This window comes from Teichococcus rhizosphaerae (assembly GCF_002631185.1).
GTDB classification, from domain to species: domain Bacteria; phylum Pseudomonadota; class Alphaproteobacteria; order Acetobacterales; family Acetobacteraceae; genus Pseudoroseomonas; species Pseudoroseomonas rhizosphaerae.
Genome location: NZ_PDNU01000028.1, coordinates 1 through 54,913, shown reverse-complemented (window position 1 = coordinate 54,913; position 54,913 = coordinate 1). Strand labels below are relative to the sequence as shown.

The 54,913-nt window shown below is 73.6% G+C and carries 50 protein-coding genes, 1 pseudogene and 1 riboswitch (1 of these 52 cut by a window edge); of the genes and pseudogenes, 24 read left to right on the top strand and 27 right to left on the bottom strand.

Going from position 1 to position 54,913, the window contains the following annotated elements:
• The 3 genes in view from cobT to CR162_RS14230 are tightly spaced (at most 48 nt apart) and all read left to right on the top strand, a layout consistent with a single transcriptional unit that may run on beyond the window.
• On the top strand, positions 1 to 893 hold the 3' portion of the coding sequence (gene cobT / locus CR162_RS14240) for a nicotinate-nucleotide--dimethylbenzimidazole phosphoribosyltransferase (protein ID WP_099096201.1). It extends 262 nt beyond the left edge of the window; only the last 893 of its 1,155 coding nucleotides appear in the window; its start codon lies off the left edge, out of view; its stop codon occupies positions 891 to 893.
• The gene (gene cobS / locus CR162_RS14235; RefSeq protein ID WP_099096200.1) at positions 890 to 1,642 is read left to right on the top strand and encodes an adenosylcobinamide-GDP ribazoletransferase; all 753 of its coding nucleotides are present in this window, start codon (positions 890 to 892) and stop codon (positions 1,640 to 1,642) included. Before cobT ends, cobS begins: the two co-directional genes overlap by 4 nt.
• A gap of 48 nt (positions 1,643 to 1,690) precedes the next feature.
• Entirely contained in the window at positions 1,691 to 2,812 is a 1,122-nt protein-coding gene (locus CR162_RS14230; protein WP_099096199.1) for a cobalt-precorrin-5B (C(1))-methyltransferase, read from the top strand.
• Between the two features lie 104 nt (positions 2,813 to 2,916).
• Here the strand turns inward: CR162_RS14230 and cobM are convergent, their stop codons facing one another.
• From cobM to cbiE, 3 genes and pseudogenes are all read right to left on the bottom strand, one after another.
• On the bottom strand, positions 2,917 to 3,678 hold the full coding sequence (gene cobM, locus CR162_RS14225) for a precorrin-4 C(11)-methyltransferase (protein WP_099096198.1): 762 nt from the start codon (positions 3,676 to 3,678) through the stop codon (positions 2,917 to 2,919).
• Positions 3,679 to 3,685: 7 nt separating this feature from the next.
• Positions 3,686 to 4,108 carry a cobalamin biosynthesis protein gene (locus tag CR162_RS22860; RefSeq protein ID WP_245870373.1) on the bottom strand — a complete coding sequence of 141 codons (423 nt, stop codon included), beginning with the start codon at positions 4,106 to 4,108 and terminating at the stop codon, positions 3,686 to 3,688.
• A pseudogene (cbiE, locus tag CR162_RS14220) lies at positions 4,103 to 5,317 on the bottom strand (precorrin-6y C5,15-methyltransferase (decarboxylating) subunit CbiE); the annotation flags it as partial. The pseudogene cbiE and the gene CR162_RS22860, both read right to left, overlap by 6 nt.
• An 11-nt stretch (positions 5,318 to 5,328) precedes the next feature.
• On the opposite strand from cbiE, the gene CR162_RS14215 reads away from it, so the two are divergent.
• Entirely contained in the window at positions 5,329 to 6,084 is a 756-nt protein-coding gene (locus tag CR162_RS14215) for a cobalt-precorrin-6A reductase (RefSeq protein WP_099096196.1), read from the top strand.
• Here CR162_RS14215 and cobJ read toward each other — a convergent pair.
• The 7 genes from cobJ to CR162_RS14180 all read right to left on the bottom strand — a co-directional run bounded on the left by cobJ (position 6,054) and on the right by CR162_RS14180 (position 14,335).
• Positions 6,054 to 6,836, bottom strand: a complete 783-nt coding sequence (gene cobJ / locus CR162_RS14210; protein WP_099096195.1) for a precorrin-3B C(17)-methyltransferase — start codon at positions 6,834 to 6,836, stop codon at positions 6,054 to 6,056. The two genes, CR162_RS14215 and cobJ, sit on opposite strands and share 31 nt — an antisense overlap.
• Positions 6,836 to 7,561, bottom strand: coding sequence for a precorrin-2 C(20)-methyltransferase (locus tag CR162_RS14205; protein ID WP_099096194.1), 726 nt, complete (start codon positions 7,559 to 7,561; stop codon positions 6,836 to 6,838). The genes cobJ and CR162_RS14205 overlap by 1 nt, the downstream gene beginning before the upstream one ends.
• Positions 7,558 to 8,187, bottom strand: a complete 630-nt coding sequence (locus tag CR162_RS14200; protein ID WP_099096193.1) for a precorrin-8X methylmutase — start codon at positions 8,185 to 8,187, stop codon at positions 7,558 to 7,560. The genes CR162_RS14205 and CR162_RS14200 overlap by 4 nt, the downstream gene beginning before the upstream one ends.
• Complete coding sequence (gene cobG, locus CR162_RS14195) at positions 8,184 to 9,467, bottom strand: precorrin-3B synthase (protein WP_099096192.1); 1,284 nt, start codon at positions 9,465 to 9,467, stop codon at positions 8,184 to 8,186. Before cobG ends, CR162_RS14200 begins: the two co-directional genes overlap by 4 nt.
• Positions 9,445 to 12,768 carry a cobaltochelatase subunit CobN gene (gene cobN, locus CR162_RS14190; protein WP_099096191.1) on the bottom strand — a complete coding sequence of 1,108 codons (3,324 nt, stop codon included), beginning with the start codon at positions 12,766 to 12,768 and terminating at the stop codon, positions 9,445 to 9,447. Before cobN ends, cobG begins: the two co-directional genes overlap by 23 nt.
• A gap of 125 nt (positions 12,769 to 12,893) precedes the next feature.
• Complete coding sequence (cobW, locus tag CR162_RS14185) at positions 12,894 to 13,925, bottom strand: cobalamin biosynthesis protein CobW (RefSeq protein WP_099096190.1); 1,032 nt, start codon at positions 13,923 to 13,925, stop codon at positions 12,894 to 12,896.
• Positions 13,922 to 14,335, bottom strand: a complete 414-nt coding sequence (locus tag CR162_RS14180; protein ID WP_099096189.1) for a DUF1636 family protein — start codon at positions 14,333 to 14,335, stop codon at positions 13,922 to 13,924. The genes cobW and CR162_RS14180 overlap by 4 nt, the downstream gene beginning before the upstream one ends.
• 150 nt (positions 14,336 to 14,485) lie before the next feature.
• Positions 14,486 to 14,703, bottom strand: a riboswitch (cobalamin riboswitch).
• A gap of 522 nt (positions 14,704 to 15,225) precedes the next feature.
• Between CR162_RS14180 and proV the strand changes: the two genes are divergently transcribed.
• From proV to CR162_RS14150, 6 genes are all read left to right on the top strand, one after another.
• Positions 15,226 to 16,416, top strand: a complete 1,191-nt coding sequence (gene proV, locus CR162_RS14175) for a glycine betaine/L-proline ABC transporter ATP-binding protein ProV (RefSeq protein WP_456316218.1) — start codon at positions 15,226 to 15,228, stop codon at positions 16,414 to 16,416.
• A 26-nt stretch (positions 16,417 to 16,442) separates the two neighbouring features.
• Positions 16,443 to 17,309: an ABC transporter permease gene (locus CR162_RS14170; RefSeq protein WP_099096187.1), complete on the top strand. Its 867-nt coding sequence runs from the start codon at positions 16,443 to 16,445 to the stop codon at positions 17,307 to 17,309.
• 101 nt (positions 17,310 to 17,410) lie between these two features.
• Complete coding sequence (locus CR162_RS14165) at positions 17,411 to 18,289, top strand: glycine betaine ABC transporter substrate-binding protein (protein WP_099096186.1); 879 nt, start codon at positions 17,411 to 17,413, stop codon at positions 18,287 to 18,289.
• Between the two features lie 119 nt (positions 18,290 to 18,408).
• Positions 18,409 to 18,918, top strand: a complete 510-nt coding sequence (gene cobU / locus CR162_RS14160) for a bifunctional adenosylcobinamide kinase/adenosylcobinamide-phosphate guanylyltransferase (protein ID WP_099096185.1) — start codon at positions 18,409 to 18,411, stop codon at positions 18,916 to 18,918.
• Complete coding sequence (gene cobO / locus CR162_RS14155; RefSeq protein WP_099096184.1) at positions 18,915 to 19,520, top strand: cob(I)yrinic acid a,c-diamide adenosyltransferase; 606 nt, start codon at positions 18,915 to 18,917, stop codon at positions 19,518 to 19,520. The genes cobU and cobO overlap by 4 nt, the downstream gene beginning before the upstream one ends.
• Before the next feature lie 46 nt (positions 19,521 to 19,566).
• Entirely contained in the window at positions 19,567 to 21,003 is a 1,437-nt protein-coding gene (locus tag CR162_RS14150; RefSeq protein WP_099096183.1) for a cobyric acid synthase, read from the top strand.
• Between the two features lie 59 nt (positions 21,004 to 21,062).
• Here the strand turns inward: CR162_RS14150 and ggpS are convergent, their stop codons facing one another.
• The 4 genes from ggpS to cbiB all read right to left on the bottom strand — a co-directional run bounded on the left by ggpS (position 21,063) and on the right by cbiB (position 25,835).
• Complete coding sequence (gene ggpS, locus CR162_RS14145; protein ID WP_099096182.1) at positions 21,063 to 22,577, bottom strand: glucosylglycerol-phosphate synthase; 1,515 nt, start codon at positions 22,575 to 22,577, stop codon at positions 21,063 to 21,065.
• The gene (locus CR162_RS14140; protein ID WP_099096181.1) at positions 22,574 to 23,311 is read right to left on the bottom strand and encodes an HAD family hydrolase; all 738 of its coding nucleotides are present in this window, start codon (positions 23,309 to 23,311) and stop codon (positions 22,574 to 22,576) included. The genes ggpS and CR162_RS14140 overlap by 4 nt, the downstream gene beginning before the upstream one ends.
• Before the next feature lie 11 nt (positions 23,312 to 23,322).
• Complete coding sequence (locus tag CR162_RS14135) at positions 23,323 to 24,471, bottom strand: NAD(P)H-dependent glycerol-3-phosphate dehydrogenase (RefSeq protein ID WP_099096180.1); 1,149 nt, start codon at positions 24,469 to 24,471, stop codon at positions 23,323 to 23,325.
• Positions 24,472 to 24,836: 365 nt separating this feature from the next.
• Positions 24,837 to 25,835 carry an adenosylcobinamide-phosphate synthase CbiB gene (cbiB, locus tag CR162_RS14130; protein WP_099096179.1) on the bottom strand — a complete coding sequence of 333 codons (999 nt, stop codon included), beginning with the start codon at positions 25,833 to 25,835 and terminating at the stop codon, positions 24,837 to 24,839.
• 32 nt (positions 25,836 to 25,867) lie between these two features.
• Between cbiB and cobD the strand changes: the two genes are divergently transcribed.
• Entirely contained in the window at positions 25,868 to 26,872 is a 1,005-nt protein-coding gene (cobD, locus tag CR162_RS14125; RefSeq protein ID WP_099096178.1) for a threonine-phosphate decarboxylase CobD, read from the top strand.
• A gap of 22 nt (positions 26,873 to 26,894) precedes the next feature.
• Here the strand turns inward: cobD and CR162_RS14120 are convergent, their stop codons facing one another.
• From CR162_RS14120 to CR162_RS14110, 3 genes are read right to left on the bottom strand one after another with little or no spacing between them, the layout of a single operon-like run.
• Positions 26,895 to 28,415 (bottom strand): tripartite tricarboxylate transporter permease, encoded by a 1,521-nt coding sequence (locus tag CR162_RS14120; RefSeq protein ID WP_099096177.1) that lies wholly within the window; start codon positions 28,413 to 28,415, stop codon positions 26,895 to 26,897.
• Between the two features lie 19 nt (positions 28,416 to 28,434).
• A complete protein-coding gene (locus CR162_RS14115) occupies positions 28,435 to 28,923 on the bottom strand; it encodes a tripartite tricarboxylate transporter TctB family protein (protein WP_099096176.1) in 489 nt (162 codons plus the stop codon).
• Positions 28,924 to 28,928: 5 nt separating this feature from the next.
• Positions 28,929 to 29,924 (bottom strand): Bug family tripartite tricarboxylate transporter substrate binding protein, encoded by a 996-nt coding sequence (locus CR162_RS14110; protein WP_099096175.1) that lies wholly within the window; start codon positions 29,922 to 29,924, stop codon positions 28,929 to 28,931.
• Between the two features lie 162 nt (positions 29,925 to 30,086).
• Between CR162_RS14110 and CR162_RS14105 the strand changes: the two genes are divergently transcribed.
• Positions 30,087 to 30,284 carry a hypothetical protein gene (locus tag CR162_RS14105; RefSeq protein ID WP_099096174.1) on the top strand — a complete coding sequence of 66 codons (198 nt, stop codon included), beginning with the start codon at positions 30,087 to 30,089 and terminating at the stop codon, positions 30,282 to 30,284.
• 36 nt (positions 30,285 to 30,320) lie between these two features.
• Here the strand turns inward: CR162_RS14105 and CR162_RS14100 are convergent, their stop codons facing one another.
• From CR162_RS14100 to coxB, 3 genes are read right to left on the bottom strand one after another with little or no spacing between them, the layout of a single operon-like run.
• Positions 30,321 to 30,668, bottom strand: a complete 348-nt coding sequence (locus tag CR162_RS14100) for a hypothetical protein (protein WP_099096173.1) — start codon at positions 30,666 to 30,668, stop codon at positions 30,321 to 30,323.
• A complete protein-coding gene (gene ctaD / locus CR162_RS14095; RefSeq protein WP_099096172.1) occupies positions 30,665 to 33,217 on the bottom strand; it encodes a cytochrome c oxidase subunit I in 2,553 nt (850 codons plus the stop codon). The genes CR162_RS14100 and ctaD overlap by 4 nt, the downstream gene beginning before the upstream one ends.
• Entirely contained in the window at positions 33,214 to 34,170 is a 957-nt protein-coding gene (gene coxB / locus CR162_RS14090; protein ID WP_099096171.1) for a cytochrome c oxidase subunit II, read from the bottom strand. The genes ctaD and coxB overlap by 4 nt, the downstream gene beginning before the upstream one ends.
• 102 nt (positions 34,171 to 34,272) lie before the next feature.
• Here coxB and CR162_RS14085 point away from each other — a divergent pair, with 102 nt between their 5' ends.
• A complete protein-coding gene (locus CR162_RS14085; protein WP_099096170.1) occupies positions 34,273 to 34,755 on the top strand; it encodes a DUF2231 domain-containing protein in 483 nt (160 codons plus the stop codon).
• On the opposite strand, the gene CR162_RS14080 is transcribed toward CR162_RS14085, so the two are convergent.
• Together CR162_RS14080 and CR162_RS14075 are read right to left on the bottom strand one after the other, a co-directional pair.
• Positions 34,722 to 35,240, bottom strand: coding sequence for a CopD family protein (locus tag CR162_RS14080; RefSeq protein WP_099096169.1), 519 nt, complete (start codon positions 35,238 to 35,240; stop codon positions 34,722 to 34,724). The two genes, CR162_RS14085 and CR162_RS14080, sit on opposite strands and share 34 nt — an antisense overlap.
• Complete coding sequence (locus tag CR162_RS14075; protein ID WP_099096168.1) at positions 35,240 to 36,001, bottom strand: cytochrome c oxidase assembly protein; 762 nt, start codon at positions 35,999 to 36,001, stop codon at positions 35,240 to 35,242. The genes CR162_RS14080 and CR162_RS14075 overlap by 1 nt, the downstream gene beginning before the upstream one ends.
• 253 nt (positions 36,002 to 36,254) lie before the next feature.
• Between CR162_RS14075 and CR162_RS14070 the strand changes: the two genes are divergently transcribed.
• On the top strand, positions 36,255 to 38,681 hold the full coding sequence (locus CR162_RS14070; RefSeq protein WP_099096167.1) for a helicase-related protein: 2,427 nt from the start codon (positions 36,255 to 36,257) through the stop codon (positions 38,679 to 38,681).
• A gap of 90 nt (positions 38,682 to 38,771) precedes the next feature.
• Here CR162_RS14070 and CR162_RS14065 read toward each other — a convergent pair whose 3' ends face one another.
• The 4 genes from CR162_RS14065 to CR162_RS14050 are packed head-to-tail and all read right to left on the bottom strand — an operon-like array spanning position 38,772 to position 42,392.
• Positions 38,772 to 39,692: a metal ABC transporter permease gene (locus CR162_RS14065; protein ID WP_099096166.1), complete on the bottom strand. Its 921-nt coding sequence runs from the start codon at positions 39,690 to 39,692 to the stop codon at positions 38,772 to 38,774.
• On the bottom strand, positions 39,689 to 40,603 hold the full coding sequence (locus CR162_RS14060) for a metal ABC transporter permease (protein WP_099096165.1): 915 nt from the start codon (positions 40,601 to 40,603) through the stop codon (positions 39,689 to 39,691). Before CR162_RS14060 ends, CR162_RS14065 begins: the two co-directional genes overlap by 4 nt.
• Positions 40,603 to 41,391 carry a metal ABC transporter ATP-binding protein gene (locus CR162_RS14055; protein WP_099096164.1) on the bottom strand — a complete coding sequence of 263 codons (789 nt, stop codon included), beginning with the start codon at positions 41,389 to 41,391 and terminating at the stop codon, positions 40,603 to 40,605. The genes CR162_RS14060 and CR162_RS14055 overlap by 1 nt, the downstream gene beginning before the upstream one ends.
• Positions 41,388 to 42,392, bottom strand: coding sequence for a metal ABC transporter solute-binding protein, Zn/Mn family (locus tag CR162_RS14050; protein WP_099096229.1), 1,005 nt, complete (start codon positions 42,390 to 42,392; stop codon positions 41,388 to 41,390). The genes CR162_RS14055 and CR162_RS14050 overlap by 4 nt, the downstream gene beginning before the upstream one ends.
• Positions 42,393 to 42,576: 184 nt before the next feature.
• On the opposite strand from CR162_RS14050, the gene mntR reads away from it, so the two are divergent.
• On the top strand, positions 42,577 to 43,029 hold the full coding sequence (mntR, locus tag CR162_RS14045; protein ID WP_099096228.1) for a manganese-binding transcriptional regulator MntR: 453 nt from the start codon (positions 42,577 to 42,579) through the stop codon (positions 43,027 to 43,029).
• 54 nt (positions 43,030 to 43,083) lie between these two features.
• On the opposite strand, the gene CR162_RS14040 is transcribed toward mntR, so the two are convergent.
• Entirely contained in the window at positions 43,084 to 44,298 is a 1,215-nt protein-coding gene (locus CR162_RS14040) for a serine hydrolase domain-containing protein (RefSeq protein ID WP_099096163.1), read from the bottom strand.
• A gap of 266 nt (positions 44,299 to 44,564) precedes the next feature.
• Between CR162_RS14040 and CR162_RS14035 the strand changes: the two genes are divergently transcribed.
• The 9 genes from CR162_RS14035 (at position 44,565) to CR162_RS13995 (ending at position 54,882) form a co-directional block, all read left to right on the top strand.
• A complete protein-coding gene (locus tag CR162_RS14035) occupies positions 44,565 to 46,712 on the top strand; it encodes an acetate--CoA ligase family protein (RefSeq protein WP_099096162.1) in 2,148 nt (715 codons plus the stop codon).
• A complete protein-coding gene (locus CR162_RS14030) occupies positions 46,709 to 47,557 on the top strand; it encodes a MaoC/PaaZ C-terminal domain-containing protein (protein WP_099096161.1) in 849 nt (282 codons plus the stop codon). Before CR162_RS14035 ends, CR162_RS14030 begins: the two co-directional genes overlap by 4 nt.
• Positions 47,558 to 47,594: 37 nt before the next feature.
• Entirely contained in the window at positions 47,595 to 48,677 is a 1,083-nt protein-coding gene (locus CR162_RS14025) for an acyl-CoA dehydrogenase family protein (protein ID WP_099096160.1), read from the top strand.
• Positions 48,674 to 49,819, top strand: a complete 1,146-nt coding sequence (locus CR162_RS14020) for an acyl-CoA dehydrogenase family protein (protein WP_099096159.1) — start codon at positions 48,674 to 48,676, stop codon at positions 49,817 to 49,819. The genes CR162_RS14025 and CR162_RS14020 overlap by 4 nt, the downstream gene beginning before the upstream one ends.
• Positions 49,820 to 49,872: 53 nt before the next feature.
• Positions 49,873 to 50,883: a Bug family tripartite tricarboxylate transporter substrate binding protein gene (locus tag CR162_RS14015; RefSeq protein WP_099096158.1), complete on the top strand. Its 1,011-nt coding sequence runs from the start codon at positions 49,873 to 49,875 to the stop codon at positions 50,881 to 50,883.
• A gap of 26 nt (positions 50,884 to 50,909) precedes the next feature.
• Entirely contained in the window at positions 50,910 to 52,082 is a 1,173-nt protein-coding gene (locus CR162_RS14010) for a thiolase domain-containing protein (protein WP_099096157.1), read from the top strand.
• A gap of 4 nt (positions 52,083 to 52,086) precedes the next feature.
• Positions 52,087 to 52,476, top strand: a complete 390-nt coding sequence (locus CR162_RS14005) for a Zn-ribbon domain-containing OB-fold protein (RefSeq protein ID WP_099096156.1) — start codon at positions 52,087 to 52,089, stop codon at positions 52,474 to 52,476.
• A gap of 62 nt (positions 52,477 to 52,538) precedes the next feature.
• On the top strand, positions 52,539 to 53,450 hold the full coding sequence (locus tag CR162_RS14000) for an SDR family NAD(P)-dependent oxidoreductase (protein WP_099096155.1): 912 nt from the start codon (positions 52,539 to 52,541) through the stop codon (positions 53,448 to 53,450).
• Between the two features lie 55 nt (positions 53,451 to 53,505).
• Positions 53,506 to 54,882, top strand: coding sequence for an MmgE/PrpD family protein (locus tag CR162_RS13995; protein ID WP_245870368.1), 1,377 nt, complete (start codon positions 53,506 to 53,508; stop codon positions 54,880 to 54,882).
• Positions 54,883 to 54,913 lie beyond the last annotated feature (31 nt).

Here is a 54,913-nt window from a genome sequence, read left to right as displayed (position 1 = left end):
TCTCGCCCTATCCGGCGGCGGTGACGGCGCAGATGGTGGCCAACTTCGCCGCCGGCGGCGCCGCCATCAACCAGCTCGCCGCGGCCGCAGGCGCCCGGCTGCGCGTGGTGCCGCTGGCGCTGGACGCGCCCACCGCCGACTTCACCGCCGCCCCCGCGCTCGGCGAGGAGGAGTTCCTGGCGGCGCTGAACCAGGGCGCCGCCGCCCTGGAGCCCGGCCTCGGCCTGCTCTGCCTGGGCGAGATGGGCATCGGCAACACCACGGCGGGGGCGGCGCTGGCGGCGGCGCTGTTCGGCGGCGATGGCGCCGCCTGGGCCGGGCGCGGCACGGGCGTGGACGCGGCCGGCCTGGACCGCAAGCGCGCCGCCATCGACGCGGCCCTGGCGCGCCATGCCGCGTCCCTGGCCGACCCGCTGGAGGCCGCCCGCCGCCTGGGCGGACGCGAGCTGGCCGCCATCCTGGGCGCGGCGCTGGAGGCGCGGCGGCGTGGCGTGCCGGTGCTGCTGGACGGCTTCGTCTGCACCGCCGCCGCCGCGCCGCTGGCCTGCCTGGCTCCCGGCGGCCTGGATCACGCGCTGGTGGCGCACCGCTCGGCCGAGGCCGGCCATGCGCGGCTGCTGGACGAGCTGGGGCAGGAGCCGCTGCTCGACCTGGGGATGCGGCTCGGCGAGGCATCGGGCGCCGCCCTCGCCGTGCCGCTGCTGCGCGCCGCCCTCGCCTGCCATGCCGGCATGGCCACCTTCGCCGAGGCGGGCGTCGCGGAGCGCACGGAAGAGGGCGTCGCGGAGCGCGCGGAAGAGGGCGTGGCGGAGCGCGCGGAAGAGGGCGTGGCGGAGCGCGCGGAAGAGGATGTGGCGGAGCGCGCGGAGCAAGGCGGGACGGGCGCCGGATGACCGGCGGCTGGCTGGCGGCGCGCGGGCGCGAGCTTGGCGCCGCGCTGGGCCTGCTGACGCGCCTGCCGCTGGGGCGCTGGCCCATGCCGGCCGATGCCGCGGGCTTCGCCCGCGCCGCCTGGGCCTATCCGCTGGTGGGCGCGCTGGCGGGCGGCGTCGCGGGCGGGGCGCAGGCGCTGCTGGTGGGGCTTGGCCTGCCGCCCGCCCTGGCCGCGCCCTGGTCGCTGGCCGCCCTGCTGCTGCTGACCGGCGCCCTGCACGAGGACGGCCTGGCCGACATGGCCGACGGCTTCGGCGGCGGCCGCGACCGCGCGCGCAAGCTGGCCATCATGCGCGACAGCCGCATCGGCAGCTTCGGCGCCCTGGCGCTGCTGCTCTCCCTGTTCCTGCGCGGCACGGCGCTGGCGCTGCTGCCCTCGCCCCTGCTCATGATGGCGGCCGCCGGAGCGCTGTCCCGCGCCGCGCTGCTGGTGCCGCTCGGCCTGCTGCCGCCCGCCCGCGCCGATGGGCTGGCGGCCGGGCTTGGCCGCGCGGGCGTGGCGCCGGGGCTGGCCGTGGGCGCAGCGCTGGCCTTCCTGCTGCTGCCGCCGGGTGGGGCGCTTTCCGCCCTCCTCGCGGCGGTGCTGGCGGGGCTGGGCGTCGCCCTGCTGGCGAGGCGGCAGGTCGGCGGGCATACGGGCGACGTGCTGGGGGGCTGCGCCGTCCTCGCCGAGTGCGCGGCGCTCACGGCGCTGCTTCTGGGCCGCTGACTTTCCCCCTCCGGCTTCCGGATGTTCCCGCCGCGTGACAGGGGGCGCATGACAGGAACGGGCGCCGGCGATACAGCTAGGCGCGTGCAGCCCGACAACCTTCCGCTGCGCCGGGGCTGGACCACCGGCGCCTGCGCCACGGCGGCGGCCAAGGCCGCCTTCGCCGCGCTGCGCACCGGCGCCTTCCCCGACCCGGTGGCCATCACCCTGCCGCGCGGCGAGCGCCCGGCCTTCGCCCTGGCCGAGCACGCCCTGCTGCCGGATGGCGGCGCCATGGCCGCCGTGGTGAAGGATGCCGGCGACGATCCGGACGTGACGCATGGCGCCCTGATCCGCGCCACGGTGCATCGGCTGCCGCCCGGCTCCGGCGTGGTCTTCGCCGCCGGGGAAGGGGTGGGCACCGTCACGCTGCCCGGCCTGCCCCTGCCGCCCGGCGAGCCCGCCATCAACCCCATGCCGCGCGCCATGATCCGCGCCGCCCTGGCGGAGGTGGCCGGCGCCGAGGCCGATGCGCTGGTGGAAATCTCCATCCCCGGCGGCGCGGCGCTGGCGGAGCGGACCATGAACCCGCGCCTCGGCATCCTGGGCGGGCTGTCCGTGCTGGGCACCACCGGCATCGTGGTGCCCTATTCCTGCGCGGCCTGGATCCACTCCATCCATCGCGGCATCGACGTGGCGCGGGCGGCGGGCCTCGCCCATGTGGCCGGCGCCACCGGCAGCACCAGCGAGGAGGCCGTCCGCCGCCACCATGCCCTGCCCGAGCAGGCGCTGATCGACATGGGCGACTTCGTCGGCGGCATGCTGAAATACCTGCGGGCGCACCCGGTGCCGCGCGTCACAATCGCGGGGGGCCTGGCCAAGCTGACCAAGCTGGCCCAGGGGCGGCTGGACCTGCATTCCCGCCGCGGCGCGGTGGACCTGCCGGCGCTCGCCGCCCTGGCGCACGAGGGGGGCGGCAGCGAGGCGCTGGCGGCCCGCATCGCCGCCGCCAACACGGCGCTGGAAGCCTTCACCCTGGCGCGGGAGGAGAGCATCGCCCTGCCGGCGGCGGTGGCGGAGCGGGCGCGCCTGGTCGCGCAGCGCGTGGTGGAGGGCGGCCCCATCCGCGTGGATGTCGCCCTGTTCGGGCGGGACGGCGCGCTGCTGGCGGAAAGCGTGGCGCCTGGGTAGAGCAAATCCCGGTCAGGCGGGTTCACCCGATCGGGTGAAGATGCCCGCACAAACCATGAGCCAGAGCATTCGCGGTGAGCATGGGCGAACGGAGAATGCTCCGGCTACTCGCCCCGCCCGCGGAAGCGGCGCTGGTAGTCCGTGCTGTAGAGCGCGCTCTCGCGGAAGCCCTCCGGCGCCAGGGCCGGCCCCACCAGGATCAGCGCCGTGCGCTCGGCCGGGGCCTCCGCCATCCGCGCCACGATGTCGCCCAGCCTGCCGCGCACCACCCGCTCATCCGGCCAGGAGGCGCGCACCACGACGGCCACCGGGCAGTCCGCGCCGTAGAGCGGGGTCAGCGTCTCGACGATCCGGCCCAGCGCGTGGATCGCCAGGTGCAGCGCCAGCGTGGCGCCCGTGGCGCCGAAGGCTTCCAGCGTCTCGCGCGGGGGCATGGCGGAGGCGCGGCCGGAGATGCGCGTCAGCACCACGCTCTGCGCCAGCTCCGGCACCGTCAGCTCCCGCCCCAGGGCGGCGGCCGCGGCGGCGAAGGCCGGCACGCCGGGCGTGACCGTGTAGGGGATGCCGTGCTTCTCCAGCCGCCGCACCTGCTCCGCCATGGCCGACCACACGGACAGGTCGCCCGAATGCAGCCGCGCCACGTCCTGCCCCGCCCGGTGGGCGCGGAGGAGCTCGGCCTCGATGGCGTCGAGGTCGAGCGGCGCCGTGTCCACCAGCCGGGCGCCGGGCGGGCAATGCGCCAGCAGCGCCGGCGGCACGATGGAGCCGGCGTAAAGGCAGACCGGGCAGGCAGCCAGCAGGTCCCGGCCCCGCAGCGTGATCAGGTCCGGCGCGCCGGGGCCGGCGCCGATGAAATGCACGGTCATCGCGTTCCTATTCCTCCACCGAGAGCGCGCAGGTCACGCCCTCCCCGGCGATGCGCGGCAGCGCCAGCCGCCCGCCCAGGGCCAGGGCGCAGCCCTCGGCGATGGCGGCGTAGCCGGTGGCGCGGCGCGCAGTCTCGGATGGGGTGGGGCAGCGGGGCTGCGCGGCGCTCAGCGCCTCCTCCTCCACCCAGTGCAGCGGCAGGCCGAGCGTGGCGGCGGCCTCGGTCAGCGCGGCCACGTCGCGGCGGAACCAGGGGGCGGCCAGGGCGCCGACGCGCAGGCCGGAGCGCTGCTCGGCCTCGCGGACCAGGGCGACCACAGCAGAAGCAGAAACGCCGGGGCGGGCGCCTAACCCCGCCACGGCCAGGGGAGGCGCTGCCTCCCCTGGACCCCACCGCTGGGGAGACAGTGTCTCCCCAGACCCCGCCATCGGTTTCTCAGCCGCGTATTGCGTCACGGTCATGGCGGGGCGGAAGGCGCGCATGGCGCCGACACGGTCCAGGCGCTCCACGCCGAGGCGCGCCAACGCGCCACCCCAGCGGTCCTGGGCGGCGTAGAGCACGGCCTCGGTTTCCAGCGTCACGGCATTGGCCACCAGGCGGCCACCGGGGCGCAGCGCCTCCCAGGCCGCCTCCAGCACGCCGGGCCGGGCGCCGCCGCCGCCCACGAACACGGCGTCCGGCGCGGGCAGGCCGGCGAGACCGTCTGGCGCGGCCTGCCGAACCAGGCGCAGCCCGGGCACGCCCAGCGCCAGCGCGTTGCGCGCCGCCTGCGCCGCCCGCTCGGGCCGGGGCTCCAGCCCGATGGCGCGGTTGGCCGGGTGCCGCAGCATCCACTCGATGGCCACCGAGCCGCTGCCGCAGCCGATGTCCCACAGCAGCTCGCCCTGGCGCGGCGCCAGCATGGCCAGCGTCACCGCCCGCACCTCGCGCTTGGTGATCTGCCCGTCCTGCTCGAAGGCATCCTCCGGCAGGCCGGGCGCCAGCGGCAGCACCCGCGCGCCGGGGCCGGGCACCACCTCCAGCGCCAGCATGTTCAGCGGGTCCGGCGCGTGGGCGAAGCCGGCGGCGGTGGTGTCGTGGCGGCGCTCGCGCGGGCCGCCCATCGCTTCCAGCACCGCCATCCGCGTCGGGCCGAGGCCGAGGCCGCGCAGCAGCGCCGCCACCTGCGCGGGCGTCTCCGCATCGGCCGAGAGCGCCAGGATGCGCGCGCCCGGCTGCAGCAGCGGCACCAGCCGCTCCAGCGGCCGGCCGCAGAAGGACAGGGTGGCGCAGTCCTGCATCGCCCAGCCCAGCCGGGCGCAGGCCAGCGCGAAGGCCGAAGGGGCGGGCAGGCACAGGAACTCCTCCGGCGGAACGTGCCGCGCCAGCGTGGCGCCGATGCCGAAGCAGAAGGGATCGCCCGAGGCGAGCACCGCCGTCGGCCGGCCGCGCCGCGCCAGCAGGGTGGGCAGCCCGGCCAGCATCGGGCTGGGCCAGGGATGGGCGGAGCCGCGGATATGCCCCGCCGCCAGCGCCAGGTGGCGCTGTCCGCCGAACACCGCCTCCGCCCCTTCCAGCAGCGCCCGCGCCGCGGCGGGCAGTCCCTCGACGCCGTCCTCGCCCAGCCCGATGATGGAAAGCCAGGGTGTGCTGTTCATGGCGAGGCGCGATGCGGGTTCTGCTGCTGGGGGGAACGACGGAGGCACGGGCGCTGGCCCGCTCCCTGGCCGGCGATGCGCGCTTCCGGGCCACCCTGTCCCTGGCCGGCGCCACGCGGGCGCCCTTGGCGCAGCCCCTGCCGGCGCGGATGGGCGGCTTCGGCGGCGTGGAGGGGCTGGCGGCATTCCTGCGCGCGGAGGGCATCGGGGCGCTGGTGGACGCCACCCACCCCTTCGCCGCGCGGATGACGCGCAACGCCGCCGGGGCCGCCGCGGTGGCGGGCGTGAAGCTGCTGCGGGTGGCGCGCCCCGCCTGGCGCCCCGGCCCCGGCGACAACTGGGCCGAGTTCCCGGACATGGCCGCCATCGCCGCCGCCCTGGGGGAAACGCCGCGCCGCGTCTGGCTGACGGTGGGGCAGAAGGAGCTGGCGCCCTTCCGTGCCGCGCCCTGGCACCGCTACCTGATCCGCAGCGTCGATCCGCCGGCGCCGGAAAGCCTGCCGCCCCAGGCCACCGTGATCACCGCCACCGGCCCCTTCGCGCTGGACGGCGAGCGCGCCCTGCTGCGCGAGCACCGCATCGAGGTGCTGGTCAGCAAGAATTCCGGCGGCACCGCCACGCAGGCCAAGCTCCTGGCGGCGCGCGAGGCCGGGCTGCCGGTGCTGCTGCTGGCCCGCCCGCCCGATCCGCCGGGGCTGGCCACGGTGCCGGACGCGGCCTCGGCGCTGGCCTGGCTTCACGGGCTGCTCGCCGAGCGCGGCGCGTAGAGCCAGGGGCGCTGGCCCCTCCCGCGCGAAATCAGCCGGCTCTGCGCCGTGCCCACCAGCACCAGGGTGCGCATGTCCGCCCGCGCCGGGTCGGCCTCCGCCAGGGGCTGGATCCCGAGCGCCTCGTCCGGCCGGCTGACGGCGGTGGCGAAGGCCACCGGCACCGTGCCGGGCAGGATGCCGCGCAGGATCTCGAAGGCGCGCCCGAGCTGCCAGGGCCGCGCGCGCGAGATGGGGTTGTAGAGCGCGACCACGAAGCCCGCCTCCGCCGCCGCCTGGAGCCTGCGCTCCACCAGCGCCCAGGGCTTGAGGTTGTCGGACAGCGAGATGGCGCAGAAATCATGCCCGAGCGGCGCGCCCAGCCGCGCGGCGGCGGCGAACATGGCCGAAAGCCCCGGCAGCACCGCGATGTCCAGCGCGCGCCACGCCTCCGGCCCGCTCTCCAGCGCCTCGAACACCGCGCTGGCCATGGCGAAGACCCCGGCATCGCCGGAGGAGACCACCGCCACCCGCGCGCCCTCCGCCGCCAGGGAAAGGGCGTGGCGGGCGCGCTCCAGCTCCTGGCGGTTGTCCGTCCCGTGGCGGCGCTGGCCGGGGAGCAGCGGCACGCGGGCGACATAGGGGCCATAGCCGATGATGTCCGTGGCCTCCGCCAGGGCCGCGCTGGCCTCCGGCGTGCGCAGCGCGCCGGCGCCGGGGCCGAGGCCGATCACCTTCAGCCAGGAGGAGGGCGGCGCGGCGTCGCCCGGCATCAGCGGGCGCCCTGGCGGCCGGGGATGAGGACGAGCGAGAAATAGGGGGCGGGGCTGTCGTCGCGCGCGGCCAGCGGCATCACCACCTCGCCGGGCATGGTGCCGCGCTCGGCATAGATGGCGCGCTCCGTCAGGCCCAGCGCCGCCAGCACGGCGCGCAGCTTGGGCAGGTTGCGGCCGAGCTTCATCACCACCGCCGCGTCGCAGCCGCGCAGCGCCTTGGCGAGCGCCTCCGCCGGCATGGTGGCGGGCAGGACGGAAAGGACATCGTCGCCATGCACCATGGGGGCGGCGGCGCGCGACCAGCAGCCGGACATGGCGGTGATGCCCGGCGTCACCGCGACGGGAAAGCGCGCCCGCAGCCGGTCAAACAGGTACATGGCCGAGCCGTACAGGAACGGGTCGCCCTCGCAGAGCAGCGCCACGTCCTCCCCGGCCGCGAGGCGCGCGGCCAGCGCCCCGGCGCAGTTGTCGTAGAAGGCCGTCATGCCCTCGGCATATCGGGCATCCTCCACCGGGATCTCGGTGGTGTGGGGATATTCGAAGCGCAGCGCCTCGGCCGCCGGATTGAGGTGCGGCGCGGCAATGGTGACGGCATGCCCCACCCGCCCGCGCCGGGCGAAGAAGGCATAGGCCGGCGCCCGCCCCAGGATGCGCGCGGCGCGCAGCGTCACCAGCTCGGGGTCACCCGGCCCGACGCCCAGGATGTGCAGCGTCCCGCTCATTCGCGCTCGGTCGCCAGCGCGTTGACGGCGGCGACCGCCATGGCGCTGCCGCCCTGCCGGCCTTCCACGATCATCCAGGGCACGCGGTTCCACGCCGCCAGCGCCGCCTTCGACTCGGCGGCGCCGACGAAGCCCACCGGCAGGCCGATGATGGCCGCTGGCAACGGCGCGCCGGCATCCACCAGCTCCAGCAGGTGGAACAGGGCGGTGGGCGCGTTGCCGATGGCCACCACCGCGCCGCCCAGCCTTTCCCCCCAGAAATCCAGCGCGGCGGCGGAGCGGGTGTTGCCGATGGCGCGCGCATGCTCTGGCACGCGCGGGTCGTCCAGCAGGCAGAGGATCTCGTTGTCGGCGGGCAGGCGCGGGCGGGTGATGCCCTGCGCCACCATCTTGGCGTCGCACAGCACCGGCGCGCCGGCGCGCAGCGCGGCCTCGGCGGCGGCGGTGAAGCCGGGGGCGAAGCGGATGTGCCGCGCCACCTTCACCAGCCCACAGGCATGGATGACGCGCACCGCCACCCGCGCCTCGGCGGGCGAGAAGCCGGCAAGGTCCGCCTCTGCCCGGATGGTGGCGAAGGACTTCTCGTAGATCGCCGCGCCGTCGCGGATGTAGTCGTAGCCGCTCATTCCGTGTCCCGTTCGGCCGCCGCCCCGGCGCTTTCCAGCTCGGCCGCCGCTTCGGCCAGGGTGAGCCCGGTGCGCCGCGGCGTGTCTCCGGCGCGGGCGTGGCGCAGCAGGGCGTAGCCATCCGGCGCCGCCACCAGCACCGCCGCCGCCGCGCCGGGATGCGCGCAGCCTTTGGCGCAGCCGGAGAGATGCAGCAAGCCCCGCTCTGGCACCGCGCCGCGCGCCAGCAGCGCCAGGGCATCGGCGCGGGTGTCGGCCTGGCCGCTGGCGCAGCCCGCGCTGCCGGGGCAGGCGACGATGCGCAGGCGCGGGTCGGCGGGCTCGGTGATCCAGCCCTGGGCGGCGGCGCGCAGCGCGGCGGGGCGCGTGACGCCCGCCAGCAGGATGGCGCGCCAGGGCGTCAGCCGCAGCGTGCCGTCGCCGAATTCCTTTGAGAGTTCCGCCAGGGCGCGGAGGGCGGCGGCATTCATCTGACCGAACGGAGGGGCGAGGCCGAAGGCGCCGCGCGCCATGCCGGGATAGGGGTGGAAGCCCACGGGGGCGGGCGAGGGCGCTGCCTCGGGCGCGGCGGGAAGGCCGGCGAGGCCGGTGCCGGCGAGGAGGGCCCCGGCGCCGTGGAGGCGCAGCGCCTCACGCAGACGGCGGCCGCCGGTGGCGCGGAAATTTTCTGTCAACCGGGCCAGGGCGGCGGGTGTCACGCCGGGCAGGGGCAGGCCGGGGAGGTGGAGCACGGCCCCGCCATCCGGGGCGAGGCGCAGGGTGATGTCGGACTCCACCCCCGCCAGCGGCAGCACGCCGCCGCCATCCAGCACGGCGCCGAACTTGCCGGGCAGCGGGCCGGATCCGGCGAGGATCGCGGAGAGCGCCGCGTGCCATCCGGGCAGGGCGGGGGAAAGGCTCGGGTCGTCGCCCATGAGCGGGGAGGCGATGATGTTGCGGCGGCCTTCCCGCCCCGGATCGGGATCGGCGAGGCTCGCCGCCACGATGGGCGTGGCCAGGGCGTCCGGCTGCGTCACGCCGCGCAGTTGCAGGTTGCCGCGGTTGGTCAGCTCCACCGGGCCGGGCGCGATCTCCGCCAGCAGCCGCGCCTGGGCCGCCGTGATGCGGTTGCCGAAGGGCTTGACGCGCAGCAGCAGCCCGTCCCCCGTTTCCATCGGCGCGAAGAGATGCGGGCACCACCCCCTGACCGATGGCGGGGTCCGGGGTGACACTGTCACCCCGGCGGGAGGGTCCGGGAGGGCGGCGCCCTCCCGGGGCTCAGACGTCGTTGCGCCTGGCATGCCACAGCCCCCTGCTTCGTGCCTCGTCGAAGCGGGCCCTGAGCGCTTCCAGCGCCTCCGGATTGTGTTCCTCCATGAACCGCACCACGGCCTCGTCCCCGATCGTGGCGTCATGCAGCAGGTCGAACTGCCGGTCGAAGCGCGCGGGCAGGGTGGCGGCGAAGCCGTGCAGCGCCTCGATGGCGCGGGCGATCCCGGCGGCGCCCTGGTGGCCGTGGCGCATCATGCCGGCGATCCAGGCCGGGTTGGCGGCGCGGCCGCGCACCACGCGGGCCACCTCCTCGGGCAGGGCGCGCAGGCGCGGGGCGCCGGGCCGCGCGGTGTCGGCGTGGTAGAGGGCGGGGGCGGCGCCGAGCAGCGAGGCCGCCGCCGCGAAGCCGCCGGCATGGGCGGCGATGTCGGGGCTTTCCAGCAGGTCGGTCTCGGCGTGGTCCTGGCTGTGCAGAAAGGCATCGGCGAGCGCGAGCCGCGCCTGGAGCGCCTCCGGGGCGGCGGTGCCGTCCAGCCCCTGGCCATAGGCGGCGGCGGAGTTCGCGATCCAGGCGCGGCCGAGATCCTCCCGCCGCTCCCACGCACCGCGCGCCAGCATCTCCTCGACGCCCGTGCCATAGGCGCCGGGCGCGGCGCCGAAGACCCGCGCCGTGGCCTGCCGCAGCGCCGCCCCTTCGAGGCCCCGCGCGGCGGCGGCGAGCGGGTTCCACTCCGCTGCCTCGTCGCGCGCGGCGACGGCGCGCACCGCCTCGTCGAACAGCGCGATCTGCGCCGGGAAGGCGTCGCGGAACAGGCCGGAGATGCGCAGCGTGACATCGACGCGCGGCCGGTCCAGCAGGGCCAGCGGGATGATCTCCACGCCGGTGACGCGGGCGGAGGTGTTGTCCCACACCGGGCGGGCGCCGAGCAGCAGCAGGGCGAGCGCCAGGTCCTCGCCGCCGGTGCGCATGGTGGCGCTGCCCCACAGGTCGATCACCATGTGGCGGGGCCAGTCGCCCTGGTCCTGGCGGTGGCGGCGCAGCAGCTCGGCGGCGGCCTTCTCGGCCAGGGCGAGCGCGGAGCGGGTCGGCACGCCGCGCGGGTCGATGCTGTAGAGGTTCCGCCCCGTGGGCAGCACGTCGGCGCGGCCCCGCGTGGGCGCTCCGGCGGGGCCGGGCGCGATGAAGCGGCCATCCAGCGCGTCCAGCAGCGCGGCGCGCTCGGCGGGGGGCGAGGCGTCCAGCCGCGCGGCATCGAAGCCGGGGGTGGCGCGGCACAGGGCCTCCAGCAACAGGGCGCGCCGCTCCGGCGCCGGGGCGCGGCCGAAGACGTGCAGCCCGTCGCGGATCTGCAATTCCTTCACGTCGCAGAGCCAGGCGTCGAGGCGGGACAGCGCCTCCTCCTCCGGGATGTCGCGCGGGATGTGGCCCTCGGCCAGCAGCCCCGCCTCCTCGGCGCGCTCCAGGATGGTCCGGCGCAGCAAGGCGGTGCGGCGGCGGTCCAGCCCGTCGGCGGCGGCATATTCGTCGATCAGGCGCTCCAGCTCGGCGGCGGCGCCGTGGTGGCCGGCGGATTTCAGCGGCGGCGTCAGGTGCCCCAGCGTGACGGCGCCGAGGCGGCGGCGGGCCACGGCGGCCTCGCCGGGATTGTTGGCGATGAACGGGTAGATGACCGGCAGCCCGCCCAGCAGCGCGGCGGGGGCGCAAGCCCCGGAAAGCGCCACGGCCTTGCCGGGCAGCCATTCCAGCGTGCCGTGGGTGCCGAGATGCACCAGCGCATCCGCCCGCCGCCGCAGCGCCAGGTAGAAGGCGACGTAGCCGTGGCGCGGCGGCGTGTCGGGGTCGTGATAGGCGGCGGAACGGTCCAGCGCGCCGCCGCGGTCCGGCTGCACCGCCAGGAGCAGGTGGCCGAGGCGCAGGTGGCGGGCCTGGAAGGCGCCGTCCCGGCAGGCGGGGTCGTCGGCCGGGTCGCCCCAGGCGGCGGTGATCCGGTCCGCGAGCGCGGCGGGAAGTGCGGCGAAGGCGGCGCGGTACTCGGCGAGCGGCAGGAAAGGGGATGGCTCGCCGCGCACCAGGGCATGGGCAAGCGCCGCGGCACCGGGCCGTGCTTCCCCGGCCGTGTAGCCACCGGCGGAAAGATCCTCGAGCAGGGCGGCGAGGCTGGCGAAGGAATCGAGGCCGACGGCATGGCCCGCCTGCCCGCCCACCGCCGGGTAGTCGGACAGCAGCACGGCGATCCGGCGCGCGGCGCGCGGCGTGGCGGCGAGGCGCGCCCAGCCCAGGGCACGGCCGGCGGCGAGCGCGATGCCGGCCTCGTCCGGCGCCAGCAGGGTGCGGGATTGTTCCAGCCCGGGCAGCTTCTCCGCTTCCGCCTTGAAGCCGATGGCGGCGGTGAGCAGACGGCCATCCAGCTCCGGCAGCACCACCTGCATGGCGAGGTCGCCCTGCGACAGGCCGCGCGGCGAGGCTTCCCACAGCGCGCGCGCGGCGCCGGACAGGATGAGCTGGAGGATGGGCGCGCGGGCTGCCTCCAGCGGCGAGGCGCCGTCCTGCCGGGCGGAGAAGGCGGTGGCGTTCAGCACCACGGCGGGGCGCCAGGATGCCAGCTTCTCCCGCGCCAGGGCGGCGGAAGCGGGCTCCTTCAGGCTGGCGACGAAGAGGCCGCGCACCCGCAGGCCCCGCGCGCGCAGGGCGGCGGCGAGCGCCAGCATCGGCGCGATGTCGCCCGAGAGCAGGTGCGAGCGGTAGAAGACGATGACGGCCTGCGGGTCGTGCTCCTCCGCGCCCAGGGCGTGCTCGCCGCAGGAAGGAAGCGGCAGGGGCGCGGCGCCATCGTCCGGGCCGAGGCCGGCCCAGTGCGCGGCGAGGCGCAGCGCCGCCGCCAGGTTGTTCGGCCCGCCGGCGGACAGGAGGGCGTCCATCCGCGCATACGCCGCGGGCGGCACGGTGGAGAGGGCGGCGAGCTTCTCGTCGTCCCGCCCGTCGCCGGGAAGGAGGGCGAGGGGGATGCCTTCGCGGCGGCACAGGGCGGCCACTTCCTCGGCGCCGTAGCGCCAGTACTCCAGTCCGCCGAGCAGGCGGATGACCACGCAGCGGGAGCGTGCCAGCGTGTCCTCGGCGTAGAGGTCCACCGACATGGGGTGGCGCAGCCGCGCGAGATTGGCCAGCCGCAGCGCCGGGCGCGGCTCGGGCAGCAGGGACCAGCCCATGGCGGCGGCGCCGAGATCGCTGTCGCTGAAGGACAGCAACACGATGTCGGCGGGAGCGTGGCCAAGATCCTCGGCCTGCTCCGTCTCGTCCAGACTGCGCGTTTCGCGAAGCAGGAGATGCATGGTTTTCGTTCTTTTTTGGAAAAAAGAACCAAAAAACTTCTGTCAGTTTGGCGCCCGATTGTTATGTGCGTGACGCCAAACTCGAAAAGTCTTTTTGCTTCTTTTTCTTCAGAAAAAGAAGATGCTTACTGCAAGATCGCCTTCGCGATCGCCTCCTGGTCCATCCCCGCCTGCCCGATGACGACGAGGTGCCCGTCGCGGTCATCCTTCCAGGGCTGGTCGAAATGTTGGCGGAAGCGGCGGCCCACGCCCTGCACCGCCAGCCGCATTGGCTTGCCCTTCAGCCGCACGAACCCCTTGATGCGCAGGATATCGTGCCGCGCGGCGACCTCGGGAAGGCGACGCAGCAGTTCGTCGGCGGAATCGTATTCCGGCAGCACCAGCACGAAGCTCTCGAAATCGTCGTGCTCATGCGCGCCGTCCTCCGCGTCGTGATGGGAGGGGCGGCTGGCCAGGTCGTCCTCGGCGGCGGCGGCGAGGCCCAGCAGGACATCCGGCGCGAGCGCGCCCTCCTTCGCCGGCACCACCTTCACCGCGCGCGGCAAGTGGGTGGCGATCTCGGCGCGCAGCGCGGCGATGGCGGCCTCGTCCAGCAGGTCGGCCTTGTTGAGCACGACGATGTCGGCCGCGGCAAGCTGGTCCTCGAACACCTCGGCCAGCGGGTTGTCGTGGTCCAGCGAGGGATCGGCGGCGCGCTGGGCGGCGACGGCCTCCGGGTCGTCGGCGAAGCGGCCCTCGGCGGCGGCGGGGCCGTCCACCACCGCCACCACGCCATCCACCGTGACGCGGGAGCGGATGGCGGGCCAGTTGAACGCCTTGATCAGCGGCTTGGGCAGCGCCAGGCCCGAGGTCTCGATCAGGATGTGCTCGGGCGGGTTCTCGCGGCCGAGCAGCGCCTCGATGGTGGGGATGAAGTCGTCGGCCACGGTGCAGCACAGGCAGCCATTGGCCAGCTCGACGATGTTCTCCGCCTCGCAGCCGGGAATGCCGCAATCCTTCAGCGTCTCGCCATCGACGCCGAGGCTGCCGAACTCGTTGACGATGATGGCGATGCGCCGGCCACCGGCATGCTGCATCAGGTGGCGCAGCAGCGTGGTCTTTCCGGCGCCGAGAAAGCCGGTGACGATGGTGGCGGGCACCTTCTCGAGTGCGCTCATGCGGCGTTGTCCTTTGAGGGTTCGGCGAGGGAGGGAAGGCGGCCCAGCACGGCGCCGCGCAGCGATTCCGGGCGGCGGGAGGGCAGCACGGCGCCGGTGGCGTGCGCCGCATAGGTCTCGCCATAGGCCAGCAGGTCACCGGCCAGGGCGGGGGACAGGTGGCCGAGCAGGTAGCTCCACTTGCCCGGCTGGGTCATCGCGGCGGCGCAGCCCTGGCGGCAGACGGACAGGCAGGTGACGGGGCGCAGCTCCACCGGCGGCGCCGGGTGGGCGGCCAGGGCGTGTTCCAGCGCGTCCAGCATGTGGCGGCCGGGCGGGGTCTCGCCTTCGGCCAGGGGCTGGCCGGCGCGGCAGGTGGTGCAGACCAGCAGGACCGGCTTCGGCAGGTCGTGCTGTGGCGTATCCGGCATCCGAAACCTCAGCCCAGAAGAGGGGCACCCGCAGGGGCCCGGCGCGCATGAGGTGCCGACCGCCCGGGCGGAAAGCGCCGCCCGGGTCGAGGCGCCCGGGGGATGACGCCCGAGCACATCGCCGCCCGCCGGGGCACCCCGCCCGGTGGCACGATCCTATGGGTGATGGCAGGTCTCCTGGCTCGCGGATCAGGCGCGGAGCGCCGGCCTTCCCAGGGCCGGGGCGGCCCTAGTGGCGTGGTGGCGAGCCGCTTTCCGCCTACAGTTGCGGGGGCAGCCGCGGCATGGGGCGCCCCTGGCGTGGCGCCCGTCACCGCATTCCCTTTTCACCTTCCGCAACGGGAAGGACCATCGCGGGTTTGGTAGGCGGCGGAGGGGAGGGAGTCAAACCTTCCCTCCGCCGCCCGGCGCCGCTGCTGTACTTCCTGGCCTGCGCCGAGTTCTTGCAAGCCGGGAGAGCGATTTCATGAATACAGTAAATGAACGGCAGGAGTCCCGCGCCAAAAATAAACCAGGAAAGGTTTTATTTTTCCAAGAAATATACGGGTGGATTTCCGATGTATTCTAAGGCTTCGCGATTTTTTGATTTTATTGGTGATGCGCTTTTCCCGGGAGGATTTGCGGCTTGGGGTGGACAATTTCCCGCGTGACCCCTAGATAGGCCGCACCAGACAAAGGCGGCTGCACAGAAATGTGTCTTTTTCGGGGCGGGCCGGTGAGGCCTGCAGCCCGATTGGCCCGTTCGGCCCATGGCCCGGGCGGGCCCCGCCTTCCGACCAACCCCATGGAGGTGATGCCGGCCGCAAAGGCGGAAGGCAGGCCACGAGGACGCCAGACGACTCATGGAACCAGAAACTCCCCCCCCTTCAGGGGACGATGCCCCGTCCCCGGTGAAGATCGCGCTCCGCAACGTCTTCAAGGTGTTCGGCGACCAGCCGGACGAGGCCATCCGGATGGTCCGCGAGGGCCGCGGAAAGGACGAGATCCACGCCGAGACCGGCTGCACGGTCGGCGTCAACGATGCCAGCTTCGACATCCATGCCGGCGAGATCTTCGTCATCATGGGCCTTTCGGGCTCCGGCAAGTCCACCCTGCTGCGCCTGATCAACCGGCTGATCGAGCCTTCCGCCGGCGAGATCCTCGTCGATGGCCAGGACATCACCCGCATGTCGCGGCGCGAGCTGATCGAGCTGCGCCGGCGCGACATGAGCATGGTGTTCCAGTCCTTCGCCCTGCTGCCCAACCGCACCGTGCTGGACAACGCCGCCTTCGGCCTGGAGGTGGCGGGCGTCGCGGAGGCCGAGCGCCATGCCAAGGCGCTTGCCGCGCTGAAGGGCGTGGGGCTCGAGGCCTATGCGCAGAGCCGCCCCGACCAGCTCTCGGGCGGGATGAAGCAGCGCGTCGGCCTCGCCCGCGCCCTGGCGAGCGAGCCCACCGTGCTGCTGATGGACGAGGCCTTCTCCGCCCTCGACCCGCTGATCCGCACCGAGATGCAGGACGAGCTGCTGCGCCTGCAGTCCGAGCAGAGCCGCACCATCATCTTCGTCAGCCACGACCTCGACGAGGCCATGCGCATCGGCGACCGCATCGCCATCATGCAGCACGGCGTGGTGGTGCAGGTGGGCACGCCGGACGAGATCGTCATGAACCCGGCGAACGACTATGTCCGCTCCTTCTTCCGCAACGTCGATGTGAGCCAGGTGTTCCGCGCCGGCGACATCGCGCGCGAGACGCAGGTGACGCTGATCGAGCGCCGCGGCATGGCCATCCCCGCGGCGCTCGAGCGGATGCGCCGGCATGACCGCGACTTCGCCATCATCGTCGGGCGCGACAAGAAGTACCACGGCATGGTCAGCGCCGAGTCGCTTTCCCGCGCCGCGCGCAGCGGCGAGGCGGACCCCTACCACCGCGCCTTCCTGACCGATGTGCAGCCGATCGACGCCGCCGACACCCTGTCCGACGTGATGGGGCGCGTGGCGCAGAGCCCGCACCCCGTGCCGGTGGTGGACGCCGACCGCCGCTACATCGGCTCGATCAGCAAGTCCGCCCTCCTGATGTCCCTCGACCGCTCCGGCAACTGAGCGCCGAACCCGAAGGATCGCACATCATGCAGGATCTCGACCTGGGCATCGGCGATGGCGCGGATGCCGCCGTCAACTACGTGCTCGACCACTTCACGCCCATGCTGGACGGCATCGCCGCCGGCATCGGCTTCGTCACCGACGGCATCCGCGATGCCCTCACCGCGCTGCCCATGCCGGCGGCGCTGCTCGCCATCGCGCTGCTGGCGCTGTGGCGGGTGGGCTGGAAGTTCGCCATCTTCGCCGTCGCCGCGCTGCTGCTGATCGGCGGCATGGGGCTGTGGGAGCGGATGATGGAGACGCTCTCCCTCGTGCTCGCCGCCACCATCATCGCCATCGCGATCGGCGTGCCGCTCGGCATCGCCATGGCGCGCAGCGGCGCGGTGCAGATGGTGGCGCGGCCGGCGCTCGACCTGATGCAGACCATGCCGGCCTTCGTCTACCTCATCCCGGCCGCCATGTTCTTCGGCCTGGGCGCCGTGCCGGGCACCATCGCCACCGTCATCTTCGCCATGCCGCCGGTGGTGCGGCTGACCAATCTCGGCATCCGCCAGGTGCATGCCGAGTTCATCGAGGCCGGCCTCGCCTTCGGCTGCACGCCGTCTCAGCTCCTGCTGAAGGTGCAGATCCCGAACGCGCTGCCCTCGATCATGGCCGGCATCAACCAGACCATCATGCTCTCGCTGTCCATGGTCGTCATCGCCTCGATGATCGGCGCGGGCGGGCTCGGCAACACCGTGCTCACCGGCATCCAGCGGCTGGATGTCGGCACCGGCTTCGAGGGCGGGCTCGCCGTCGTGGTGCTGGCCGTGCTGCTGGACCGCATCACCCAGAGCTTCGGCCAGGCGGGGCACGGCTTCCGCTTCCGCCAGCTCTTCGCGGGGCGCGGGTGAGAACCCTGCGGGGGGAAGGGAACTTCCCCCGGCGCCCCTTCCTCCTTCTGTCACGTCCCGGGCCGGCTCCGGCCATGTGCCCCAAGCAACAGGAAACACGCATGCTCATCAACAAGCGCGCCCTTCTCGGCCTTTCCGCCGGCCTCGCCACCACCCTCACGGCGCCGGGGCTGCTGCGGGCCCAGTCCGCGCGCGGCGTGAAGCTCGGCTTCGCCCCCTGGACGGATGCCGAGTTCATCACCCGCCTCGCCGCCCGGCTGATCGAGGAGCGGCTCGAAACCAGGGTCGAGCTGATGCAGAGCGACATCGCCCCGCTCTACCAGGGCCTGACCCGCGGCGACGTGGACGCCATGCTGATGTGCTGGCTGCCGGAAACCCATGCCGACTACTGGAAGCGGGTGGAAGGCAAGGTCGAGCGCCTCGGCACGCTGTATTCCGGCGCCAAGCTGGGCTGGGTGGTGCCGCGCTACGTGCCGGAGGCCGAGCTGGCCTCGATCGCCGACCTCGCCAAGCCGGAGGTGCGGAGCAAGCTCGGCGGCCGCGTCCAGGGCATCGAGCCGGGCGCCGGGCTGACCCGCCTTTCCAAGCAGGCGGTCGAGACCTACGGCCTCAAGGACTACACCCTCCAGGAGGCCAGCGAGGCGGCCATGCTGAGCGTGGTGGACCGCGCCATGCGCGGCGAGCGCTGGGTGGTGGCCACCGCCTGGAGCCCGCACTGGATGTTCGGCAAGTACGAGCTGCGCTACCTGGCCGACCCGAAGGGCGCGCTGGGCGCCGCCGAGGAGGTGGTGGCGCTCGGCCGCCAGGGCCTGCGCGAGGCCAACCCCAAGGTCGCCGCCTTCCTGTCGCGCCTGAACATGCCGCTCGACGAGCTGGAGGGCGCGATGCTGGTGGCGCAGGAGAAGTCCTTCGACGAGGCCGTGGGCCGCTACATCGAGAACAGCGCCGAGCGCGTGGACAGCTGGCTGGAAGCGGCCTGACCCCACCGCGCGGGCAGGCGGAACGGCCGGGAGGATCATCCTCCCGGCCTTTTTCGTGCCGCCGCCATCCCGCCCTCCGCCATTCCGCCGGAGGGCGATCTGCCGTAATGAGCTGCCGCATGAGCTTCACCCTCGTCCTGGGCGGCGCGCGCTCCGGCAAGTCCCGCCACGCGGAGGCGCTGGTCGCGCGCCATCCCGCCCCTTGGGCCTACATCGCCACGGCCGAGGGCTGGGACGACGAGATGCGCGCCCGCATCGCCGAGCACCGGGCGCGGCGGGACGGGCGGTGGGAAACGCTGGATGCGCCGCTCGGCCTGCCCGCCGCCCTGGCCGGGATCGGCACCCGCCCGGCGCTGGTGGATTGCCTGACGCTGTGGCTGACCAACCTGATGCTGGGCGAACACGACACCGAGGCCGCCACGGAGGCGCTGGAGGATGCGCTGGCCGCGCGCGGCGCGCCCACCGTGCTGGTGGCCAACGAGGTCGGGCTCGGCATTGTGCCGGAGAACGCGCTGGCCCGGCGCTTCCGCGACGCGGCCGGCGTGCTGAACCAGCGGCTGGCGTCGCGCGCCGCGCATGTGCATTTCATCGCGGCCGGGCTGCCGCTGGTGCTGAAGGGGGAAGCATGACCGGGGACGAGGACGCCGCCCGCCACCGCGAGAAGATGGCGAGGCGCAAGGCCGTGCAGGATGCCGAGGTGGCGGCCAAGACGGTGGAGAAGGGCCTGCTGATGGTCCACACCGGCGCCGGCAAGGGCAAGAGCACGGCGGCCTTCGGGCTGGCGCTGCGGATGCTGGGGCGCGGCCGGCGCGTCGGTGTCGTGCAGTTCATCAAGGGCGCCTGGAGCACGGGCGAGCGCGGCCTGCTGGAAGCCTATGCCATGCTGGAATGGCACAGCATGGGCGAGGGCTTCACCTGGGAAACCCAGGACCGCGCGCGCGACATCGCCGCCTGCCGCCGCGCCTGGGAGCAGGCGCGGCGCATGATGGCGGAGCCCGGCCTCGGCCTGCTGGTGCTGGACGAGTTGTGCATCGCGCTGCGCTACGACTACCTGCCGCTCGACGAGGTTCTGGCCGGCCTCGCCGCCCGCCCCGCCGGGCTGCATGTGGTGGTGACCGGCCGCAACGCGCCGCAGCCCCTGCTGGACGCCGCCGACACCGTGACCGAGATGAAGCCGGTGAAGCACCACTTCGCCGCGGGCGTGAAGGCGCAGGAAGGCATCGAGTTCTGAGGGGCCGCATGCGTCCGGGAAGCTGGCGGCCGTGACCAGGGCGGTGATGTTCCAGGGCACCGGCTCCTCCGTCGGCAAGTCCCTGCTGGTGGCTGGCCTGGCGCGGGCGCTGGCGCGGCGCGGCCTGCGGGTGCGGCCCTTCAAGCCCCAGAACATGTCCAACAACGCCGCCGTGGCGGCGGATGGCGGCGAGATCGGCCGCGCGCAAGCCTTGCAGGCGCGCGCGGCGGGCGTGCCGCCCAGCGTCCACATGAACCCCGTGCTGCTGAAGCCGCAAAGCGAGACCGGCGCGCAGGTGGTGGTGCAGGGCCGCGTCCATGCCACGGCCCGCGCGCGGGAATACCAGGCGATGAAGCCGTTCCTGATGCCCTTCGTGCTGGACAGCTTCGCGCGCCTGCGCGCCGAGGCGGACATCGTGCTGGTGGAGGGCGCCGGCAGCGCCTCCGAGATCAACCTGCGCGCCGGCGACATCGCCAATATGGGCTTCGCCCGCGCCACGGGAACGCCCGTCGTGGTGGTGGGCGACATCGACCGCGGCGGCGTCATCGCGGCCCTGGTCGGCACGCGCGCGGTGCTGGAGGCGGCGGATGCGGCGCTGGTGCGCGGCTTCATCGTCAACCGCATGCGCGGCGACCTTTCGCTCTTCGCCGAGGGCATGGCGCAGATCGCCGCGCGCACCGGCTGGGCGCCGCTCGGGCTGGTGCCCTTCTTCGGCGACGCGCGCCGCCTGCCCGCCGAGGACGCGCAGGACCTGATGGACCACCTGCCGCGCCGCCCCGGCGCGCGCTGCCGCATCGCCGTGCCCGTGCTGCCGCGCATCAGCAATTTCGACGACCTCGACCCGCTCGCCGCCGAGCCCGCCGTGGACCTCATCCTGCTGCGCCCCGGCATGCCGCTGCCGGGGGATGTGGACCTCGTCATCCTGCCCGGCTCCAAGGCTACCATCGCCGACCTCGCCGCGCTGCGGGCGGAAGGGTGGGACACCGACATCCGCGCGCACCACCGGCGCGGCGGGCATGTGCTGGGGCTGTGCGGCGGCTACCAGATGCTGGGGATGAGCCTGGACGACCCGGGCGGCGTCGAAGGCCCGCCCGGATGCGTCCCCGGCCTCGGCCTGCTGGCGATCGACACCGTGCTGGCGGGCGACAAGCGGCTGGAGCGCGTGGCGGGCACCACGCTCGCCGATGGCATCCCCTTCCAGGGCTACGAGATGCATATCGGCCGCAGCACGGGCGCGGACACGGCGCGGCCGCTGCTGGCGCTGGAGGGGCGGGTGGACGGCGCGGTCTCGGCCGACGGGCGGGTCGCCGGCACCTATGTGCACGGGCTCTTCGCCGATGATGCGCAGCGGGGGGCGTGGCTGGCGCGGCTGGGTGCGAGCGCCGCGCCGGGAAGCTACGAGGCGGAAATAGAAGCGACGCTGGATGCGCTGGGGGCGCATCTGGAGCAACACGTCGATATCGGTGCGCTGCTGGGGCTCTGAACGAGGAACCGAGGGAGAATGAATTCTCCCTCGGGCTCCCTCGTCTTTTCCCTGTCGGTTCAGGCGGCGGCGCGGGATTCCGGCGCGGCGAGGCCGATCTTCCCGAACTCGCCGAACACATGGTCGGCCCAGCAGGCGATGTCGCAGCCCTGCACGGCCTTCTCCATCCGGCGCATCCGCTCGGCGGCCTCGGCCCGCGGCATGTCCAGCGCCTCGTCCAGCGCGCGGTCGAGGTTGCGCCGGGAATAGGGGTTGGTCAGCACCGCGTCCGGCAGCTCCACCGCGCAGCCGGCGAACTCGGACAGCACCAGCGCGCCCGGCGTGCCGGCCTTGGCCGCCACATATTCCTTGGCCACCAGGTTGAGCCCGTCGCGCAGCGGCGTGGTCAGGCAGATGTCGGCGGCGTGGTAGTAGGAGAGCAGCGTCTCGAAGGGGATCGAGTTGCTGAACAGCACCACCGGCGTCCAGTCCAGCTTCGAGAAGCGGCCGTTGATGCGGCCCGCCGTCGCCTCGATGTCGCGCTGCGTGTCGTCATAGACCTTCATCGAGGCCGCGGCGCGCACGGAGGTGACCACCAGCTTCACCTGCCCGACCAGCTCCGGCCGCCGCTCCAGCAGCCGCTCGAAGCCTTCCATCGCCTCGATCATGCCCTTGGTGTAGTCGGTGCGGCCGACGGCCATGATCATGCGCCGCTCGCCCAGCCCCTCGCGGATCTCGCGCTGGATGGCGCGGCTGGCGGGCTTCTCCACGACGCTGCGGATCAGCGCGGCGTCGGTGCCGACGGGCGCGCTGTCCAGCGCCACGTCGCGTCCGCCCACGCGCAGCCTCACCGGCATGTCGGGCTCCGACAGCGCCTGCCCCATGGCGCCGAAGGCCGGGTCCACCGGCACGCTCTCGGCGATCTCGGCCCCCGCCAGGGCGCGCGCCAGCTCGGCGAAGTTGCGGGCGTAGCGCGGGATGTGGAAGCCCACCAGGTCGCAGGCGAGGAGGCTGTCCAGGATCTCCTGCCGCCAGGGCAGGATGTTGAACACGTCCGCCGCCGGGAAGGGCGTGTGGTGGAAGAAGGCGATCCGCGCCTTCGGCTTCAGCGCGCGCAGATAGGCCGGCACCAGCCACAGATTGTAGTCGTGGACCCAGATGACGGCGTCGTCCTCCGCCTGCGCGGCGGCAGCCTCGGCGAACTTCCGGTTCACCGCGCGGAAGGTGTCCCAGTCCACGTTGTCGTAGCTGAACAGCCAGGGGAAGGAGTGCAGCACCGGCCACAGCGCCTCCTTGGAGGTGACGTGGTAGAAGCTCTCCACCTCTTCCGGCGTCAGCGGCAGGCGGGAGACGGTGTAGCCGCCATTGACGTCGTCGATGTGAACCACTCGCTCGAACGCCTCGCCGGGCCGCGCGTGCTTCCACGCCACCCAGGCGCCGGCGCCCGGCTCGGTGCGCTGGAAGAAGGACTTCAGCGTCGGCACGATGCCGTTCGGGCTGCGGTTGGGGCGGAACACGGTGCGGCCGTCCTCCACCGCCTCCTCATAGGGCTGCCGGTGATAGACGATGACGAGGGAAGACTTCTTCGTGCTCATGCCACGGCCTCCGGCTGCAGGTTGAAATGGCGGATGGCGTCCGCGATGCCCGCGGCGCCCGGCTCTGGCGAGCGGTAGATGCCCTCCACCCCGCGCAGCGCCTCCACAAGGCGCGGCTCGGAATTGCCGACGGCGACGCCCTTCAGCCCCGTCTGGAACAGGGAAAGGTCGTTCATCGTGTCGCCCGCCGTCAGCACGCGGCTGGCGGGCAGGCCCAGCGCCTGCACCAGCCGCAGCAGCGTCGGGCCCTTGGCGATGCCGCGCGGCAGCACGTCGAGAAAGGTGTCGGCGGACAGGATGCAGTCGAAGCCGGCCTCCTCCACCTTGCGCACCGTCCCGGGGCGCAGCACGGCGGGGTCGTAGTAATAGCTCATGCGGTGGCGGAACGGCGTGGGCTGCGGGCGCAGGCCCGGCTCGCCTTCCAGCATGGCGCGCACCCGCTCGCCGGAATCCGCCCAGCGCGCGGCGATCTCGGCTTCCAGCGTCGGGATCGGCCGGAAGGTGGCGCCGTCGAACACCGAGGTGCCGACATCGCCGATGATGTAGCGCGGCCGCGGCATGCCGGGCTGCGCCACCAGCTCGCGGACGAAGCCGATGTCGCGGCCGGTGACGAAGATCAGCAGCGCGTCGTCGCGTGCCGACAGCGCGGCATAGAGCGCGCGGCGCTGCGCGTCGGAGCCGCCGAGGAAGGTGCCGTCGAGGTCGGTGGCGAGGATCAGGCCCAGGTGGTTCATGCGCGGCCCGCTCACGCGAACACCCGCCTCGCCTGCGGCGCGGACAGGGCCGGGTGGGCGATGCTGGCGCGGTGCTCCAGCGCGCGCGGCTCGGCGCGCAGCGGGCCGGTGAGCAGCGCGGCGATGGCGCGCTCCACCGGAAGGCCGCGGTGGACGATGCGGTCCACCGCCTCGCAGATCGGCATCTGCACGCCGAGGCGCTGGGCGAGCGCCAGCACGGAGCGGGCATTGGCCACCCCCTCCACCACCGCGCGCCCGATCGCCCCCTGGGCGGCGCCCGGCGCCCGGCCGGCGCCCAGCGCCTTGCCGAAGGAGAAGTTGCGCGACTGCTCGGAGGAGCAGGTGAGCATCACGTCGCCGGCGCCGGACAGGCCCAGCACCGTCTCTGCCCGGCCGCCCAGCGCCACACTGAGGCGGCTGATCTCGGCCAGCCCCCGCGCCAGCAGGGCGGCGCGCGGGTTGGAGCCCATGCCGCGCCCGGCGATGATGCCGGAGGCCACGGCGAGCACGTTCTTGACCGCGCCGCTGACCTCGACGCCCACCGGGTCGTCGGACAGGTAGGGGCGGAAGGTCTCGCTGGCGAAGGTGACGGCGACGCGGCCGGCCAGGTGGTCCTCGGCGAACAGGTCCTGCGGGCCGCCAGGGCCGGCGGCGGCGATGGTCACGGCGGTCGGCTGGTCCTCCGCCACCTCGGCGGCGAAGCTCGGGCCGGACAGCACGGCCTGCGGGCGGCCCGGCATCTCCTCGGCCACCACCTGGGTCATCAGCGCGCCGCTGCCGGCCTCGACGCCCTTGGAGCAGACGACCACGGGAACGCCAGGCGGCAGCAGCGCCTCGACCCGCGCCGCGACGGCGCGCAGGTGCTGCGAGGGGATCACCAGCACGGCCAGCCCGGCGCCGCGCAGCGCCGCGTCCAGCGCGGTGGTGACGGCGATGGCGCGGGGGATCTCATGGCCGGGGAGGAAGGGGTTGCGCCCGGTGCTGCCGATCTCGGCCGCGGCGCTCTCTTCGCGGATCCAGAGGCTGGTGCTGCGGCCGGCGCGGTGCGCGGTGAGGGCCAGGGCGGTGCCCCAGGCGCCGCCGCCGATCACGGCGACATGGCTGAAGGGGGTGGGGTCGTGAAGGGGGGTGGTCTGGGTGGCGGATCCGGTGTTGGGCAACGGAAGGGCCTCCATGTCTTGGCGGCCGGGACGCGAGGGCGCGAAGGGCCGCGAGGGAGCAGAGCAGATGCGGCCTCGGCCGCTGATGGATGAGATCTCTCGAAAGGTTTGAGGCGATAAGCTGCTGTGCTGCGCCGCAAAAATCAAGTGAAGATTAAGGCAAATCCGAGGCAGAAAGTAAAATCAGAGATGAATGAGGGAATGGATTTGGGGTATATTTGCTGAATGCGGGCCGGATCGGCTTTTCAGGAAGCGGCGCGGCGCGTGGAAGTGAGCGCCATGTTCTGGCGCAGCCTATCCATTTTCTGTCCTGATCTTCGGATTGATCGGCCAAAGTAAGCGCGGCCCGTTTTACAGCCCGCCATTCAGCCGCCGCAGAAAGCGAGAGCCAGGCCGGCCAGCGCCAGCACCGCCGCGCCCTGCGCTGCGCAGGCGCGCCGGTAGAGTGCCAGGGCGCGGCGCAGATCGGCCGGCCTCGCCTCGGCCCGGCCATCCCCCATCCAGCCATCCTCGACACGGGTGGCGCCATAGACGCGCGGGCCGGCCAGGCGCAGGCCCAGCGCCCCCGCCATGGCCGCCTCCGGCCAGCCGGCATTGGGCGAGCGGTGGTGCCGCGCATCCCGCCGCACCGCGCGCCAGGCGCCCCGCGCGTCCGCGCCGCGCGTCGCCGCCGCCGCCAGGATGATCCAGAGCGCGGCGAGGCGCGAGGCGGGCAGGTTCACCAGGTCGTCCAGCCGGGCGGCGGCCCAGCCGAAGGCCTCGTGCCGCGGCGTGCGGTGGCCGATCATGCTGTCGGCGGTGTTGACGGCCTTGTAGAGCACCGCGCCCGGCAGGCCGAGCGCGCCGCACCAGAAGGCCGGCGCCACCACGCCGTCCGAGAAGTTCTCGGCCAGGCTCTCGATGGCGGCGCGCGACACGCCCGCCTCGTCCAGCGTGGCGGGGTTGCGGCCGACGATCATCGCCACGGCGGCGCGGCCGCCTTCCAGCCCCCGTTGCTCCAGCCCCTCGGCCACGGCGGCCACATGCTCGTGCAGGCTGCGCTGCGCCGGTAGGGTGGCGGCCAGCAGCGCCAGCAGGGCCACGGCCAGCGCCAGGGGCAGCGCCGCCAGCAGCGCCGCCTGGGCCAGCGCCGCCGGCAGGCCGCAGAACAGCAGCAGCAGAACCAGCGCCAGCACGCCGCCCGCCTTGCGGCGGGCGAAGGGATGCGCCTCGCGGTTCAGCGCGCGGTCCAGCCGCGCGATCAGCGCGCCCATCCACACCACGGGATGGCGGATGGCGGAATAAAGCGGCCTGGGGTAGCCCAGGGCGGCTTCGAGCAGCAGCGCCCCGGCGAGGATCATCAGGGTGACGTGCAACGGGGCCATGGCGCGGTCCGAGGAAAGGGGCAGGGGCTAGCATGGTGGCGGACGGGTTGGAACATGGCGGGCGGCTCGGCGCGGCGCGGCGGCGGTTTCCCGGCGCGCCGGAGCCGTTCCTGGACCTGTCCACCGGCATCAACCCTATCCCCTGGCCGGTGCCGCCGCTGCCGCCCACGGCCTTCGCCCGGCTGCCGGAGCCGGAGGAGGAGGCGGCGCTGCGTGCCGCGGCCGCCACGGCCTACGGCGCCGTCAGCCCGGAGATGGTGGCCGCGGTGCCGGGCACGCAGCTTCTGATCCAGCTCCTGCCGCGCCTGTTCCCGCGGCCGGCGCTGCGCGTGCTGTCGCCCACCTATGCCGAGCACGCCGCCTGCTGGCGCGCCGCCGGCACGGCGGTGGAGGAGGTGGCGGAGTTCGGCGCGCTGGAGGGAGCAGGGGACAGGGGAGGTGCCGCGCTGCTGTGCAACCCCAACAACCCCGATGGCCGCCGCTTCCCGCCCGGGGCGCTGCGCGCCCTGGCCGAGCGGATGGCGGCGCGCGGCGGCCTGCTGGTGGTGGACGAGGCCTTTGCCGAGCTGGAGCCGGACATGCCGGGCCTGGCCGGGCTGCTGCCGCACCCGGCGCTGATCCTGCTGCGCTCCTTCGGCAAGAGCCATGGGCTGGCGGGGCTGCGGCTGGGCTTCGCGCTGGCCGCGCCGGAGCGGGCGGCGGCGATCCGCGCGGCGCTGGGGCCCTGGGCGGTGTCCGGCCCGGCGATCGCCATCGGCCGTGCCGCGCTGGCCGATGCGGCGTGGCGCGAGGCCGCCGCCCTGCGCCTCGCGCGCGATGCGGCGCGACTGGACGCGCTGCTGGAAGGGGCGGGGCTGCGCGTGCTGGGCGGCACGCGCTTGTTCCGGCTGGCCGAGGGCGATGCCGCCCACTGGCATGACCGGCTGGGCCGCGCCGGCATCCTGGTGCGCCGCTTCTCGGCCCGGCCGCGCTGGCTGCGCTTCGGCCTGCCCGGCGATGAAGCGGCCTGGGCGCGCCTCTCGAATGCCCTAATCTGATGGCGGGGTCGGGGTGACATTGTCACCCCGGCGGGCACCCCGGCGGGGCTCCAGGGGCGGCGCCCCTGGCCTTCCACAGGCCGATCACCGGCCAGAGGATCGCCGTCAAGGTCAGCGCCCACAGCACCACGGACACCGGCGAGGCCAGCAGGATCATCGGGTCGCCGTCGCTGAGCGAGAGGGCGCGGCGCAGATTGTCCTCCAGCAGCCGCCCCAGCACGAAGCCGAGCACGATTGGCACCAGCGGCACGCCCAGCTTGCGGAACATCCAGCCGGCGACGCCGAAGCCCACCGCCAGCAGCAGGTCGGTGCTGGAGTTGGAGGCGGCGTAGACGCCTGCGAAGGACAGCGCGATGACCAGCGGGTAGAGCGCCCAGGCCGGCACCATCAGCAGCCGCGCGAACAGCCCGACCAGCGGCAGGTTCAGCACCAGCAGCATGACGTTGCCGACATACATGCTGGCGATCAGCCCCCAGGCCACTTCCGGCCGCTGGGTGAACAGCAGCGGGCCGGGGGTGATGTTGTACATCAGCAGCGCGCCCAGCAGCACGGCGGTGGTGCCGGAGCCCGGGATGCCCAGCGCCAGCATCGGCACCATGTTGCCGATCTGCGCCGCGTTGTCGGCCGTCTCGGGCGCCGCCACGCCGCGCACGTCGCCGCGGCCGAAGGTGCCGTCCCTCTCGTTCAGCCGCTTCTCGGTGGAATAGGACAGGGCGGCGGCGATGGAGGCGCCCGCCCCCGGCAGCACGCCGATGACGAAGCCGATGCCGGTGGAGCGCAGCATGGTCGGCACGCAGCGGCGGATTTCCGCCAATGTCAGGCGCGCGCCGTGGCCGAGGTGGCTGGCGGCCGCCGCCACCGGGCTTTCCAGCAGCAGCAGGATCTCGCTCACCGCGAACAGGCCGATGGCGAGCACGGTGAAGTCGATGCCGCCCAGCAGCTCCACCGTGCCGAAGGTGAAGCGCTCGACGCCCGTGCCGCCATCGATGCCCACCATGGCCAGCAGCAGGCCGAGGCAGGCGGCCGCCCAGGTCTTGGCGGCGTTGCCCGCCGCCACGGCGCCCAGCAGGGACAGGGCGAAGCCGATCAGCGCCACGTAGTCGGCCGGCGAGAAGCCCACCGCGGCGCGCGACAGCGGCACGGACAGGAAGGTCAGCAGCACCACCGAGAGGGTGGCGCCGGCGAAGGAGCCGATGCCGGAGATGGCCAGCGCCGCGCCGCCGCGCCCGGCCCTGGCCATGGGGTGGCCATCGAGCGTGGTGAGCACGGCGGCGGGCTCGCCCGGCATGTTGAGCAGGATGGCGGCGATGCGCCCGCCATAGCCCGAGCCGTAATAGACGGCGGCGAGCAGGATCAGCGCGCTCTCGGGCGGCAGCTTCAGCGCGAAGACCAGCGGCAGCAGCAGCGCGATGGCGTTGAGCGGCCCGAGCCCGGGCAATGCGCCGATGGCGGTGCCGGCGACGCTGCCGCACAGCGCCAGCAGCAGGTTGAGCGGCGCGAGGGCGACGGCGAAGCCGCCCGCCAGGTGGCCGAAGGCGTCCATGGTGTCCGGGTCCGGGGCGTCAGAATCCGAGGGGGCCGCGCGGCAGGGGCAGATCCAGCACCCGGTCCAGCAGCAGGAACAGGCCAGGCGCGGTCAGCGCCGCGGCCAGCAGGCTCTGCGCCCAGCTCCCCGCGAAGGCGCGGGCGATGACGAGGCAGAGCAGGGCGGTGGACAGGATGAAGCCCAGCGGCACCACGATGAAGGCATAGGCCAGCATGGCGGCGATGCAGACGATCCCGCGCCAGGGCCGCCCGGCGGATTCCCAGCCCAGCCCCGGCCGCAGCAGCAGCGCCAGGGCGGCGAGGCCCAGCACCACGCCGATCACGGTGGGAAACGCCTTGGGCCCCACCGGGTCCCCCGCAAAGGGGACCACGAGCCCCTGGGCGCTCCAGATGGCCAGCGCCGCCAGCAGCAGCAGCAGCAGGGCCAGCGCGCGGTCGGGCAGGGTGGAGCGCGGCAGGGCGCGCGGCGGGTGCGGCGCGGCCTCGGGCAGCGGCGGCGCGGGCATCTCCGTCACTGCTGCTGCACCAGCCCGACCTCGCGCGCCAGGGTGCGGTACTCGCCGGTGCGTTGCTTGGCCAGGGCGGTGAAGGCCTCGCCCAGCGAGTTGTACTCGAACAGGCCGGCGCCGCTGCGCGCCTCGGCGTAGCGCGGGTCTGCCTGCATGCGGCGCAGCGCGTCCACCCAGAACTCATAGGCAGCGTCGGAGGCGCCGGGCGGCATGTAGAAGCCGCGCACGATGGTCCATTCCACCTCCGCGCCCTGCTCGCGCGCCGTGGGGATGTCGGCGAAGGGGCCGGGCAGGCGGTTGGGGGAGAGCACGGCCAGCAGCCGGATCTCGCCCGCCTGGAGCTGGCCCTGCACCTCGGAGGCGTCGCCCGGAAAGACCTGGATATGGCCGCCGAGCAGCGCCGCCATGGCCTGCCCGCCGCCCTCGAAGGGCACGTAGCGCAGCTTGCGCGGGTCGGCGCCCGCGCCCTTGGCGACCAGCGCCGCCTTGGTCCAGTCCTGGCTGCCCACCGCGCCGCCCGCGCCCATGGGCACGCTGCCGGGGTCCGCCTTCAGCGCCGCCATCAGCTCGGAGAGGTTCTGGAACCTGCTGTCCTTGCGCACGGCGATGACGCCGAAATCGGCGCCGATGGCGCCCACCCAGCGCACGTCGTTCTCCGTCCAGCGGCCGAAGCGGCCCTGCGCCAGGTTCACCCAGGAGCCGGTGGACACGGCGACGATGACGTTGGGATCGTTGCGGCGCTGCGCCAGCACCTGGTTCATCGCCACGGCGCCGATGCCGCCGGGCATGTTCTGGGTGCGGATGGCGGGGCCGACGATGCCGTACTCGTTCAGCAGGCGGGCCGTGGTGCGGCAGGTGAGGTCGAAGCCGCCGCCCGGCGCGGCGGGGGCGATGCATTCCGGGTTCTGCGGCGTGAAGCCCTGCGCCCCGGCCGGGGGGATGGAGGCGGCGAGAGCCAGCGCCGCGAGGCAGGCGGAGCGCAGGAGGGATGGCAGCATTGGACGTTTCCCGGGGCGAATGATGGTTGCGGAAACGATGCGGCGAACCGCCGTGGCAGGCAAGCGCCGTGACGCAGGCGGCAAGGCATAGAGAAAGCATGTTGAGAATAATTCTCAATCTCGTCTAAGCTGGCGCACCGCCTCGAAGGGGAGAGAGCCGCCATGTTCCATCACCGCTCCTGCGGCACCACCGCGCTGGTCGCGCTGATGGCCGCCCACCGCGCCGCGCTTGGCCAGCAGGGGAGCCTGCGGCAGCAGGACATCACCCGGCTCGTGGAGGAGGAGCTGGCGGCGCCGGGGCCGGCGAATGGCTGGGCGCCGGGCACCGCGCCGCGGGAGGCCCTGCCGGCCCGCGGCTGAGGCGCCGCACGGCGGGCGCCGGGGAGACCTTGCGCCCTACAGGCAGTCCGAGGCCAGCAGCACCGGCAGGCCGCACCAGACCGTGGCGGCCAGGGCGAGGCCGAGGCCGCCCGTGGCCAGCACGGGCCGGAAGGACGCCTCGGCATCGCCCCAGCGCGTGCCGCGCCAGCTCCGGGCCAGCAGCGCCCCCAGCACCGCCAGATGCACCGCCCAGACGCCGAGCAGCACCCAGCGCTGCAGGCTCAGCCCCATCCAGGCGGGGCGGTCCCAGCCCCAGGCGCAGCCGAGCGAGACGGCCACGTAGAGCAGCCCGAAGGCCAGGCTCCAGAGGATGAAGGCCAGGGTGGCCACCACCACGCCCGGCAGGCGGTCCAGGCCGGTCATGGCGCGGCCATCCAGGGCCAGAACTGCAGCAGCAGCAGCGCGGCCAGCCCGCACAGCGCGGTGTAGCCCTGCCACATCAGGGTGTTGCGCGGCGCCAGGTCGCGCAGCGCCGAGACGTGGCCGCTGCCGCAGCGCGCCGCCGTGTAGGCCGCCATCACCGCGCCCAGCGCGGCGTGCAGCGCCACATAGAGGGCCAGCACCAGCATGGCGGCGGCATAGGCGTGGCTGGTGGGCGGCGCGCCGTGCCGGAGCGGCAGCGCCGCCACGGCGCCCGCTCCCAGCAGCCCGGCGGGAGCGCCCAGCAGGAACAGCGCGGCGCAGGCGCCCATGCGCCCCCGCCGCAGCGCCGCCAGCCCCAGCGCCCCGGCCAGCGGCGCGCCCAGCAGCCCGGCCAGGGCCAGCAGCGCCAGCCAGGGGGAGAAGCCCAGTAGCGCCGGCGGCGGCCAGCCCGGCGCCACCACCCACAGGAACAGCGCGCCGAACAGTAAGGAGCCGAACAGCGCGCCATCGGCCACCAGCAGCAGCGCCATGCCCCACCAGCCGGGTTGCGAGGCCACGCCCGGATGCGGCAGGGCGCTCTCGCCATGGCCGATCGGCAGCGGCGCTGGGTCCTCCCGCATCCCCATCGACCACAGCCAGAACAGGGCGAGGGCCAGCACCAGCGCCGCGCCCGCCCCCACCAGCCAGTACTGCTTCAGCAGCATGGCGAGGAAGCACAGGCCGGTGGCCAGCGCGGTCCAGAGCGGCAGCAGGGTGGGACGCGGCAGCAGGATGATCTGGTCCGGCCGGCCGCTGACGACCTCGACCCCCAGCGTCTCCATCCAGCCATGGCGCGGCGTGGCGAGGTAGTGTTGGCCGGCGGCCAGCGCGCGGCCAAGGCCGGGATGGGCGGCCAGCGGCTCGCGGCTGTCCACGGGCGGCAGGCTGGCGGCGTTGTAGCTGGGCGGCGGCAGGGGCAGGGACCATTCCAGGCTCTCCGCCCCCCAGGGGTTGCGCGGCGCGTGCCGGCCGAAGCGGCGCTGCATCAGCATGTCCACCGCGAACAGCGCGAAGCCGATCGCCGTCATGAAGCCGCCCACGGAGGAGAGCAGGTTCAGCCAGTCCCAGCCGATGCCGGCGGGATAGGTGTAGACGCGGCGCGGCATGCCGAGCAGCCCGGTCAGGTGCATCAGCAGGAAGGTGAGGTTGAAGCCCACGAAGATCAGCCAGAAGGCGGCGCGGCCGAGGTGGTAGATGGGCATCCGGCCCGTCACCAGCGGCATCCAGTAATAGGCGCCGGCCATCAGCGGAAAGACGAAGCCGCCGACCAGCACGTAGTGCAGGTGCGCCACGACGAAGTAGCTGTCATGCACCTGCCAGTCGAAGGGCACGACGGCGACCATGACGCCGGTGAGCCCGCCATTGACGAAGATGAAGAAGAAGCCGAGCAGGTAGAGCATCGGCAGGTCGAGGCGCGGGCGGCCCTTCAGCAGCGTGGCGAGCCAGGCGAAGATCTGCACCGCGGTCGGGATGGCCACCGCCATGCTGGCGGCCGAGAAGAAGCCCTGCGCGATGTGCGGGATGCCGACCGCGAACATGTGGTGCACCCACAGCCCGAAGCTCAGGAAGCCCATGGCGACGAGCGCCAGCACGATGGCGTTGTAGCCCACCAGCCGGTGCCGCGCGAAGACCGGCAGCACGGTGGAGATGACGCCCGCCGCCGGCAGGAAGATGATGTACACCTCCGGGTGGCCGAACAGCCAGAACAGGTGCTGCCACAGCAGCGGGTCGCCGCCGCGCGCCGGGTCGAAGAAGGGCAGGCCGAAGGCGCGCTCCACCTCCAGCAGGATGCTGCCGAGGATGAGGGGCGGGAAGCCCACCAGCATCATCACGGCGGTGACGAGGAAGTACCAGGCGAGGATCGGCATCCGCCGCAGCGCCATGCCGGCGCCGCGCATCTTGAGGATGCTGGCGGTGATCTCGACCGCCGCGCCGATCGCCGAGATCTCGACGAAGGTGATGCCGAGCAGCCAGACATCGGCGTTGATGCCCGGCGTGTGGGTGGAGGAGGAGAGCGGCGTGTACATGAACCAGCCGCCATCCGGCGCGACACCCGCCAGCATGGCGCCGATGATGAAGCCGCCGCCCAGCAGGTAGCACCAGTAGCCATAGGCCGAGAGGCGCGGAAAGGCGAGGTCGCGCGCGCCCAGCATCTTCGGCAGCAGATACATCGCCAGCCCCTCGAACATCGGGATGGCGAACAGGAACATCATCACCGTGCCATGCATGGTGAAGACCTGGTTGTACTGCTCGGGCGGCATGAACACGTGGCCCGGCCGCGCGAGCTGCGCGCGGATCAGCATGGCCAGGATGCCGCCGATGGCGAAGAACACGAAGGCGGTCATCATGAACCGCGCGCCGACGATGCTGTGGTTCACCGCCCCCAGCCGCCCGAGGCCGGGCGGCGTGCGCCAGATGGCGTCGAGCAGGCGGTGCCGGCGGAGCGGGCTCATGGCCGGCTCCGTCGGCGGCGTGGCCGGACCCGTCACGCCCGGTTGCGTCCTGCTCATCGGGCGGTCTCCAGGTAATCGGCGATGCGCGAGAGCGCCGCGTCGTCCAGCGCCGCGTGGGAGGGCTCGCGGCTGCCCGGCTTCAATGTCTCGTGCCGGCGCAGCCAGAGCAGGATGCTCTCCCGCCCCTCGTTCTCCAGCGTGCCGCCGCCGATGCGCCCGCGCCGGGCGAGGCCGGCGAGGTTGGGGGCCGCGCCGTCCTGCCGCGCATCCGCCGCGTGGCAGCCGGCGCAGCTGGCGGCGAAGTCGGCGGCGCCGGGATGCGAGGGGTCCGGGCGCGCCGCCGCCAGCGCCGCCAGCGCCGCCTCATAGGCTCCGGCCGGGTGGACGATGACGCGGAAATCCATCTGCGCGTGCTGCAGGCCGCAGAACTCGGCGCACTGGCCCTCATACACGCCGGGCGCGTCGGCCCGCAGGCGCAGCACGTTCTCATGGCCGGGGATGGCGTCCAGCTTGCCGGTCAGGCGCGGCACCCAGAAGCTGTGGATGACATCGGCCGCGGTGATGTGGACATCCACGGCGCGGCCGGCGGGGATGTGCAGCTCGCCCGCCGTGTGCACCGGGCCGCCCGCCGCGTCGTGCTGGGTGAAGCCCCACCACCATTGCTGCCCCCGCGCCTCGACGCGGAGCGCCCCTTCCGGCCCGGGCTTCGGCAGCATCCCCTCGCCGGTGCGCAGCGCGATGACCAGCAGCACCGCCAGCACGGTGACGGGAAAGGCCACGCCCCAGCCGGCGACGAAGCGGCCCGCATCCAGCCCCCGCCCGCGCCGCTCCCGCCGCAGCGCGTAGAGCGCCACGGCGCAGACGCCGAGCAGGATGGCGCTGGCGGCGAAGAACATCACCCACCACAGCGCCGCCACCGATGCCGCGCCAGGCCCCGCGGGGTCCAGCGTGGAAAGCGGGCCGGAGCAGCCGGCGAGGGCGAGGGCCGCGCCCGGCGCCAGGCGCCGCAACCCCGCGCGCAGGGCACGGTGGAACCCTGCGCGCCCGCCACCACTTACAGCAGCGTCCCGGCCATGGCGCCCGCCAGGCCCCAACCGAGGAGCGCGCAGCGCATGGCCGACCCGATCCCCGAACTCACCAGCCAGGGCGTCAGCTCCAAGGTGGCGGTCGCCGGCCACCCGATCCACGCCATGCTGGTGGCCTTTCCCATCGCGCTGATCATGGCCACGCTGGGCTGCGACGTCTTCTACTGGTGGACGGCCGACCCCTTCTGGGTGCGCGCCGGGCTGTGGGCCAGCGGCTTCGCCTTCTGGCTGGGGCTGCTGGCCGGGCTGTCGGGCACGGCGGAGCTGCTGCTGGTGCGCGGCATCCGCCGCCACAGCGCGGGCTGGACGCACTTCGTCGCCGCCGTGATGCTGCTCTCGGTGGCCGGCGCCAACTGGGGCCTGCGCCTGGCGGGGGCGGACATCACGCCGCTGCCCTGGGGGATGTTCCTGTCGGTGCTGGCGGCGTTCTTCGTGGGGCTGGCGGGCTGGCATGGCGGCAAGCTGGTGTTCGAGCATCAGATCGGCCTCATGCTCTCGAACGACGACTGAAAGATCTCGCGCCCCGCCCCGGGCCGCAGCAGCCAGTCCGGGAAGAGGGAGATGCCGATCTCCGGCTTGCCCAGCACCAGCAGCAGCACGCCGAGGATGAGGATGTTGGCGGTGACGGCGAGCGCGACGGAGCGCCAGCGCGGATAGCAGCGCTCCGGCTCGGCCAGCGCCACCAGCACCAGCCCGTAATACATGTGCAGCGCCACCATGCAGCCGACGACCAGGAGCTTCAGGAACAGCCAGGGCACGAAGACCCGGTAGGCGAAGATCAGCCCCGTGCCGGTGGCGATGGCGAGCACGGCGGCCGGCGAGAGCACCACGCGGTAGCCCACCCAGGTGAAGCGCCAGAGCCGCTTCAGCGTCGGCGTGTCGGGGCGGCGGGCGCGGCCGGCGAACAGTCCGGGCAGGAAGATCAGCCCGGCGCACCAGACGCAGAGCGCGACGATGTGCGCCGCCTTCAGCCACGCCGCCTCCGGCAAGGGCATCAGGCCTTGCCTCCGTCCGGCGCGGGCTCGCGCAGCCCCTGCGCGGCGTGCAGCAGGGCGGCGCCGAGATAGACGAGGCTGGCCGGCACCCACATGATCAGCCCGCCCAGCTGCTGGTCCTGCAACGGCGAGAGGCCCCAGGCCTGCGTCGTTCCGAGGTGCGGTGCGTAGAGCGGGGCGGGGGCGAAGGTGATCAGCGCGCCGAGCAGGCCCATCTGCGCCATCATCGTCAGCAGCGCGGCCAGAAAGGGCGGGGAGGCATCGCGCCGCGCCAGGGCGGCGCTCCAGAACCACAGCCCGGTGCCCAGCAGGCTGGCCTGCATCGCCCAGTAGAGGGCATGGGAGGACAGGGCGGCGGCGTAGAGCGGCGGCGCGTGCCAGAGCCACAGCGCCAGGATGTGCGCGGGCACCGCCAGCCCGAGCGCGCCTTGCAGCGCGCGCCAGGGTCCGGCGCCCGCGCCGCGGGGCGGCGACGCCAGGGCCAGGGCCAGCAGCGGCGCCGCCGCGCCCACCAGCAGCACGTGGTGCGCCACGCGCGACGAGAACAGCGCCGAGCTGAGCGCGCAGAGCGGCGAGACGAAGGCCAGCGCCAGCACCAGCCAGCCGCCCAGCGCCGCCCGGCGCGGCAGGCCCGCCGGCCGCAGCGCGGCCCAGCCCAGCAGCAGCGCCAGCAGGCTCAGCAGGTAGGGGTCGAGGTTCCAGCGGCCCCACAGCTCGCCCGGCACGGGGCCCACGCCACAATAGGGAATAGCGCTCCACATCGTCCTCGCCCCTTTTCGCCGACCCTGGAGCGGTCAACACCCCCCTCCCGGCAGGGTTGCGCGACATCCGCACGCGGAGTTGCTATTGAAAATGCGTAACCTGCGCGCCCGCCGGGCCCGGCCCCGCCTCTGCGGCCGCCATGTGCCGGGGCCGGGGCTTGCCGGCGGCATGGGCATTGGCATCGAGGGTTCCGCTTCCGATATGTCAGCCATCTTGCCATGTTGAGTTTCGTTCCAGAGGATTTCCCCGCGCATGCATGACGACGCCCTGCCCCCCGCCAATCCGGCGGAAGCGGCCATCCTGGCGGCGGGCCTGAGGGTGGAGCAGCGCGAGATGCCGCAGCTCATCCGCCTCGTGGCCCGCCGCCTGCCGGCCGATGCCGCGGTGGTGCGGGACCTGCTGTGCCAGGTCCGCCGCAAGGGCTGGATCTCGGCCATGATGGCCATGGCCAGCCGCGCCGGCGAGGTATGGGCCCGCCGCGCCGAGGCCGAGGCCGCCGCCGCCACGATCGACGATCCGGAGCCCTCCGAGGCGCGGCTGCGCGCGGCGCTGGACGAGGCCATCCTGGCCCGGCTGCGCAATGCCGCGCCGCGCCCCGGCGCCGCGCTGGAGGCGGTGGAGGCCGAGCTGGTGGACATCGCCGGCACCGCCCTCTCGGCCGAGCGCCACGCCGCCCTGGCCCGCGCCGTGGCCGAGGCGCATGGGCTGGACGAGGCGGAGACGGCCCGCTTCTCCCGCGCCGCCGCGCATGTCGAGCAGCGGCGGCGCCAGGACCTGCGCGCCGCCGAGGCCGCCGCGCGCGAGAAGCGGCGCGAGGAGGTGCGGCGCCTGCGCGACTGGGAGCGCAGCCTGGTCGGCATCGAGGCGCTGCCCGGCCTGCTCGGCTGCTCGGAGCGCGAGGCGCTGCGCTGGGTGGGCGCCGGGCTGGTGCCCGTGGCGCGCAAGCTGCGCGGGCCGAAGTCGGGTGGCCGCGAGCGTTGGGAGTTCGACCCCGACGAGCTGAAGCCGCTGCGCGCCGAGATCTCCGCCTGGCGCGAGGCCGAGCGCATGCGGCAGCCGGAGCGCGGCGGCCGCGCGCCCCAGCGTGGCGCCTCCGAGCAGGGCCTGGCGCGCGCGGCGGCGCTGGCCGGGCGTGGCGGCCGGCAGGCCAACGCCGCCGTGGCCCGCGTCGCGGCGCTCGACCGCTATGCCGCGCATTTCGCCACCGCGCGGGCGATGATCCGCCGCATCACCATCGTCACCGGCCCCACCAACAGCGGCAAGAGCCACATGGCGCTGGACCGGCTGGCCACCGCCGAGAGCGGCCTGGCGCTGGCGCCGCTGCGGCTGCTGGCGCACGAGTTCCGCGAGGCGCTGGCGGCGCGCGGCGTCGAGGCCGCGCTGTCCACCGGCGAGGAGCGCATCCCCGTTCCCGGCAGCAGGCACCTCGCCGCCACGGTGGAGATGTGCCCGTTCCACACGCCGGTCGATGTCGCCATCATCGACGAGGCGCAGCTGCTGCACGACCGCGACCGCGGCGCGGCCTGGACGGCGGCGCTGATGGGCGTGCCGGCGCGGGAAGTGTTCGTGCTGGGCGCGCCGGAATGCGTGCCGATGGTCAAGCGCATCGCCGAGCTGTGCGGCGACGAGGTCGAGGAGGTCTCGCTCCAGCGCAAGGGCGCGCTGCACGCCTCCACCACCCCCGTGCCGCTCGGCGGGCTGAAGGAGGGCGACGCGCTGGTGGCCTTTTCCCGCCGCGACGTGATGGGGCTGCGCGAGGAGCTGGTGAAGCGCGGCCGCAAGGTGGCGGTGGTCTATGGCGCGCTCTCGCCCGAGGTGCGCCGCGCCGAGGCCGCCCGCTTCCGCTCCGGCGAGGCGGACATCCTGGTGGCCACCGACGCCATCGGCATGGGGCTGAACCTGCCGATCCGCCGCGTCGTCTTCTCCACGCTGAAGAAGTTCGACGGCGAGGAGCGGCGCGACCTGAACAGCCAGGAGGTGAAGCAGATCGGCGGCCGCGCCGGGCGCTACGGCCACCACGAGGGCGGCGTCGTCGCCGTGCTGGCGGGCGCGGGCAACCCGGAGTTCATGCGCGCCATGCTGGAGGCGCCGCACGCGCCGCCGGCCGAGCTGCGCCCGCAGGTGCAGCCCGATGCCGACATCATCGCCGCCGTGGCGAAGGAGATCGGCACGGACAGCCTGTTCGGCGTGCTGGCCCGCATCCAGCGCGCCGTGCTGCGCAAGGATGACCCGAACTACCGGCTTGGCGAGCTGACGCAGCAGATGGCCATCGCCTCGGCCATCGACGGCGTCGCCAACCTGTCGCTGCTGGACCGCTGGACCTATGCCATGTGCCCGGTGGACGAGCGGGACAACGGCATCACCCGCCTCGCCCGCTGGGCGGTGGACCATGGCGCGGGGCGGCCCGTCGCGCCGCCACTGGCCGGGCGGCTGCCGGCGCCGGAGCGCGCCTCGGGCGAGGAGCTGCAGCGCGCCGAGAAGGTGCACAAGCGCCTGGTCGCCTGGCGCTGGCTGTCGCTGCGCTTCGAGGGCGCCTATCCGGACCGGGAGGAGGCCGAGGCCGAGACGGCGCGGCTGGATGCCTGGATCGAGGACGTGCTGCGGCAGCAGCGGCGCGGCAAGGCGGTGGAGAACGCGCCGGAGCGCGCGCGGGTGACCAGCCGCCGGCGCGCGGCCTGAAAGCGCGCGGGGGGCAGCGCCGCCTCCCCCCCCCCCCCCCGCGATCCTCCCCCTCCGGGTGGCGGTGCCGCCCCGGGGGGCGGCGCCGCCTCAGGCCATGGCCACCCGGCGCGAGCGGCCATAGGGGCCGAAGGCCCAGGCCAGGACGAGCAGGAAGCCCGCCACCACGGCCATCATGCCGGCGGCGTTCAGCCCGTGGTCCAGGCCCAGCAGCGCCGGCACCGCGATGGCGGCGCCGTAGCCGCCCGCGCCCATCGCCACGGCGGCGGCGGCGGAGATGAGGAACTGGCCGCGGTAGCTGTCCGTCAGCAGGCGGGCGATGGCGGCGGGCGCCACCAGGGCCGCGATCACCAGGATCGACCCCACCGCCCAGAAGGCCGCCACGCAGGCCACCGAGACCAGCACCAGCACCACCAGCGACAGGCCGCGCGGCGCGAAGCCGATGCTGGCGGCGAAGTCCGGGTCGAAGGCCGCCAGCCGCAGCTCCTTCCACAGCAGGGCGAGGCCGGCGAGGGTGAGCGCCAGCACGCCGGCCAGGGTGCGCGTCTCCTGCGGCATGTCGGCCAGCGCGGCCGGGTCCCACAGCGAGGAGAAGCCGGTGGCGGCGGGCCAGATCAGCGCCTCGAGCTGGCCGTAGAGCACGCAGTCCACGTCGAGGTCCACGGCGCGGGCGCCGCTCACCTCGATCAGCACGATGCCGAGCGCGAACATGCCGGAGAACACCACGCCCATGGCGGCGCCCGCCTCCAGCCGCGCCAGCCGGCGGATCAGGCTGATCAGCAGCGCGGCGATCACGGCGGCGGCCATCGCGCCCAGCACCATGGGCAGGGTGGCGCGCGTGCCGGTGACGATGAAGCCCATCACCAGCCCGGGCAGCACGGAATGGCTGATGGCGTCGCCCAGCAGGCTCTGCCGCGTCAGCAGCAGCAGGTTGCCGAGCAGGCCGCAGGCCAGGCAGGCCAGCACCGCCGCCGAGAGCGCCGCGAAATCCAGTTGCAGGAACAGCGTCATGCCGCCTCCCGCCGCAGCCGGCGCTGGCGCAGCGCGAAGGCCACCACGCCGCGCGCCGGCGCGAAGAGCAGCGCCAGCAGGAACAGCGCGCAGGCCACCAGCGCGATGGTGGCGCCCGTGGGCAAAGCGGGCGCGGCGGCGGAAAGCCCCGCCCCCATCCAGGCCGAGACGGCGCCGAGCAGCCCCGCCAGCGGCACCATGACCGAGAGCCGCTCGGTGGCCAGCCGGGCGGTGGCGGCGGGCACCACCATCAGCGCCACAACCAGGATCAGCCCCACCGCGCGGAGGCCGGCCACCGTGACGGCCAGCATCAGCCCGAGCAGGGCGAGATCGAGCCAGCGCACCGGCAGGCCCACCGAGGCGGCGAAATCGGCGTCGAAGCAGAGCACGGCGAGCGGGCGGAACAGCACCGCGACCGCCAGCAGCGCCGCCACGGCCAGCCAGAGGATCAGCAGCGCGTCGGCCGCGCTCATCCCCGCCGCCTGGCCGAGGATGAAGCTGGACAACCCCGCCTGCCCGCCCACGGGCAGGGACTGCACCACCGAGAGCAGCGCCACGCCCGTGCCGAAGCCGATGGAGATGACCAGCGCCATCGCCGCGTCGTCCCGCAGCCTGCCGCCGCGGGCCAGCGCGCCCACGGCCAGCACGCCGAGCGCCGCCGTGGCCGCGGCGCCGCCCATCAGCAGCGGCAGGGAGCGCGGGTTCCAGCCCAGCGTGGCGGCGAGGATGAAGGCGAGGCAGAGGCCGGGCAGGGTGGCGTGGGCCGCGGCGTCGGCGATCAGCGCGCGGCCGCGCAGCAGCACGAAGCAGCCCAGCGCGCCCGCGGCCAGCCCGAAGGCGGCGCAGCCCAGCGCCACCACCCGCGCGTTGTAGCCGCCGCTGAAGGTCAGCGCCTGGAGCAGCGCCTCCATCACGGCACGGCCCGCAGGGGCTGCCGGAGCGGGGAGGAGGGGCGCAGCGCCGCCTCGTCCAGCATGCTGAGCCGGCCGCCATAGGTGCGCGACAGGTTCTCCGGCGTGAACACCGCCTCCATCGGCCCGGCCGCGACCACCTCGCGGTTCAGCAGGCAGACATGCTCGAAGTATTGCGGCGCGGTGGCGAGGTCGTGGTGCACGGCGATCACCGCGCGCCCATCCCGCCCGAGCCGGTGCAGCACGTCGATGATGGCGCGCTCGGTGGCGGCGTCGACGCCGGCGAAGGGCTCGTCCATCAGGTAGAGATCGGCTTCCAGCGCCAGGGCGCGGGCGAGGAAGACGCGCTGCTGCTGCCCGCCCGAGAGCTGGCCGATCTGCCGCCCGGCGAAGTCGGCCATGCCGACCTCGGCCAGGGCGGCGCGGGCGCGCTCCCGCTCGGCGCGCGGCAGGGGCAGGAACCAGCCGACGCGCGGGTAGCGGCCCATCGAGGCCACCTGCAGCACGGTGGCGGGGAAGTCCCAGTCCACGCTGGCGCGCTGCGGCAGGTAGCCGATGCGCCGCCGCGCCTGGCGCAGTTCCTGGCCGAAGAAGCGCACCTCGCCGGACAGGCGCGGCACCAGCTCCAGCGCCGCCTTCAGCAGGGTGGACTTGCCGGCGCCGTTGGGCCCGACGATGGCGGTGAGGCCGCTCTGCGGCGCGCGCCAGCTCACCCCTTGCAGCACCGGCGCCTCCCGGTAGGCGACCGAGAGGTTGCGCAGCTCGAGGGCGGAGGGGGTGGGGCTCATCGGGCCTCCGCCAGCCGGCCGGCGAAGCCGCGCGGCGGCGCCTCGCCGCCCAGGGCGCGCACCATGGTCGTCACGTTGTGGTCGATCATGCCGGGATAGGTGCTCTCATAGGTGCCGGGCGCGCCCATGGCGTCGGAGAAGAGCGAGCCGCCGATGACGACGCGGTGGCCGCGGGCGGCGGCGCCTTCCACCAGGGCGCGGATGTTGCGGTCCGAGACGGAGCTTTCCACGAATACGGCGGGGATGTTGCGGGCCGCCAGCAGCTCCACCAGCTCCTGGATGCGGCGCAGCCCGGCCTCGGATTCGGTGGACAGGCCCTGGATGCCCATGACCTCCAGCCCGTAGCGGCGGGCGAAGTAGCCGAAGGCGTCATGCGCCGTGACCAGCACGCGCTGCCGGGCGGGGATGGAGGCGATGGCCCGCGCCGCCCACTCGTCCAGCGCCGCCAGCTCGGACTGGAGCGCGGCGAGGTTGCGCTCGAACTCCGCCGCCCCCGCCGGTTCCAGCCTGGCCAGCTCGCGGGCGATGATGCCGGCCGCCTGCGACCAGGCGCGTGGGTCCATCCACACATGCGGGTCGGGGTGCGGGGCGGCGTCCTCGGGGACGAGCAGGCTCTCGGGCGGCAGCGACTCGGCCACCGCCACCACCGGCTTGCCGGCGCGGGAGACGCGCCCGAAGGCCTCGGTCATCTGCCCTTCCAGCAGCAGACCGTTGTAGAACACCAGTTCCGCCTTCAGCAGCCGGGCGATGTCGCCCCGGGTCGGCTTGTAGAGATGCGGGTCCACCCCCTCGCCCATGAGCACGCTCAGCTCGATGCGGGAGCCGCCGACGCGGCGCGCCAGGTCGCCGATCATGGCGGTGGTGGCGAGGACCGGGCGCCTGACGGGCGCCTCGGCCCGCGCCTCGCCCGCCCCGGAACCGGCGGGCGAGGCCGCCATGGCCGCCAGGGCGGCGGCGCCGAGCAGCAGGCGGCGGCGGGAGGGCGGGCAGGCTTCGGTCATGCTGGCGGTCTCCGGGGCTCTCATGGCGCCGCCTTCATCTGGAACCGGCTGCGCCACCTTCAAGCGATGGCGCCATGTTGAAGCCAAGGCTACATTTTGCGCAAGGGGCTCGCCGGCTGCTAGAGCGGCCCGCAGGACAACTTCCCGGCACGACAACGTCATGGGGCATGGGCGCAGGGTGGCGATGGCGGATGACAAGGTGGCGGCCCCGGCCGGCGACGCGACGGGGGAGGCGGCCCGCCACGCCACCGCGCGCTCGGCCCGCGCCAGCGCCCTGCTGCACGACTATGTGGAGCTGATCGCCGACCTGCTGGAGAGCACCGGCGAGGCGCGCCCCACCGACATCGCCCGCCGCCTCGGCGTTTCCCATGCCACCGCCATCAAGGCGATCGCCCGGCTGAAGCGGGAGGGGCTGGCGCATTCCAAGCCCTACCGGGGGGTGTTCCTCACCGCCGAGGGGCAGGCCCTGGCGGCCGAGGTGAAGGCGCGGCACCGGGTGGTGGTGGACGTGCTGCTGGCGCTCGGCGTGCCGCCCGAGGTGGCGGAGATGGATGCCGAGGGCATCGAGCACCATGTCAGCGAGGCGACGCTCGCCGCCTTCGAGCGCTTCCTCGGCCGCGCACGAACCCCTGACTGATGGAAAAAAGATGGGGGGTCCGGGGGGAATTCATTCCCCCCGGCTTTCTGGTGTTCAGTCGATCACCGCCTGATACGTCAGCACCCGCAGCTCCCGCCGGATCGGGTAGGCCGAGGAGGGCATGAGCTGGGTGAGCAGGATCACCGCCATCTCCTCCGCCGGGTCGATCCAGAAGGCGGTGGAGGCGGCGCCGCCCCAGGCATATTCCCCCGGCGTGCCGAGGATCTGCGCCCGCGCCGGGTCCAGCATGACGGAGAAGCCGAGGCCGAAGCCGATGCCTTCCGCCGTGCTTTCCGACCAGCGCGGCTGGCCCATCGCCGCCATGTCGCCGCGCAGGTGGTTGGCCGTCATCAGCTCCACCGTCTTGCGGCCGAGCAGGCGGACGCCGTCCAGCTCCCCCTTGTTCAGCATGAGGCGGCAGAAGCGCCAGTAATCCGCCGCGGTGGAGACCAGCCCGCCGCCGCCGGAGCAGACGCCGCGCGGCCGCAGGTAGCGGCTGGTGGCGGGGTCGTCGATCAGGGCGAGGCTGTCGCCCGGGCCGCGCGCGTAGTTGGCGGCGAGGCGGGGATGCTTGGCTTCCGGGACATGGAAGTCGGTGTCCTCCATCCGCAGCGGCCGCAGCACGCGCTCGCGCAGGAAATCCTCGAAGGGCCGGCCGGAGATGACCGCCACCAGGTGGCCCAGCACGTCGGTGGCGATGCTGTAGTTCCACGCCTGGCCCGGCTGGGCGATCAGCGGCAGGGCACTTGCGCGCTGCACCACCTCCTCCAGGCTGGTCTCGGCGGTCTGGAAGTCCACGCCGTGCTCGCGGTAGAGCGCATCGACCAGGGTCGCCTGCATGAAGCCGTAGGTCAGGCCCGAGGTGTGGGTCAGCAGGTCGCGGAAGGTGATGTCCCGCCCGGCCGGCACGGTGTCGATCTTGCCGCGCCCGCCGCCCACCGCCACGCGCATGTCGCCGAAGCAGGGCAGGAAGCGGGTGATCGGGTCGTCGAGCTGGAAGTGGCCTTCCTCGTAGAGCATCAGGATGGCCAGGCTGGTGAGCGGCTTGGTCATCGAATAGATGCGGACGATGGTCCCGGGCGTCATCGGCGTGGCGCGCTCGCGGTCGGCCAGGCCGGTGCTGTGCAGCCAGGCCACCTGGCCGCGCCGCGCCACCAGCGTCGTCACCCCCGGCAGCCTGCCGCTTTCCACCAGCGCCTCCGCCCAGTGGCCGATGCGGGCCAGCCGCGCCGGGCAGAGCCCCACCGAACCCGGATTCTCCACGATCATGCCGCTCCCCCTCCGCTGTTTCCGGCGGCCGATCCTGGGCCAGGGCTGGCGGCGCGTCGAGAGGGGTGCTTTTTCCGGGCGCGGAATACCATTCTCCATATTGAATGCCTGCGCGGAGGGGTCTAGCCTCCCGCGCGGGCCGGGAGGCCAGGGGAAGGAAACGGGCAAAGGCGGCGAGACGCTGCGCGGCGCCCCGGCCGGCAAGGGCCGGCGGCGAGCGGGCGGATCGCTTCCGGCTCCGTGAGGCCGACCCCCGTTGAAGAGGGATGACGCCATTGCCGGACAGCTCCACCACGCCACAGGGCCAGGTTCTGCCCATGGAGACGCTCTCGGCGCTGCTGGACCCGCGCACGGTGGCGGTGATCGGCGCCTCGGGCGACGCCTCGCGCATCGGCGGCCGGCCGATCGACTACATGACGCAGCTGGGCTACCAGGGCCGCATCCTGCCGGTGAACCCGAAGCACAAGGTGGTTCAGGGGCTGGAAGCCTATCAGAGCATCGGCGCCCTGCCCGAGACGCCGGACGTCGCCATCATCGCCGTGCCGGCCAGCGCGGCGGCGCAGGCGGTGGAGGAGCTGGGCGCGCGCGGCACCAAGGCCGCCATCATGTTCAGCGCCGGCTTCGCCGAGATGGGCGATGACGGCGCGGCGGCGCAGGAGGCCATCCTGGCCAGCGCGCACCGCCACGGCATGCGGCTGCTGGGCCCCAACTGCCTCGGCCTGTTCAACGCCCGCACCGGCTTCTACGGCACCTTCACCACCAGCCTGGAGCGCGGCTCGCCCGTGCCGGGGCCGATCGGCATCGCCAGCCAGTCCGGCGCCTATGGCATGCACCTGTTCGGCCTGGCGCGGGACCACGGGCTCGGCCTGTCCTGCGTGGTGACCACCGGCAACGAGGCCGACCTCAACATCGGCCACATGATCGGCTGGATGGCGCAGGACCCGGGCACCGAGGTGATCGCCGCCTATGCCGAGGGCATCCGCGACGCGGAAAGCTTCCTCGCCGCGCTGGAGCTGGCGCGGCGCAACCGCAAGCCGGTGGTGATGATGAAGGTGGGGCGCAGCGCGGTCGGCAGCGCCGCCGCCCGCTCCCACACCGCCTCCATCGCCGGCGACGACGCGGTGACGGACGCGGTGCTGGCCGAGTACGGCGTGGTGCGCGCCCGCACCACGGAGGAGATGCTGGACATCGCCCGGCTTGCCACCCGGCGGGTTTATCCGGCCGGCAACTCGCTCGGCGTGCTGACCATCAGCGGCGGCGCCGGCGTGCTGATCTCCGACGCGGCCGAGGCCATCGGCCTGCCCATGCCGGAGATGCCGCAGGCGGCCCAGGACGAGCTGCGCGCGGCGCTGCCCTTCTGCGCGCCGCAGAACCCGGTGGACTGCACCGCCCAGGCCCTGAACGACTTCTCGCTCATCGGCCGCTTCGCCAAGTCGCTGGTCGAGGATGGCGGCTACGGCTCCATCCTCGCCTTCTTCACCCATGCGGGCGGCGCCGCCTCCGTGGCGCCCAAGCTGCGCGAGCAGATGCGCGGCGTGCGCGAGGCGCATCCGGACCGGCTCTTCGTGCTCTCCGTGCTGGCGGATCCGCCGCTGGTGGAGCAGTTCGAGGCGGACGGCTTCACCGTGTTCGAGGACCCCTCGCGCGCCGTGGCGGCGATCCACGCCATGGGCCGCTTCGGGGATGCCTTCGCGGCGCCGCCGCGCGAGGCGCCGCCCGCCGGCGGCGCGGTGGCGCTGCCGGCCTCCACGCCGAGCGAGGCGGAGGCCAAGCGCATCCTGGCCGAGGCCGGCATCGAGGCGGCGCCCGAGCGCGCCTGCGCCGATGCGGAAGCCGCGGTGGCGGCGGCGGAGGCGATCGGCTTCCCCGTGGTGATGAAGATCCTGTCGCCCGACATCCTCCACAAGTCGGAGATCGGCGGCGTGCTGCTGAACGTGGCGGACGCGGCCGCGGTGCGCGAGGGCTTCTCCCTGCTGATGGAGCGCGCGGCCAAGGCGGCGCCGCAGGCGCGCATCGAGGGCGCGCTGGTGGCGAAGCAGCTCTCGGGCGGCGTCGAGTGCATCCTCGGCGTGCACCGCGACCCGGTCTTCGGGCCTGTCGCGATGTTCGGGCTGGGCGGCATCTTCGTCGAGATCCTGAAGGACGTGTCCTTCCGCCGCTGCCCCTTCGGCGAGGCGGAGGCGGAGCGGATGATCCTCTCCATCAAGGGCGCGCCGCTGCTGCAGGGCGCCCGTGGCCGGCCGCCGGCCGACATCCCGGCGCTGGCGCGGATGCTGTCGCGCCTGTCCCTCTTCGCCCACCAGGCCGGGCCGCGCCTGTCGGGCATCGACCTCAACCCCGTCTTCGCCATGCCCGCGGGGCAGGGCGCCTTCGCCGCCGACGCGGTGATCGACATCGCGGAGAACGACGCGTGATCAACCACGAGAAGCTGCTGAACTTCCCCATCCCCGAGGTGCGCCAGCGCGTCCGGCCGCAGGACGCGGTGTTCTACGCCCTGTCCGTCGGCATGGGGCAGGACCCCATGGACACGCGCCAGCTCCCCTACATCACCACCCAGAAGGGACCGGTGGTGATGCCGGCCATGGCGGTGGTGCTGGGACACCCCGGCTTCTGGCTGGGCAATCCCGAGACGGGGGTGGACGCGGTGCGGCTGGTGCATGGCGAGCAGCGCATCACCCTGCACCGCCCGCTGCCGGCCGATGGCGAGGTGATCGGCCGCACCCGCGTCACCGGCATCGTCGACAAGGGCGAGGGCAAGGGCGCGCTGCTCTATTCCGAGAAGGAGATCACCGACGCCGCCACGGGCGAGCTGCTGGCGGTGACCGGCAGCACCACCTTCCTGCGCGCCGATGGCGGCTTCGGCGGCCCTTCCGGCCCCGTCATCCCGCCCAACCCGATGCCGGAAGGCGCGCCCGACATCGTGCTCGACCTGCCGACACGGCCCGAGCAGGCCTTCTATTACCGCCTGAACGGCGACGACAACCCGTTGCACACCGACCCCGAGGTGGCCGCCCGCGCCGGCTTCCCGCGCCCCATCCTGCACGGGCTGTGCACGCTGGGCGTGGTGACGCACGCCATCCTGCGCGAGCTGTGCGACTACCGCGCCGAGGCGCTGAAGGGTCTCTCGCTGCGCTTCTCCTCGCCGGTCTATCCGGGCGAGACCATCCGCGCCGAGATCTGGCGCAGCGGCGCCTTCCGCGCCCGCGTGGTGGAGCGCGACGTGGTGGTGGTGAACAACGGCGCGGCGGTTCTCGCATGACCCGCCCCGCTTCCCGCAAGATGACGACGAGGACCGCATGAGCGCCACCCTGCAGGATGAGCGCGACGAAGCCATCCGCATGATCCGCGACAGCGCGGTGGGCATCGCGCCGCGCGCCGGCGACCGCAAGCGCATCCGCGCGCTGCGCTTCAAGTCCCCGGGCTTCGACCCCGCCGTGTGGCGGCAGATGGGCGAGCAGGGCTGGATCGGCCTGCGCGTGCCGGAGGAGCAGGGCGGTGCCGGGCTCGGCATGGGCGCCTTCTGCGCCCTGGCCGAGGAGCTGGGCGCGGCGCTGGCGCCGGAGCCGCTGGTGCCCGGCGCGCTCGCCGCGCGGCTGCTGGCCGCCGCCGGCGCCAGCGCGCCGCTGGAGGCGCTGGTCTCGGGCGAGGCGCTGGTGCTGGCCGCCTGGCAGGAGCGCGCCAACAGCTTCGAGGTGCCCGGCACGCCGGACGCGCCGCGCCTCTTCCTGCCCATGGCGGATGGCGCCCGGTCCTTCCTGGTGCCGGTGCGCGCGGGGGATGGCTTCTCGCTCCGCTTGCAGCCCGCCGAGGGCGCCGACCTGGCGCTGGAGCCGACGCAGGATGGCGGCAGCTACGGCACGCTCCGCCCGGCCGGCGGCGAGGAGGTCGGCACCGTCTCCGCCGCCCAGATGGAGGCGGCGCTGGAGGAGGCGGCGCTCGGCACCGCCGCCATGCTGCTCGGCGTGATGGACCAGGCCTTCGCGATGACGCTGGACTATCTCCGCACCCGCCAGCAATTCGGCAAGCCGATCGGCAGCTTCCAGGCGCTGCAGCACCGCGCGGCCGACCTCAAGGTGCAGATCGCGCTCAGCCGGGCCAGCGTCGAGGCCGCCGCCGCGATCTGTGACCGCGGGGGCGACCGCGAGGACGCGCCCGCCGCCCAGCGCCGTGCCGCCATCGCCCGCGCCAAGGCGCGCGCCGCCGACGCGGCGCTGCTGGTGACACGGCAGGCGATTCAGTTGCATGGTGGCATCGGCTACACCGACGAGGCCGATATCGGCCTCTACATGCGCCGCGCGATGGTGCTGGCCAACCAGTTCGGCTCGGCCGGGCTGCACCGCCGCCGTTTCGCCGCCGCCCAGCCGGAGGTCGAGGCATGACCGACTACAACGCGATGACCGACGACGAATTCCGCGCCGAGGTGCGCCGCTTCGTCGAGAGCGAATACCCCACCCACCTGCGCAACCCGCCCAACCGCCTGCACTGGGACGAGGGCGAGGAATGGTTCCGCATCGTCCAGAAGAAGGGCTGGGTGGCGCCAGGCTGGCCGCGCGAGCTGGGCGGCATGGGGCTCGATGCCTCGAAGCAGATCATCCTGATCGAGGAATACGAGCGGCACGGCGTGGCGCGCCTGCCGGACCATGGCGTGATCATGCTCGGGCCGCTGCTGATCCGCTTCGGCACGGAGGAGCAGCGCGCGCGCTTCCTGCCGCGCATCCTGGCCGGCGAGGACATCTGGTGCCAGGGCTATTCCGAGCCCGGCGCCGGCTCCGACCTCGCCTCGCTGCGCACCGAGGCGGTGCTGGACGGCGACCACTATGTGGTCAACGGCCAGAAGATCTGGACCACGCTGGCGACCGACGCCAACTGGATCTTCTGCCTCGTCCGCACCGACAAGGCCGCCAAGAAGCAGGAGGGCATCTCCTTCCTGCTGATCGACATGAATACGCCGGGCGTCACGGTGCGGCCGATCATCAACCTCGCGCTGCATGACGAGTTCTGCGAGGTGTTCTTCGACAATGTCCGTGTGCCGAAGGAGAACCTGGTCGGCGAGCCCAACAAGGGCTGGAGCATGGCCAAGGCGCTGCTCGGCTTCGAGCGCATCTTCCTGGGCTCCCCGCGCCAGTCCGCCTACGCCCTTTCGCGGCTGAAGACGCTGGCCGAGCGCATGGGCGTGTTCGACGAGCCGGAGTTCCAGGACCGCTACACCAAGCTGCGCTGCGACCTGGAGGACCACAAGGCCCTCTACGAGACCTTCGTCGCGGTGCTGCGGCGGGGCGAGTCGCTCGGCGCCGACGTGTCGATGCTGAAGCTGCACCAGTCGGACCTGTTCCAGCGCATCACCGAGCTGATGCTGGAGATCGGCGGCGAGAATGCCGGGCTGCTGAAGCCGATGGAGGGCAACCGGGACCTGCACCCGGCCGGCCAGTTCATCGAGGCGCGGCCGACCACGATCTATGGCGGCAGCTCCGAGATCCAGCGCGGCATCCTGGCCAAGGCCGTGCTGGAGCTGCCAGGCTGAGGTTCGGGAGACCGCCGGCACAAGGCGGCTCCGGCGGGAGGAGGAAGCAGAGCATGAGCGATTGGAGCAGAAGGCGGGCGATGTGGCTGCCGGGCGGGCTGGCGGCGGCGGCATTGCTGCCGGCCGGCGCGCGGGCCGCCGCCGAGGCGTGGCCCTCGCGCCCGATCCGCATGATCATCCCCTTTCCCCCCGGCGGCACGACCGACCTGATGGGGCGGCTGCTGGCCGAGCGCCTTTCCGCGAAGCTCGGCCAGCCGGTGGTGGTGGAGAACCGTGGCGGCGCCGGCGGCAACATCGGCGCCGATGCCGTCGCGAAGTCGGCGCCGGACGGCTACACGGTGGTGATGTGCTCGATCGGCACGGCGGCCATCAACTACGCCGCCTATGGCGCCAACATGCCCTACAAGCCGCAGGACCTGGCGGCGGTGGGGCTGGCGGTGCGGGTGCCGAACCTGGTGCTCGCCTCGCGCGCCTCCGGCCTCGACAGCTTCGAGGCGATGCTGAAGGCGGCGCGCGAGGCGCCGGGGCGGCTGAACTACGGCACCTCCGGCATCGGCGGCAGCCCGCATGCCTGCATGGAGCTGGTGAAGGCGCGCACCGGCATCGACATCACCCATGTGCCCTATCGCGGCTCCGGGCCGATGCTGACGGAGCTGGTGGCGGGGCGGATCCAGACGGCGATGGACAACATCCCCTCGGCGCTGAACTTCGTGCGCGAGGGGCAGATCCGCGCCCTCGCCGTGACCAGCCGCGAGCGCGTGAAGCTGCTGCCCGACGTGCCGACGCTGGCCGAGTGCGGGCTGGCGGATTTCGACGCCACCGCCTGGTTCGGCCTGCAGGCCGCCGCGGCCACGCCCGCGCCCATCGTCGCGAAGCTGGGCGCGGCCATGGACGAGGTGGTGCGCAGCGCCGAATGGGCCGAGCGCGTGGGCGCCTTCGCGGCGCAGCCGCCGGGACTGACGCCGCAGGGCGGCACCACGCCTGAGGCGTTCGCCGAATTCATCGCCGCTGAGATCACCCGCTGGGCCGAGGTGGCCCGGGCGGGCAACATCAGCGTCCAGTAATCCTGCAACGGCAGAAGGAAGAGCCAGTGAGCATCCGAGGCAAGGCCTGCATCGTGGGCGCCTATGAACACCCGACGCGCAAGGCCGAGAACAAGAGCGTGGCGCAGCTGCACGCCGAGGTGGCGCTCGGCGCGCTGCGCGACGCGGGGCTGACGCGGGCCGACGTGGACGGCTATTTCTGCGCCGGCGACGCGCCGGGCATGGGCCCGCTCAGCATGGCCGACTACATCGGCCTGAACCGGCTGACGCACTACGACTCGACCGATGTCGGCGGCTGCTCCTACCTGGCGCATGTGGCGCACGCGGCCGAGGCCATCGCCATGGGCAAGTGCAAGGTGGCGCTGATCACGCTCGCCGGGCGGCCGCGCTCGGAAGGGGTCGCCACCGGCACCGCGCCGCGCCCGGGCGACCCGCGCCAGCCGGACGTGCAGTTCGAGTATCCCTTCGGGCCGGCGATCGCCAACATGTACGCCATGTGCGCGCAGCGCCACATGCACGAGTTCGGCACCACCTCCGAGCAGCTCGCCTGGATCAAGGTCGCCGCCAGCCACCACGCGCAGCACAACGAGCACGCCATGCTGCGCAAGGTGGTGACGGTGGAGGACGTGGTGAACTCGCCGCTGGTGGCGGACCCGCTGCACCGGCTCGATTGCTGCGTCATCAGCGATGGCGGCGGCGCGCTGGTGGTGACCAGCCCCGAGATCGCCCGCACGCTGAAGCGCCCCGTGGTCACCATCCGCGGCGCCGGCGAGGCGATCAAGCACACCGATGGCGGGCGCATCGACCTGAGCTACACCGGCGCCCGCTATGCCGGCGCGCGCGCCTTCGAGATGGCGGGCGTGAAGCCCTCCGACATCAAGTACGCCAGCATCTATGACAGCTTCACCATCACCGTGCTGATGCAGCTTGAGGACCTCGGCTTCTGCGAGCGCGGCCAGGGCGGCAAGTTCGTGTCCGACGGCAACCTGATCTCCGGCGTCGGCAAGCTGCCCTTCAACACGGATGGCGGCGGGCTCTGCAACAACCATCCCGCCAACCGCGGCGGCATCACCAAGGTGATCGAGGCGGTGCGGCAGCTGCGTGGCGAGGCGCATCCCGCCGTGCAGGTGAAGAACTGCGACCTGGCGCTGGCGCATGGCACGGGCGGCTCGCTCGGCACCCGCCACGGCAGCGCCACGCTGGTGCTGGAAAGGAACTGAGCGCATGTCCGAGACCCGCATCCCGCCCGCGCCCACCCCCGATCCCTCGACCCAGCAGTTCTGGGACGCCGCGCGCCAGGGCACGCTGCTGATCGGCCGCAACACCAAGACCGGCAAGCTGCACTACCCGCCGCGCCCGGTCTGCCCCTTCGACGACGAGGGCGAGGTGGAGCTGGTTCCCGCCAAGGGCACCGGCACCGTCTACAGCTTCAGCATCATGCGCGCCAAGGTCCCCTACGCCATCGCGTATGTGGAGCTGGACGAGGGGCCGCGGATGATGACCAACATCATCGGCGCGCCGTTCGAGAGCATCCGCATCGGCCAGAAGGTCAGGCTGCAGTTCCAGCCGACGGACGGCGAAGGCCCGCCGGTGCCGATGTTCACGCCCGCCTGAACAGGGAATGATGCCGGGGAGCATGCCTCCCCGGCCCGTGTAATGCACAAGGAAGACAACGCATGATGCTTGAAGGCAAGGTCGCGATCGTCACGGGCGCCGGTGGCGGCATCGGGCGCGAGATCGCGCTGGCCATGGCGCTGGCCGGGGCCAAGGTGGTGGTGAACGACATCGGCGCCTCGCTGACCGGCGAGGGCGAGACCTCCGCCACCCCCGGCCAGCAGACCCAGGCGATCATCGAGCAGCGCGGCGGGCAGGCGGTGGTCAACACCGACAGCGTGGCCGACTGGGACAGCGCCAAGCGCATCGTCAAGACGGCCGTGGACGCCTTCGGCAAGGTGGACATCGTCGTCAACAACGCCGGCATCCTGCGCGACCAGATCTTCCACAAGACCTCGCCCGAGGAATGGCTGGCCGTCATCAACGTCCACCTGAACGGCAGCTTCTTCGTCTCGCGCGCCGCCGCCGAGCATTTCCGCGCCCAAGGGTCGGGCGCCTTCGTGCACATGACCTCGACCTCCGGCCTGATCGGCAATTTCGGCCAGGCCAACTACTCGGCGGCCAAGCTCGGCATCGCCGCGCTGTCCAAGTCCATCGCGCTCGACATGCAGCGCTTCGGCGTCCGCTCCAACTGCATCGCGCCTTTCGCCTGGAGCCGCATGACCAGCTCCATTCCGTCGGAAACGCCGGAGCAGAAGGCGCGCGTCGAGAAGCTGAAGCGCATGACGCCGGAGAAGAACGCGCCGCTCGCCGTGTTCCTCGCCAGCGACGCGGCCAAGGACGTGAACGGCCAGATCTTCGGCGCCCGCAACAACGAGATCTTCCTGTTCAGCCAGCCCCGCCCGGTGCGCAGCGCGCACCGCAGCGAGGGCTGGACGCCGGAGCTGATCGCCGAGCACGCCATGCCCGCGCTCAAGGCGCAGTTCATGGCGCTCGACCGCAGCGCCGACGTATTCTCCTGGGATCCGGTGTAAGAAGACTCCCCGGGGGCAAGGCGCCCCCGGTTCCGCTTGGGAGGAGATGGTGGGAATGGGTATCACGCAGGAACTGTCCGCCTTCGCCGCCGGTCTGCGGCCGGAGGCGTTGCCGCCGGAGGTGATGGCGCGGGCCCAGGCCCTGGTGCTCGACCTGGTCGGCAACATTGTGCGCGCGCGGGACGAGGCGGAGAGCACGCCGGCCCTGCTGGCGGCGGTCAAGGCGCTCGGCCTCGACAAGGGCGAGAGCCGCGTCTTCGCCGACGAGGCCACCTACAGCCCGGCCGGCGCCGTGCTGATCAACGCGACCCTCGGCCATTCGCTCGACTTCGACGACACCCACGCGGTGGCCGTGGTGCATCCCGGCGCGCCGGTGATCCCCGCCGCCATCACCGCGGGCGAGATGGTGGGCGCCTCGGGCTCGCAGGTCCTGGCGGGCATCGTCGCCGGCTACGAGGTGGCGCTGCGCCTGGCGCTCGCCCTGCCGGCCGGCGCGCATTACGACCGCGGCTTCCACCCTTCCGCCACCTGCGGCGCCTTTGGCGCGGCGGCGGCGGCGGCGCGGGTCTTCGGGCTGGACGCGGCGCGGATGGAGTCGGCGCTCGGCATCGCCCTGAGCCAGTGCGCGGGCAGCCTGCAGTTCCTGGCCAACGGCGCCTGGACCAAGCGTTTCCAGGTGGGCTGGGCGGGCATGGCCGGCCTTGCCGCGGCGACGCTGGCCCGCGAGGGCTTCAAGGGCGCGGCGGACGCCATCGAGGGCAAGCAGGGCTTCCTGCGCGCCTATGCGCCGGAGCCGAAGCCGGAGCGCGTGACGCAGGATCTCGGCCAGGTCTGGGAGCTGATGGCGACGGGCGTGAAGCCCTACCCTTCCTGCCGCTGGGGCCATGCCGGCATCGACGCCGCGCTGGCGCTGCGCGCCGAGCACGGCTTCAAGGCGGAGGAGATCGAGGCGGTCACGCTGGGCATCTCGCGCGCGGGCATGCTGCTGGTGGGCGAGCCCGCCGAGCGCAAGGCCAACCCGCAGAACATCGTCGATGGCCAGTTCAGCGGCCCCTTCGTCATCGCGACCGCGCTGTCCACCGGGCAGATGGGCTGGGACAGCTACGCGCTGCTCAACGACCCTTCCATCAAGGCGATGATGCGGCGCGTGCGCTGCGAGAACGACCCCGAGATCGAGGCCGAGTTCCCGGCCAACATGTCCGGCAAGCTGACGGTGCGCGCGCGCGGGCAGGACTTCGTGCGCAAGGTGATCGTGCCGAAGGGCGAGCCGGACAACTTCCTCACCGACGCCGAGCTGCGCGCCAAGTTCAGCGGCCTGGCGGATGCCGTGCTGGGCGCCGAGCGCGCCGCCGCGCTGGCCGACACGATCGGCCGCATGGACCGGCTGAACGACATCTCCTCCCTGTTGCGCAGCCCGGCCGAGGCGGCCTGAAGGACGAACCATGCTGGAGATCACGCCGACC

Coding starts and splice junctions, on each gene's coding strand:
- CR162_RS14055 (WP_099096164.1), bottom strand. CDS start 41,391: ATGAGCCCCACCCCCTCCGCCCTCGAGCTGCGCAACCTCTCGGTCGCC.
- CR162_RS13995 (WP_245870368.1), top strand. CDS start 53,506: ATGGGTATCACGCAGGAACTGTCCGCCTTCGCCGCCGGTCTGCGGCCG.
- CR162_RS14040 (WP_099096163.1), bottom strand. CDS start 44,298: ATGATCGTGGAGAATCCGGGTTCGGTGGGGCTCTGCCCGGCGCGGCTG.
- CR162_RS22860 (WP_245870373.1), bottom strand. CDS start 4,108: ATGGCGGGGTCTGGGGAGACACTGTCTCCCCAGCGGTGGGGTCCAGGG.
- CR162_RS14140 (WP_099096181.1), bottom strand. CDS start 23,311: ATGAACCACCTGGGCCTGATCCTCGCCACCGACCTCGACGGCACCTTC.
- cobO (WP_099096184.1), top strand. CDS start 18,915: ATGACCGGGGACGAGGACGCCGCCCGCCACCGCGAGAAGATGGCGAGG.
- CR162_RS14205 (WP_099096194.1), bottom strand. CDS start 7,561: ATGAGCGGGACGCTGCACATCCTGGGCGTCGGGCCGGGTGACCCCGAG.
- ctaD (WP_099096172.1), bottom strand. CDS start 33,217: ATGAGCAGGACGCAACCGGGCGTGACGGGTCCGGCCACGCCGCCGACG.
- CR162_RS14170 (WP_099096187.1), top strand. CDS start 16,443: ATGCAGGATCTCGACCTGGGCATCGGCGATGGCGCGGATGCCGCCGTC.
- CR162_RS14015 (WP_099096158.1), top strand. CDS start 49,873: ATGAGCGATTGGAGCAGAAGGCGGGCGATGTGGCTGCCGGGCGGGCTG.
- cobJ (WP_099096195.1), bottom strand. CDS start 6,836: ATGCCGGGCGACGCCGCGCCGCCCTCCTCCTGGCTGAAGGTGATCGGC.
- cobS (WP_099096200.1), top strand. CDS start 890: ATGACCGGCGGCTGGCTGGCGGCGCGCGGGCGCGAGCTTGGCGCCGCG.
- CR162_RS14020 (WP_099096159.1), top strand. CDS start 48,674: ATGACCGACTACAACGCGATGACCGACGACGAATTCCGCGCCGAGGTG.
- CR162_RS14200 (WP_099096193.1), bottom strand. CDS start 8,187: ATGAGCGGCTACGACTACATCCGCGACGGCGCGGCGATCTACGAGAAG.
- CR162_RS14120 (WP_099096177.1), bottom strand. CDS start 28,415: ATGGACGCCTTCGGCCACCTGGCGGGCGGCTTCGCCGTCGCCCTCGCG.
- CR162_RS14060 (WP_099096165.1), bottom strand. CDS start 40,603: ATGGAGGCGCTGCTCCAGGCGCTGACCTTCAGCGGCGGCTACAACGCG.
- ggpS (WP_099096182.1), bottom strand. CDS start 22,577: ATGAGCACGAAGAAGTCTTCCCTCGTCATCGTCTATCACCGGCAGCCC.
- CR162_RS14115 (WP_099096176.1), bottom strand. CDS start 28,923: ATGCCCGCGCCGCCGCTGCCCGAGGCCGCGCCGCACCCGCCGCGCGCC.
- cobG (WP_099096192.1), bottom strand. CDS start 9,467: ATGCCAGGCGCAACGACGTCTGAGCCCCGGGAGGGCGCCGCCCTCCCG.
- CR162_RS14075 (WP_099096168.1), bottom strand. CDS start 36,001: ATGTGGAGCGCTATTCCCTATTGTGGCGTGGGCCCCGTGCCGGGCGAG.
- cobW (WP_099096190.1), bottom strand. CDS start 13,925: ATGAGCGCACTCGAGAAGGTGCCCGCCACCATCGTCACCGGCTTTCTC.
- CR162_RS14150 (WP_099096183.1), top strand. CDS start 19,567: ATGTTCCAGGGCACCGGCTCCTCCGTCGGCAAGTCCCTGCTGGTGGCT.
- cobU (WP_099096185.1), top strand. CDS start 18,409: ATGAGCTTCACCCTCGTCCTGGGCGGCGCGCGCTCCGGCAAGTCCCGC.
- CR162_RS14165 (WP_099096186.1), top strand. CDS start 17,411: ATGCTCATCAACAAGCGCGCCCTTCTCGGCCTTTCCGCCGGCCTCGCC.
- CR162_RS14180 (WP_099096189.1), bottom strand. CDS start 14,335: ATGCCGGATACGCCACAGCACGACCTGCCGAAGCCGGTCCTGCTGGTC.
- CR162_RS14070 (WP_099096167.1), top strand. CDS start 36,255: ATGCATGACGACGCCCTGCCCCCCGCCAATCCGGCGGAAGCGGCCATC.
- CR162_RS14100 (WP_099096173.1), bottom strand. CDS start 30,668: ATGACCGGCCTGGACCGCCTGCCGGGCGTGGTGGTGGCCACCCTGGCC.
- CR162_RS14065 (WP_099096166.1), bottom strand. CDS start 39,692: ATGACGCTGTTCCTGCAACTGGATTTCGCGGCGCTCTCGGCGGCGGTG.
- CR162_RS14000 (WP_099096155.1), top strand. CDS start 52,539: ATGATGCTTGAAGGCAAGGTCGCGATCGTCACGGGCGCCGGTGGCGGC.
- CR162_RS14025 (WP_099096160.1), top strand. CDS start 47,595: ATGAGCGCCACCCTGCAGGATGAGCGCGACGAAGCCATCCGCATGATC.
- cobD (WP_099096178.1), top strand. CDS start 25,868: ATGGTGGCGGACGGGTTGGAACATGGCGGGCGGCTCGGCGCGGCGCGG.
- cbiB (WP_099096179.1), bottom strand. CDS start 25,835: ATGGCCCCGTTGCACGTCACCCTGATGATCCTCGCCGGGGCGCTGCTG.
- CR162_RS14085 (WP_099096170.1), top strand. CDS start 34,273: ATGGCCGACCCGATCCCCGAACTCACCAGCCAGGGCGTCAGCTCCAAG.
- cobN (WP_099096191.1), bottom strand. CDS start 12,768: ATGCATCTCCTGCTTCGCGAAACGCGCAGTCTGGACGAGACGGAGCAG.
- CR162_RS14230 (WP_099096199.1), top strand. CDS start 1,691: ATGACAGGAACGGGCGCCGGCGATACAGCTAGGCGCGTGCAGCCCGAC.
- CR162_RS14105 (WP_099096174.1), top strand. CDS start 30,087: ATGTTCCATCACCGCTCCTGCGGCACCACCGCGCTGGTCGCGCTGATG.
- CR162_RS14215 (WP_099096196.1), top strand. CDS start 5,329: ATGCGGGTTCTGCTGCTGGGGGGAACGACGGAGGCACGGGCGCTGGCC.
- CR162_RS14005 (WP_099096156.1), top strand. CDS start 52,087: ATGTCCGAGACCCGCATCCCGCCCGCGCCCACCCCCGATCCCTCGACC.
- cobM (WP_099096198.1), bottom strand. CDS start 3,678: ATGACCGTGCATTTCATCGGCGCCGGCCCCGGCGCGCCGGACCTGATC.
- CR162_RS14035 (WP_099096162.1), top strand. CDS start 44,565: ATGACGCCATTGCCGGACAGCTCCACCACGCCACAGGGCCAGGTTCTG.
- CR162_RS14050 (WP_099096229.1), bottom strand. CDS start 42,392: ATGACCGAAGCCTGCCCGCCCTCCCGCCGCCGCCTGCTGCTCGGCGCC.
- CR162_RS14110 (WP_099096175.1), bottom strand. CDS start 29,924: ATGCTGCCATCCCTCCTGCGCTCCGCCTGCCTCGCGGCGCTGGCTCTC.
- CR162_RS14080 (WP_099096169.1), bottom strand. CDS start 35,240: ATGCCCTTGCCGGAGGCGGCGTGGCTGAAGGCGGCGCACATCGTCGCG.
- mntR (WP_099096228.1), top strand. CDS start 42,577: ATGGCGGATGACAAGGTGGCGGCCCCGGCCGGCGACGCGACGGGGGAG.